This is a genomic window from Saccharomonospora sp. CUA-673, assembly GCF_001942305.1.
GTDB lineage: Bacteria > Actinomycetota > Actinomycetes > Mycobacteriales > Pseudonocardiaceae > Prauserella.
Window position 1 is genome coordinate 228,552 of record NZ_MKKE01000022.1, and the last position, 53,704, is coordinate 282,255.

At 69.8% G+C, this 53,704-nt stretch carries 44 protein-coding genes and 9 pseudogenes (1 of these 53 running past the window's edge); 25 read left to right on the forward strand and 28 right to left on the reverse strand.

Annotated elements, in window-relative coordinates:
* Both BJF85_RS12320 and BJF85_RS12325 read right to left on the reverse strand, forming a co-directional pair.
* Positions 1–251: pseudogene (locus BJF85_RS12320) on the reverse strand (SLC13 family permease); it reaches 1,494 nt to the left of the window's first position.
* Between the two features lie 76 nt (positions 252–327).
* Complete coding sequence (locus tag BJF85_RS12325; RefSeq protein ID WP_075847455.1) at positions 328–1,494, reverse strand: mandelate racemase/muconate lactonizing enzyme family protein; 1,167 nt, start codon at positions 1,492–1,494, stop codon at positions 328–330.
* A gap of 161 nt (positions 1,495–1,655) precedes the next feature.
* Here BJF85_RS12325 and BJF85_RS28935 point away from each other — a divergent pair, with 161 nt between their 5' ends.
* Both BJF85_RS28935 and BJF85_RS28940 read left to right on the forward strand, forming a co-directional pair.
* Positions 1,656–2,060, forward strand: a complete 405-nt coding sequence (locus BJF85_RS28935) for a GntR family transcriptional regulator (protein ID WP_222844541.1) — start codon at positions 1,656–1,658, stop codon at positions 2,058–2,060.
* Positions 2,057–2,329 carry an FCD domain-containing protein gene (locus tag BJF85_RS28940; RefSeq protein WP_222844542.1) on the forward strand — a complete coding sequence of 91 codons (273 nt, stop codon included), beginning with the start codon at positions 2,057–2,059 and terminating at the stop codon, positions 2,327–2,329. The genes BJF85_RS28935 and BJF85_RS28940 overlap by 4 nt, the downstream gene beginning before the upstream one ends.
* A 31-nt stretch (positions 2,330–2,360) precedes the next feature.
* Here BJF85_RS28940 and BJF85_RS12335 read toward each other — a convergent pair whose 3' ends face one another.
* Positions 2,361–2,771: a CoA-binding protein gene (locus BJF85_RS12335; protein ID WP_075847457.1), complete on the reverse strand. Its 411-nt coding sequence runs from the start codon at positions 2,769–2,771 to the stop codon at positions 2,361–2,363.
* A gap of 636 nt (positions 2,772–3,407) precedes the next feature.
* Between BJF85_RS12335 and BJF85_RS12340 the strand changes: the two genes are divergently transcribed.
* Entirely contained in the window at positions 3,408–4,583 is a 1,176-nt protein-coding gene (locus BJF85_RS12340) for an HNH endonuclease signature motif containing protein (protein WP_255375589.1), read from the forward strand.
* Between the two features lie 13 nt (positions 4,584–4,596).
* On the opposite strand, the gene BJF85_RS12345 is transcribed toward BJF85_RS12340, so the two are convergent.
* Positions 4,597–6,237, reverse strand: coding sequence for a thiamine pyrophosphate-binding protein (locus tag BJF85_RS12345; RefSeq protein ID WP_075847459.1), 1,641 nt, complete (start codon positions 6,235–6,237; stop codon positions 4,597–4,599).
* Between the two features lie 22 nt (positions 6,238–6,259).
* Positions 6,260–7,261, reverse strand: a complete 1,002-nt coding sequence (locus tag BJF85_RS12350) for a glutathione S-transferase family protein (RefSeq protein WP_075847461.1) — start codon at positions 7,259–7,261, stop codon at positions 6,260–6,262.
* 106 nt (positions 7,262–7,367) lie between these two features.
* Here BJF85_RS12350 and BJF85_RS12355 point away from each other — a divergent pair, with 106 nt between their 5' ends.
* Complete coding sequence (locus BJF85_RS12355) at positions 7,368–8,753, forward strand: wax ester/triacylglycerol synthase family O-acyltransferase (protein ID WP_075847463.1); 1,386 nt, start codon at positions 7,368–7,370, stop codon at positions 8,751–8,753.
* A gap of 67 nt (positions 8,754–8,820) precedes the next feature.
* Here the strand turns inward: BJF85_RS12355 and BJF85_RS28945 are convergent, their stop codons facing one another.
* Positions 8,821–10,227 (reverse strand): amidase, encoded by a 1,407-nt coding sequence (locus BJF85_RS28945; RefSeq protein ID WP_075847582.1) that lies wholly within the window; start codon positions 10,225–10,227, stop codon positions 8,821–8,823.
* Between the two features lie 36 nt (positions 10,228–10,263).
* Positions 10,264–11,166, reverse strand: a pseudogene (locus tag BJF85_RS28950) (D-2-hydroxyacid dehydrogenase); the annotation flags it as partial.
* A 193-nt stretch (positions 11,167–11,359) separates the two neighbouring features.
* Between BJF85_RS28950 and BJF85_RS12370 the strand changes: the two are divergent.
* The 3 genes and pseudogenes from BJF85_RS12370 to BJF85_RS12380 all read left to right on the forward strand — a co-directional run bounded on the left by BJF85_RS12370 (position 11,360) and on the right by BJF85_RS12380 (position 13,642).
* Positions 11,360–12,136 (forward strand): Asp/Glu/hydantoin racemase, encoded by a 777-nt coding sequence (locus BJF85_RS12370; RefSeq protein ID WP_075847465.1) that lies wholly within the window; start codon positions 11,360–11,362, stop codon positions 12,134–12,136.
* A gap of 62 nt (positions 12,137–12,198) precedes the next feature.
* Positions 12,199–12,932: pseudogene (locus BJF85_RS12375) on the forward strand (maleate cis-trans isomerase).
* Complete coding sequence (locus BJF85_RS12380; protein ID WP_075847467.1) at positions 12,929–13,642, forward strand: GntR family transcriptional regulator; 714 nt, start codon at positions 12,929–12,931, stop codon at positions 13,640–13,642. Before BJF85_RS12375 ends, BJF85_RS12380 begins: the two are co-directional and overlap by 4 nt.
* A 36-nt stretch (positions 13,643–13,678) precedes the next feature.
* On the opposite strand, the gene BJF85_RS12385 is transcribed toward BJF85_RS12380, so the two are convergent.
* From BJF85_RS12385 to BJF85_RS12395, 3 genes are all read right to left on the reverse strand, one after another.
* A complete protein-coding gene (locus tag BJF85_RS12385; RefSeq protein ID WP_075847584.1) occupies positions 13,679–14,287 on the reverse strand; it encodes a class I SAM-dependent methyltransferase in 609 nt (202 codons plus the stop codon).
* A 192-nt stretch (positions 14,288–14,479) separates the two neighbouring features.
* Positions 14,480–15,568 carry a tartrate dehydrogenase gene (locus tag BJF85_RS12390; RefSeq protein WP_075847469.1) on the reverse strand — a complete coding sequence of 363 codons (1,089 nt, stop codon included), beginning with the start codon at positions 15,566–15,568 and terminating at the stop codon, positions 14,480–14,482.
* A gap of 52 nt (positions 15,569–15,620) precedes the next feature.
* Positions 15,621–17,090, reverse strand: coding sequence for an NAD-dependent succinate-semialdehyde dehydrogenase (locus BJF85_RS12395; RefSeq protein ID WP_075847471.1), 1,470 nt, complete (start codon positions 17,088–17,090; stop codon positions 15,621–15,623).
* 190 nt (positions 17,091–17,280) lie between these two features.
* Here BJF85_RS12395 and BJF85_RS12400 point away from each other — a divergent pair, with 190 nt between their 5' ends.
* From BJF85_RS12400 to BJF85_RS12455, 11 genes and pseudogenes are all read left to right on the forward strand, one after another.
* Positions 17,281–18,534 (forward strand): aspartate aminotransferase family protein, encoded by a 1,254-nt coding sequence (locus tag BJF85_RS12400; protein WP_075847586.1) that lies wholly within the window; start codon positions 17,281–17,283, stop codon positions 18,532–18,534.
* Positions 18,535–18,563: 29 nt separating this feature from the next.
* Positions 18,564–19,060: pseudogene (locus BJF85_RS12405) on the forward strand (DUF3830 family protein).
* A gap of 774 nt (positions 19,061–19,834) precedes the next feature.
* On the forward strand, positions 19,835–21,481 hold the full coding sequence (locus BJF85_RS12410) for an FAD-binding dehydrogenase (protein WP_083666284.1): 1,647 nt from the start codon (positions 19,835–19,837) through the stop codon (positions 21,479–21,481).
* Positions 21,482–21,494: 13 nt separating this feature from the next.
* Positions 21,495–23,071, forward strand: a pseudogene (locus BJF85_RS12415) (acetolactate synthase large subunit).
* A 373-nt stretch (positions 23,072–23,444) separates the two neighbouring features.
* Positions 23,445–24,298, forward strand: a pseudogene (locus BJF85_RS30060) (TRAP transporter substrate-binding protein).
* A complete protein-coding gene (locus BJF85_RS12430) occupies positions 24,295–25,095 on the forward strand; it encodes an Asp/Glu racemase (protein WP_075847479.1) in 801 nt (266 codons plus the stop codon). Before BJF85_RS30060 ends, BJF85_RS12430 begins: the two are co-directional and overlap by 4 nt.
* Positions 25,092–25,625, forward strand: a complete 534-nt coding sequence (locus BJF85_RS12435) for a TRAP transporter small permease (RefSeq protein WP_158056923.1) — start codon at positions 25,092–25,094, stop codon at positions 25,623–25,625. The genes BJF85_RS12430 and BJF85_RS12435 overlap by 4 nt, the downstream gene beginning before the upstream one ends.
* Positions 25,622–26,896, forward strand: a complete 1,275-nt coding sequence (locus tag BJF85_RS12440) for a TRAP transporter large permease (RefSeq protein ID WP_075847481.1) — start codon at positions 25,622–25,624, stop codon at positions 26,894–26,896. Before BJF85_RS12435 ends, BJF85_RS12440 begins: the two co-directional genes overlap by 4 nt.
* 29 nt (positions 26,897–26,925) lie before the next feature.
* Positions 26,926–27,960: an ABC transporter substrate-binding protein gene (locus BJF85_RS12445; protein ID WP_075847483.1), complete on the forward strand. Its 1,035-nt coding sequence runs from the start codon at positions 26,926–26,928 to the stop codon at positions 27,958–27,960.
* Complete coding sequence (locus tag BJF85_RS12450) at positions 27,960–28,799, forward strand: ABC transporter permease (RefSeq protein WP_083666289.1); 840 nt, start codon at positions 27,960–27,962, stop codon at positions 28,797–28,799. The genes BJF85_RS12445 and BJF85_RS12450 overlap by 1 nt, the downstream gene beginning before the upstream one ends.
* The gene (locus BJF85_RS12455) at positions 28,789–29,583 is read left to right on the forward strand and encodes an ABC transporter ATP-binding protein (RefSeq protein ID WP_222844543.1); all 795 of its coding nucleotides are present in this window, start codon (positions 28,789–28,791) and stop codon (positions 29,581–29,583) included. The genes BJF85_RS12450 and BJF85_RS12455 overlap by 11 nt, the downstream gene beginning before the upstream one ends.
* A 54-nt stretch (positions 29,584–29,637) precedes the next feature.
* Here BJF85_RS12455 and BJF85_RS12460 read toward each other — a convergent pair whose 3' ends face one another.
* The 5 genes and pseudogenes from BJF85_RS12460 to BJF85_RS27320 form a co-directional block, all read right to left on the reverse strand.
* Positions 29,638–30,216: a flavin reductase family protein gene (locus tag BJF85_RS12460; RefSeq protein ID WP_083666291.1), complete on the reverse strand. Its 579-nt coding sequence runs from the start codon at positions 30,214–30,216 to the stop codon at positions 29,638–29,640.
* Positions 30,217–30,272: 56 nt separating this feature from the next.
* Complete coding sequence (locus tag BJF85_RS31400; RefSeq protein ID WP_369822153.1) at positions 30,273–30,479, reverse strand: zinc-binding dehydrogenase; 207 nt, start codon at positions 30,477–30,479, stop codon at positions 30,273–30,275.
* 20 nt (positions 30,480–30,499) lie between these two features.
* Positions 30,500–31,252, reverse strand: a pseudogene (locus tag BJF85_RS30065) (zinc-binding dehydrogenase); the annotation flags it as partial.
* Positions 31,252–32,055: an alpha/beta fold hydrolase gene (locus BJF85_RS12470; RefSeq protein ID WP_158056927.1), complete on the reverse strand. Its 804-nt coding sequence runs from the start codon at positions 32,053–32,055 to the stop codon at positions 31,252–31,254. The pseudogene BJF85_RS30065 and the gene BJF85_RS12470, both read right to left, overlap by 1 nt.
* Before the next feature lie 97 nt (positions 32,056–32,152).
* Positions 32,153–32,650: a hypothetical protein gene (locus BJF85_RS27320; protein WP_139320598.1), complete on the reverse strand. Its 498-nt coding sequence runs from the start codon at positions 32,648–32,650 to the stop codon at positions 32,153–32,155.
* On the opposite strand from BJF85_RS27320, the gene BJF85_RS27325 reads away from it, so the two are divergent.
* Positions 32,638–33,249, forward strand: a complete 612-nt coding sequence (locus BJF85_RS27325) for a 2-hydroxyacid dehydrogenase (protein WP_158056929.1) — start codon at positions 32,638–32,640, stop codon at positions 33,247–33,249. The two genes, BJF85_RS27320 and BJF85_RS27325, sit on opposite strands and share 13 nt — an antisense overlap.
* 144 nt (positions 33,250–33,393) lie before the next feature.
* On the opposite strand, the pseudogene BJF85_RS12480 reads toward BJF85_RS27325, so the two are convergent.
* A pseudogene (locus BJF85_RS12480) lies at positions 33,394–35,564 on the reverse strand (3-hydroxyacyl-CoA dehydrogenase NAD-binding domain-containing protein).
* Between the two features lie 15 nt (positions 35,565–35,579).
* Positions 35,580–36,791 carry an acetyl-CoA C-acetyltransferase gene (locus BJF85_RS12485; RefSeq protein ID WP_075847485.1) on the reverse strand — a complete coding sequence of 404 codons (1,212 nt, stop codon included), beginning with the start codon at positions 36,789–36,791 and terminating at the stop codon, positions 35,580–35,582.
* A 157-nt stretch (positions 36,792–36,948) separates the two neighbouring features.
* On the opposite strand from BJF85_RS12485, the gene BJF85_RS12490 reads away from it, so the two are divergent.
* The 4 genes from BJF85_RS12490 (at position 36,949) to BJF85_RS12505 (ending at position 41,699) form a co-directional block, all read left to right on the forward strand.
* On the forward strand, positions 36,949–38,139 hold the full coding sequence (locus BJF85_RS12490; protein WP_075847487.1) for a TetR/AcrR family transcriptional regulator: 1,191 nt from the start codon (positions 36,949–36,951) through the stop codon (positions 38,137–38,139).
* Between the two features lie 130 nt (positions 38,140–38,269).
* Positions 38,270–39,565: an acyl-CoA dehydrogenase family protein gene (locus BJF85_RS12495; RefSeq protein ID WP_187346909.1), complete on the forward strand. Its 1,296-nt coding sequence runs from the start codon at positions 38,270–38,272 to the stop codon at positions 39,563–39,565.
* Between the two features lie 26 nt (positions 39,566–39,591).
* Entirely contained in the window at positions 39,592–40,800 is a 1,209-nt protein-coding gene (locus BJF85_RS12500) for an acyl-CoA dehydrogenase family protein (protein WP_075847491.1), read from the forward strand.
* A gap of 248 nt (positions 40,801–41,048) precedes the next feature.
* Positions 41,049–41,699, forward strand: coding sequence for an NAD(P)-dependent oxidoreductase (locus tag BJF85_RS12505; protein WP_075847493.1), 651 nt, complete (start codon positions 41,049–41,051; stop codon positions 41,697–41,699).
* 18 nt (positions 41,700–41,717) lie between these two features.
* On the opposite strand, the pseudogene BJF85_RS12510 reads toward BJF85_RS12505, so the two are convergent.
* Positions 41,718–42,643 (reverse strand): annotated as a pseudogene (locus tag BJF85_RS12510) (NADP-dependent oxidoreductase).
* A gap of 127 nt (positions 42,644–42,770) precedes the next feature.
* Here BJF85_RS12510 and BJF85_RS12515 point away from each other — a divergent pair.
* Positions 42,771–43,853 carry an LLM class flavin-dependent oxidoreductase gene (locus tag BJF85_RS12515; protein ID WP_075847495.1) on the forward strand — a complete coding sequence of 361 codons (1,083 nt, stop codon included), beginning with the start codon at positions 42,771–42,773 and terminating at the stop codon, positions 43,851–43,853.
* Between the two features lie 7 nt (positions 43,854–43,860).
* Here the strand turns inward: BJF85_RS12515 and BJF85_RS12520 are convergent, their stop codons facing one another.
* From BJF85_RS12520 to BJF85_RS12565, 10 genes are read right to left on the reverse strand one after another with little or no spacing between them, the layout of a single operon-like run.
* The gene (locus BJF85_RS12520; RefSeq protein WP_075847497.1) at positions 43,861–45,045 is read right to left on the reverse strand and encodes an MmgE/PrpD family protein; all 1,185 of its coding nucleotides are present in this window, start codon (positions 45,043–45,045) and stop codon (positions 43,861–43,863) included.
* Complete coding sequence (locus tag BJF85_RS12525) at positions 45,042–46,349, reverse strand: TRAP transporter large permease (RefSeq protein WP_222844545.1); 1,308 nt, start codon at positions 46,347–46,349, stop codon at positions 45,042–45,044. The genes BJF85_RS12520 and BJF85_RS12525 overlap by 4 nt, the downstream gene beginning before the upstream one ends.
* A 6-nt stretch (positions 46,350–46,355) precedes the next feature.
* Positions 46,356–46,913 carry a TRAP transporter small permease gene (locus BJF85_RS12530; protein WP_139320600.1) on the reverse strand — a complete coding sequence of 186 codons (558 nt, stop codon included), beginning with the start codon at positions 46,911–46,913 and terminating at the stop codon, positions 46,356–46,358.
* 5 nt (positions 46,914–46,918) lie between these two features.
* On the reverse strand, positions 46,919–47,938 hold the full coding sequence (locus BJF85_RS12535; RefSeq protein WP_075847598.1) for a TRAP transporter substrate-binding protein: 1,020 nt from the start codon (positions 47,936–47,938) through the stop codon (positions 46,919–46,921).
* A gap of 5 nt (positions 47,939–47,943) precedes the next feature.
* Positions 47,944–48,297, reverse strand: coding sequence for a hypothetical protein (locus BJF85_RS28000; protein WP_158056931.1), 354 nt, complete (start codon positions 48,295–48,297; stop codon positions 47,944–47,946).
* Entirely contained in the window at positions 48,294–48,980 is a 687-nt protein-coding gene (locus BJF85_RS12545) for an LLM class flavin-dependent oxidoreductase (protein ID WP_158056933.1), read from the reverse strand. The genes BJF85_RS28000 and BJF85_RS12545 overlap by 4 nt, the downstream gene beginning before the upstream one ends.
* Positions 48,981–49,010: 30 nt before the next feature.
* Positions 49,011–50,168, reverse strand: coding sequence for an acyl-CoA dehydrogenase family protein (locus BJF85_RS12550; protein WP_075847505.1), 1,158 nt, complete (start codon positions 50,166–50,168; stop codon positions 49,011–49,013).
* Complete coding sequence (locus tag BJF85_RS12555; protein ID WP_075847507.1) at positions 50,165–50,668, reverse strand: MaoC family dehydratase; 504 nt, start codon at positions 50,666–50,668, stop codon at positions 50,165–50,167. The genes BJF85_RS12550 and BJF85_RS12555 overlap by 4 nt, the downstream gene beginning before the upstream one ends.
* Positions 50,668–51,846 carry a CaiB/BaiF CoA-transferase family protein gene (locus BJF85_RS12560; RefSeq protein WP_075847509.1) on the reverse strand — a complete coding sequence of 393 codons (1,179 nt, stop codon included), beginning with the start codon at positions 51,844–51,846 and terminating at the stop codon, positions 50,668–50,670. The genes BJF85_RS12555 and BJF85_RS12560 overlap by 1 nt, the downstream gene beginning before the upstream one ends.
* Positions 51,843–52,700 carry a CoA ester lyase gene (locus BJF85_RS12565; protein ID WP_075847511.1) on the reverse strand — a complete coding sequence of 286 codons (858 nt, stop codon included), beginning with the start codon at positions 52,698–52,700 and terminating at the stop codon, positions 51,843–51,845. The genes BJF85_RS12560 and BJF85_RS12565 overlap by 4 nt, the downstream gene beginning before the upstream one ends.
* 51 nt (positions 52,701–52,751) lie before the next feature.
* Here BJF85_RS12565 and BJF85_RS12570 point away from each other — a divergent pair, with 51 nt between their 5' ends.
* Positions 52,752–53,531, forward strand: a complete 780-nt coding sequence (locus tag BJF85_RS12570) for an IclR family transcriptional regulator (protein ID WP_075847513.1) — start codon at positions 52,752–52,754, stop codon at positions 53,529–53,531.
* Positions 53,532–53,704 lie beyond the last annotated feature (173 nt).

Here is a 53,704-nt window from a genome sequence, read left to right on the forward strand (position 1 = left end):
TCCCGGGACAGCCCGTCGGGCTCGAAGAAAAGCAGGGTCAACAGGAACAGGGCCGGGCCGAGGACGAGGCCGGTCAGCCGGGCGGGCCCGAAGCTCCTCGGCCGGCCGCCCGAGGAGGAACCGCCCCGGCCCGTGCCCTGCCGCGAGGCCGATTCCGGGACGTCACGGAACCTGCACCGATGCGTTCCCGCTCCGGCTGCTTGCTCGTCGAGAACATCAGCAGACGTTTGATCTGCTGATGGGATTCCCATAGTTGGTCCCAGATTCCGGGGAGAGAGTATGCCGCCATTGCCATGTCTCGCCTTCTTCGAGGGTGGGGAGCCGGGGTCAGCTATGCAGGGCCCGGAGGATCTCGTAGAACTCGGCCTTGCCTTCGAGACCGACGCCGGGCCGGTCGCCGGGAGCGATACGACTGCCGGAGATCACGGCGTCATCGGTGAATCCGCCCGTGGGCTGGAACTCCCCGGGGTAGGACTCGTTCCCGCCCAGCTTCAGTGCCGCGGCGATGTGCAGGGAGAACTGGTGACCACCGTGCGGAATGCAGCGCCGGGACGACCAACCGTGCAGCGCCAACATGTCCAGCACCCTGCGGTACTCGGTCAGGCCGTAGCTCAGCGCGGGGTCGACCTGGATGTAGTCGCGGTCGGGACGCATCCCGCCGTAGCGGATCAGGTTGCGCGCGTCCTGCAGGGAGAAAAGGTTCTCGCCGGTGGCGACGGGGTTGCGGTAGTGCTCCGACAGTGTCGCGTTGAGACGGTAGTCGAGCGGGTCGCCGACCTCCTCGTACCAGAACAGGCCGTACGGTTCGATCGCGCGCCCGTACTTCAGGGCCGTGTCCAGGTCGAACTTCCCGTTGACGTCGACCATCAGGCGGGATCCGTCGCCGTCCAGCACCTCGAGAACCGCTTCGATCCGCCGGAGGTCCTCGACCAGGTCCGCACCACCGATCTTCATCTTCACGACGTCGTAGCCGGCGTCGAGGAAGCCGCGCATCTCGTTCTGCAGGTCCCGGTGCGTCTTGCCGGGCGCGTAGTAACCGCCCGCCGCGTAGACGAAGACGTCGGCGTCGGGCTCGCCGTCACCGTAGTGGTCGGAGATCCAGCGGTACAGCGGAACGCCGGCGGCCTTGGCGGCCAGGTCGTGGAGAGCCATGTCGAGCACGCCGACCGCGACCGACCGTTCGCCGTGACCGCCGGGTTTCTCGTTGCGCATCATGACGTCCCAGGCCCTGCCGGGTGAGAGTTCGCCGTTCTCGTCCAGCAACTCGCCCTCCGCGGCTTCCTGCAGCCGCGGCAGCATCCGCTCGTTCATGATGGCCGTCGCGTTGTAGCGACCGTTGGAGTTGAAGCCGTAGCCGACCAGCGGCGTGCCGTCGACGATCACGTCGCTCACGAGCGCGACGATCGTGCAGTCCATTTTGGAGAAGTCGATGTAGGCGTTGCGCATCGGGGAACTGATCGGGATGGTGCCGACGTGGGCGGAGACGATTCGCATGGTGTTCTTTCTGTCGTACAGGGTTCCGTCGGGCGGCTGATGCGACTGGAAGGTACTCTTATAAGAGCCTTATAAGAAGACGGCAGTCGTCCAGGTGCTGTGATGTGCAACACACATCAGCATGAGGAAGGGGCCCCACCATCGTCCGCCAGAATGACCGCATGGACGGGTCCTCGAGCAAAGGCGCGTTGGCCTATCGCGAACTACGCAGGCGCATCATCTCCGGTGAACTGGAACCGGGTTCGCGCCTGTCGCAGTACGAGCTGGCCGAGGAACTCGGCATGAGCATCACGCCGCTCCGTGAAGGAATCCGACAGCTGGCCAGCGAGGAGTGGCTGCACATGGACACCTACCGCGACGTCCGGGTCGCCCCGGTGAACGCGGAGGAGGCGCGTGAACTGCTGGAGGTGCGACTACTCCTGGAGCCCACCGCCACCGAACTCGCGGCGCAGCGACGGACCGACGCGGAGATCTCGGCCATGAAGCTGCCGCCGAAGCGCTGCTACCGGTCACCAGGACCTGGGGCGAGGACGCCATCCGAGCACACAGGGAGTTCCACCGGTTGATCTACCGCGCCTCGCACAACCACGTACTGATCCGCATGCTCGACAGCCTGTGGGACAAGGCCGACCGCTACCGACACGTCGGCCTACAACTTCCGGTGGGCAACGAGCCGCGAGGGCTCGACCTCGAACAGCATCACCAGATCCTCGATCTGGTGATCAACGGCGCGGGGCGACGCGCGGCCGAGCTGGTCCGCATCCACATCCACAACAGCCTCGGCGCCTCGGTGACCGAGACGCTCGAACAACCCCGCGCTGCCGCACGCGACTGAGGATCCCCGCGGCCGCCCATCGACGCCACGCTCAGCGCGTGGCTCCCGTCAGCGCCCGCACCACCGCGATGCACTGGTCCTCGACGTAATCCATCCCCGCCTCGGCCGCAATCTCCCGCGCCTGCGCCGACGTGATCCCCTGCTGCAACCACAGCGCCTTCGCACCGATCGCCGCGGCCTCCCGCGCGATTCCCGGAGCCTCCGCCGACGGGCGGAACACATCGACGATGTCCACCTTCTCCGGCACCTCCGCCAACGAGCGGTACACCCGCTCGCCCAGCAGGACGTCCGCGCTGGGATGCACCGGAATCACCCGGAACCCCGCCGACTGCATCGCCGCAGGAACCGAATGCGCCGCCTTCGCCGGATCCGCACTCAACCCCACCACAGCGATCGTCGACGCCTCCGCCAACACCCGCTCCGCCGTACCCGTCTCCGTCATACTCGCCAGCCTACGACCCCACATCCCGTGTCAGCATCCTGCGACACCGTCTTGGCAGCTCACCTCGCCGTGTTGGGGTTCTGGGGCGCCGTGTTGGCGTCTCGTGTCGCCGTGTTGGCAGTTCGCGTCGCTGTGTTGGCGTTCTGCGGCGGGGTGTTGGCAGTTCGCGGCGGGGTGTTGGGGTTCTGCGTCGAGATTTCCGTTCCGATACGTGGGGTCTGGGTGGAGGCCGTGAGGGTAAGGGTGCCTCGCCGGCGGGCAGGTCTCCGGGATGGTGGGGCGGCTTTGCCGCTGGTGAAGTGTCATCCCTCGACCTCTCGTTTGGGTATCACACTGCAGTCAGGGCGCAAGGTTTCGTTGTTGGGCGCCTGTTTGGTTTCGGGTTGCGCCCTGACTGCAGTGTGATGGTTCGGCCTTAGGTCGACGGGATGACACTTCACGGGGCAGTTCTGTGGGTTGGGTGGTTGGCGGGGGTGGCCTTGCTTCACTTCGACGGTTGGCGATTCTTCGGGGATTTTTTTGGTTACCTTGAGTGGTTGTTCTTCGTCATGCTTGTGGGTGGTGTTCGTCGATCAGTTGTTCGGTATTGTTGATTGCGTGAAAGCTGTTGGAGAGGTTATCGACGAGGCTCGGTCGGTGCTTGCTTTGCGGGCTCGGGCTGATGCTGCTGAGGTGTCGTTTCTTGCTTCGCTGGACTCTGGGTCGTCGTCGGATTCGGTGGAGCGGCGGTCGTTGGCTGAGGCGTTGGCGCCTGAGCTTCGGCTGTCGCCGCAGGGGGTTTTGGATCGGATTCATACCGCTTTGGCGTTGACTTATCGGATGCCTCGGCTGTTGCAGGCTATGCGGGAGGGGCAGGTGGATCGGTATTGCGCGGAGCGGGTTTTGAGTACTGTCGCGCCGGTTTCTGATTCCGATGCTCTTGAGGTTGATCGGCTGTTGGAGGAGAAGCTTTCTCGGTTGTCGTTGACGGCTTGGCAGCCTCGGAATATGGCTTGGCATGTCTCGCAGATCGTCAAGCAGGTCGACCCGGGCGCCGAGACCGCCGCCGCTCGCATGGCCCGCGAAGGGCGCAAGGTGACCCTCGACCACGGCGTCTACGCCCAGTCACGCCTGTTGGCCGATCTTCCTTCCGACGTTGCCTCGGCCGCCTACGCCCGGGTGGACGCCATGGCTCGAAAGCTTCGACTCTCCGACTCCTCCCGCAACCTGGACCAGTTGCGGGCCGATGTGTTCGCCGACCTGTTACCGGGCAACGACCCCGGCGTTCAGGTTCCGCAATCGGCGGCGATGGTCTATCTGCACATGCCGATCGACACGGCCCTGTCGATGTCCGAGACCGGGGCATCCATCGATGGCGTCGGGCCTGTCCCCGCTGCTTACGCACGGGAGATCATGACCAACCCGAAGTCCGTCTGGCGCAAGGTCCTCTGCGACCCCGCCACCGGGAACCCGGTTGATCTGGGCCGTTCCAGCTATCGTCCGAATTCGACGATCCGCAAGGTCGTCGAGGTGCGGGACCGGATGTGCATCGTGCCATGGTGTCGGCGACCCGCCCGGCATTGCGACTTCGACCATCTGCAGCAATGGGCCAAAGACAACGGCTCAACATCGACGGCCAACGCCGCGCCCCGCTGCCGCAAACACCACCAGCTCAAGAACGCGCCCGGCTGGATCCACTCCTACGACCCCGTCCACGGAACGTCCTCGACGACAACACCACTCGGGGTCACCTACACCGACAAACGCGAAACCGTCCTGCCACCGCGGTCGTCCGAAACCGACAGCGCGACGGACGAACCACCGCCGTTCTGAGGTGGCCGCCCAACTAGTCGCGGTACCACCGCGGCGACGTGTTCAACGGGGGTGACATCTCCGCGCCGACGACCAACAGGTTCGGCTCGTCGGAACGCGTGAACTCGCGCAGGCGCCTGCGGAAAGCCCTGCCGAAACCGTCGACGCGGTCGGCGTGCACTCCGAACGACTTGGCCAAGCCCACGAAATCGGGGGTAACCAAATCGACGCCCTCGTGTGGGAGGCCGGCTTGCGTCTGGTCGTAGCGCAACATGCCGTAGCCGCCGTCGTCGACCACGACGACCGTGACGGGCAGCTTCTCCTGCATCGCCGTCGCCAACTCGCCGACGCCGTACAGGAAACCACCGTCGCCCGTCACACACACCGCGCGGCCCACGCCCGCCGCCGCACCCAAGGACGCGGGGAAACCGAAACCGAGCGTGCCCCAACCCATCGGATACGCCAGTTTGCGCGGGGCGGAAACCCGATAGAAACCGCCGATCCAGTATCCCGCCACGCACATGTCCGACACCAGGACCGCATCACCCGGCAACGTCTCCGCCAAGGCCGACAAGAACTCCGCGGCCTGCGGCTCCTCACGTCGAATCCGCCTGCGCACCCGATACTCGATATCCGACAGCCTGCGCGACAACTCCCGCAAACCCTGCCGACGCGGCATCCCCAACGCCAACTGCTCGGTCATCTCCCGCGCATCGCCGGTCAAGCGCACATCAGGAACGTAGTTCTTCGCATCATCGACCGGATCGATATTGATGCTGATCAACGTCGGCGGCTTCGGCATACGCCAGTTCTGCGTCATCATGCCGTCGAAATCCGTGCCCACGGCCAACACGACATCCGCCTCGTCCCACAACGCACCCACCTCGGGCGCATGCACAGGATTCGGCGCACGACACGGATGATCAGGCGGCACGATCCCCCGCGCCGCATACGTCGTCACGATCGGCGCGGCCAAACACTCCGCCAACGCACCGATCGCCTCGCCTGCACCCGCGCGCAACGCGCCGCCACCCGCCCAGATCAACGGCCGCCGAGCCGTCGACAACAACTCCCTGGCCTGCAACAGATCCGCGACATCGACCCGATGAATCACCTCGGTCGCATCGGCAGGCAACGGATCCGACGCGGCAGCGGTCAGAAAGTCCGCCGGAATGCCCACATACACCGGACCGCTCTGCGCACGCCGCGCCAACCGCCCCGCCCGGCGCACCACCCGCGCGATGTCATCCGGATCCTCGACCGTGAACGCGGCCTTCGTCACCGGCGCGAACATCGCCTGCTGATCCGACGACTCGTGCAACACACCACGAACGACACCCGGACTGCGCAATGTGGACGGAACATCCGTGGCGATCACCACCACCGGTGTACCCGACGCGTACGCCTCGCCGACGGCGGCCAACGTGTTCGCCGCACCCGGGCCCGTCGTCACCAACGCGACCCCCAACCGGCCCGTCGCACGCGCGTACCCGTCCGCGGCGAAACCCGCGGCCTGCTCGTGGCGGACTCCGAACACGCGGATTCCCCGCCCGGACAACGAGCTCCACGCCGGAAGGTTGTGCACCCCGGGCAGCCCGAACACACAGTCGACCTCGAGCGCACGCAGTGCGTCGGCGAGTCGTCCTCCCCCCGTGTGTCCTTCCGTCGCTGCCACGCCGAGAGGATACGACCCGAGCTCACCCGTCCGAGGGGATGGCCTCCTGCTCAGGTGGCGGAGGCGGGGGCGTACCGTTACCGAACGGCCGTCCGCCCAGCTCCTCGCGCCCGTGCGGACTCGTCCAGCCGGCCAGATCCGGCCCCCGCGGCACGATCCGCGTCGGATTCACCTGCTCGTGCACCTGGTAGTAGTGCCGCTTGATGTGGTCGAAATCGACCGTGTCGCCGAATCCCGGAGTCTGGAACAGATCCCGGGCATACGCCCACAGCACCGGCAGCTCCGTCAACTTGTGCCGGTTGCACTTGAAGTGCCCGTGGTACACCGCGTCGAACCGCACCAACGTGGTGAACAGGCGGATGTCGGCCTCCGTGATCGTGTCCCCCACCAGGTACCGCTGCCCCGACAGTCGCTCCGACAACACGTCCAACCGCGCGAACAACCGGCCGTAGGCGTCGTCGTAGGCCGTCTGCGACGACGCGAACCCCGCCTCGTACACCGCGGCGTTCACATCCCGGTGCACGTCGGCGTTGACCTCGTCGATCTCGTCCCGCAACGCCTCCGGATACAGCTCGGGCGCGCCGTCCCGCTGATACGCCGACCACTCGGTGCCGAGGTCGAGGGTGATCTGCGGATAGTCGTTCGTCACCAACCTCCCGCTCGGCACGTCGACGATCGCCGGCACGCTGATACCACCGTCGTAGGTCGGATCGGCCCGCTCGTACGCCTCGTACAGGAACCCGATGCCCAACACCGGGTCGACATCGCCCGGGTCGAGGGTGAACCGCCAACTGCGCTCGTCCTGGATCGGGTCGGCCACCGCGACCGACAACGCCTCCTCCAGGCCCAACAACCTGCGCACGACCAGCGCCCTGCTCGCCCACGGACACGCCCGGCTCACCACCAGCCGATACCGGCCCGCCTCGACGGGCCAGCCGTCGCGGCCGTCGGCCGTGATGCGCGCGGTGAAGGCGTTGGGCGCGCGATGGAACTCGCCGGTCTCCGGATCCGTGGGAATCGTCATGCGAACGACGCTAGGACACCGGCGCCTGTGCGTACACTCGGCGCACCGCAGGCGACCGCCCGCAACGGGGCGAGCGGTCGCGAGAAACCGGTGAGAGGTGACGCCGATGTCGCTGATGCCCGTGACCGACTCGATGTTTCTCGCCGTGGAAACCCGCGAGCACCCGATGCACGTGGGCGGACTGCAGCTGTTCACCCCGCCCGACGACGCCGGGCCCGAGTACCTGCGCGACCTCCGCGAGAACCTGCTGGAACGCACGAGCGTGCGCGAGGCGCTCCAGAGGCGCCTGCGCACACCCGTCAACACCGCCGGCTACCTCGCCTGGCAACGCGATCCGCAGCTCGACCTCGACTACCACTTCCGACATTCGGCGCTGCCCCGGCCGGGCCGCATCCGCGAACTGCTCGAACTGACCTCCCGCTGGCACAGCACGCTGCTCGACCGGCACCGCCCGCTGTGGGAGGCGCACCTCGTCGAAGGTCTCGCCGACGGGCGCTTCGCGGTCTACAGCAAGATCCACCACGCCGCGATGGACGGCGTGTCCGCCCTGCGCCAACTCACCGACGTGCTCTCCGACGACCCCGCCGACCGCGACTGCCCGCCGCCGTGGGGCAAGCCCCGGTCGAGCCCACCCGCGGCGCGCCCCGCGCTCGGCGCCCTCGACCCCCGCGAGGCCGTGCGGGCGGCGACGGGCGCCGCACGGCAACTGGCCGAGGTGCCCGGCGGCGCGGTGCGCATCGCGAAGGAGATGCTCCGTGCACAGGCCCTGACTCTGCCGCTGCAGGCCCCGCGCACGATGTTCAACGTGCCGATCGGCGGTGCACGGCGCTTCGCCGCGCAGTCGTGGCCGCTGGACCGCGTGCGGGCCGTGGCGTCGGGCGCCGGGGTGAGCCGCAACGACGTCGTCCTGGCCATGTGCGCGGGCGCGCTGCGCGAGTACCTCGTCGAGGCCCACGCCCTGCCCGCGCAGCCGCTGACGGCGCTGGTGCCGGTCTCCATGCGGTCGGCGAAGGACGCCGACGCGGGTGAGGCGTCCGGCAACCGCATCGGGGCTCTGCTGGCCAACCTCGGCACCGACCTCGCCGACCCGGCCGACCGGCTCGCGACGATCGCGCGGTCGACGACCGAGGGCAAACGGCTGTTCCGCGAGCTGACGCCGGTGCAGGCGCTGTTGCTGTCCGCCCTGAACGTCGCGCCCCTCGCCGCGAGCCCGCTGCCCGGGTTCACGACCGCCACCCGCCCGCCGTTCAACCTCGTCATCTCCAACGTGCCGGGACCGCGCAGGCAGATGTACTGGAACGGGGCCCGGCTCGACGGCATCTACCCGGCGTCGGTACTGCTCGACGGGCAGGCGCTCAACATCACGCTCACCACCACCGGCGACAACGTCGACGTCGGCATCACCGGCTGCCGGCGCAGCGTGCCGCACCTGCAACGCCTGCTGACCCACCTCGAGACCGCGCTGACCGACCTCGAGAAGACGACGCGCTGAACCGGCGCTCAGGCAGGCGCTCAGGCAATCCCCTCGGACGCCGGGCACCCCGGGGGTGAGCGACCCGTCACGGGCGGTCGGCGGGGCGATCGGTCGGCCAGGGGTTGATCTCCTCGACCAGTTTCGCCACCGCGAGGACGAGGTCGTCGGAGTGGCGCGGGCCGACGATCTGCAGGCCCACCGGCAGGCCGGCGGACGTGAAGCCCGCGGGCACGGTGATCGCGGGCTGCTGGGTCATGTTGAACGGGTACGTGAACCGCGTCCACTGCGGCCACGTCTCGTACGGTCCGCCCGGCGGCACGTCGTGGCCCGCCTCGAACGGTTCGATCGGCATCGTCGGGGTGATCAGCACGTCGAACCGGCTGTGGAACTCGCCCATGTGGATGCCGAGCGCCGCGCGGGTGGCCGACGCCTCCAGGTAGTCGCTCGCCGAGTACGTCCGGCCCTCCTGCCACACGCGGCGCAGGCCCGGGTCGACGAGCTCCTCCGAACCGGCCGGGAACGTGTCCAGCCACTTCGCCGCGCCCGTCGACCACAGGATGCCGAACGCGTCGGCGGGGTCGGTGAAACCCGGATCGGCGTCCTCGACGTGGAGACCGGCGTCGGCGAGCTGCGTCACCGCCGCCGCGACGATCCGCGCGACCTCCGGGTCGACGTCGACGTATCCGAGGTCTGCCGAGAAGGCCGCGCGCAGTCCGCGCACGTCGCGGCGCACCGCCTCTCGGTAGGAGCTCAACGGCGGCGGCAGCGCGTTCGGGTCGCGGTGATCGGTGGTGGTCAACACGTCGAGCAGCAGCGCCGTGTCGTCCACCGACCGGGCCATGGGTCCCGCGTGCGAGAGCGGACCGAACGGGCTCGCCGGGTACAGCGGGATCCGGCCCGCGGTCGGCTTGAACCCGACGATGCCGCAGAACGACGCCGGAATCCGCACCGAACCGCCGCCGTCGGTGCCCACCGACAACTCACCCATGCCCGCGGCGACCGCCGCGCCGCTACCCCCGCTGGAGCCGCCGGGCGTCAACGCCGGGTTCCACGGATTGCGCGTGACTCCGTCGAGCGGACTGTCGGTGACCGCCTTCCACGCGAGCTCCGGCGTGGTCGTCTTGCCCAGCAGCACGAGCCCGTGTTCGCGCATCCGCGCGGTCACCGGGCTGTCGATCTCCCACGGCTGGTCCGGGTCGATGCACCGCGAACCGCGCAACGTCGGCCAGCCCTCGGTGAGGAACATGTCCTTCACCGACGCGGGCACCCCGTCGAGCCAGCCGATCGGATTGCCCGTACGCCACCGTTCCTCGGACGCGCGCGCCGCGTCGAGCGCCACCTCGGGCTCTACCCGCGTGTAGGCGCGCAGCTCGGGATCACGCTTCTCGATCGTCTCGAGTGCGGTCCGCGTGGCCTCGACCGGGGACAGTTCCCCCGCCGAGTAGGCGGCCAGCAGTTCGCTCGCGGTCGACAGGGCCGGAGTGCTCGTCATGCCTCTCCTCACGCGCCGATGCGTCAGCTCCCGGAGAACGTAACCCAGTTGCTTGTCCACGACGTTGCGCAGTTGCTCGCCGGCACGCCACCGGCGGAAGTTCTCGGCGAATACCCCGACCAGCTCGTTGCGCCACCCGACGACGTCCCCGGACATGTGCGGGGAGATCAACACGTCGTCCATCGTCCACAACGGATGGTCGACCGGCAGCGGTTCGGTGTCGAACACGTCCAGCGCCGCGCCCGCGAGCTCGCCCCCGCGCAGCGCGGCGACCAGGTCGTCGGTGACGACGAGCTCGCCCCGGCCGACGTTGATGAACCGCGCCGACGGCTTCATCGCGGCGAACGCGGCGGCGTCGAACATGCCCGAGGTCTGGTCGGTCAACGGTGCGATCGCCACGACGTAGTCGGCGTCCGGCAGGTGCTCGGTGAGCCGGTCGGTCGAATGCACGGTGCCGAAGTCGGGGTCGCCGTCGCGGGCCCGGCGGCCCGCCCCCGACACGCGCAGTCCGGCCGCGCGCAGCAGCCGCGCGATCGCGCGTCCGATCGGACCGGTGCCCACCACGAGCGCCGAGGTTCCCGCGATGCGCTCGGTCTCGCGGTGCCGCCACGTGCGCTCGTCCTGCAGCCGCAGGGAACGCGGCATGTCCTTGGCGAACATGAGGACCTGCCCCAGCACGTACTCGGCGATCGAGTCGTCGAAGACGCCGCGCGCGTTGGTCAGCGTCACGTCGCTGGCGCGCAGCTCGGGGAACATCACCGGGTCGACGCCGGCGGCCGCGATGTGCAACCACTCGAGCCGGTCGGCCGACTGCCATGCCGAGGGCAGCGCCGTCGACAGGAACTCGTACATGAACAGCGCGTCGGCCCCGCGCAGCGCCTCGGCCAGGCCGGCGGCGTCGGTGTACCGCACCTCCGCGACCTCTTCGATGGGACCCATGTCCGGCGGGTGTTCCTCACCACGGAGCACGGTCAACACGGGCGTGCGGGCATCGGTCACCGTCGCATTCACCGTTGACACGCTATGAGCGCCTCGTATGATTGTCAACAATCCGAGGAACACCCCCGGAGGCCCACGTCTGCCTGTCTCCCGCAGTTGTTCTGCGCCTGTGCCGCCGCCCGGAGGTCAAGCCTTGGACGTACCCGCCGTGGACTTCCAATCCTTCGAAGGGCCACTCGCCCAACGAGGGATCGGCGTCATCGCGCCGTTCGACCTCGCGCTCGAACGCGAGCTGTGGCGCTGGGTGCCCCTGGAGGTCTCGCTCCACCTCGCCAGGACGCCGTACGAACCCGTGCCCGTCAGCATGGAGATGGCGCACCTGGTCAGCAACGCGCAGCACCTGGCCGCCGCGACCCGGGACGTGCTGCACGTCGAACCCGAGGTCGTCGCGTACCTGTGCACCTCCGGCAGCTTCGTCGCCGGCGTCGACGCCGAGCACACACTGCGCAAGGTCATCTGCGACGCCGGGGCGCCCGACGCCGTCACCACGTCCGGCGCGCTCGCCGAGGTCCTCGAGCTGCTCGACGTCGGCCGCGTCTCGGTGCTCACCCCGTACGACGCGGACCTGACCGGCAAACTGCACGACTTCCTCGCCGAGCTCGGCGTCCGCACCGTCTCGAGCGACCACCTCGGCCTCGGCGGCGGCATCTGGAAGGTCAGCTACGCCACGATCGCCGAACGCATCCTCGCGGCCGACCACGGCGACGCCGAGGCGATCTTCGTCAGCTGCACCAACCTGCCCACCTACGACCTCATCGACCCGCTGGAGCAAACCCTCGGCAAACCGGTGCTGACGGCGAACCAGCTGACGATGTGGGCCTGTCTGCAGCGGATGGGCCTGCCGATCGTGGGCCCCGGCTCCTGGCTGCGCGCCCCCGGGCAGGCCGAGGACCTCGGGGAGGCCGGCTGACCCCACCCCCGTGATCGACCAGTGAGCAACAATCCCTGCCTGTCCCTCGAGGAGGTTCACCCGTGCCCACGATCGGATTCATCTATCCGGATCACGCCGCCGAGGACGACTACCCGCTCGCCGAACGACTGCTCGGCGAGCAGTCCGGTGACGCGGTCGCCCTGCCGGTCGAGCACATCTACGGCACCGACCTGCACGCCGTGCCCGAACTGCTCGACCTCGGCTCCCCCGAGCGACTGGCCGAGGGTGCGTCGTTGCTCGCGAAGCACCGGCCCGACGCCGTGGTGTGGGCCTGCACGAGCGGCAGTTTCGTCTACGGCTGGGACGGCGCGGCCGGGCAGATCGCGGGCCTGTCCGAGGCCGCGGGAGGCACGCCCGCCTCGAGCACGTCGCGGGCGTCGTGCACGCGGCGCAGGAGCTCGGGGTGCGGAAGGTCGCCGTCGCGGCGAGTTACCCCGACGACGTCGCCGCGTTGTTCGTGGAGTTCCTGGGCCGCGGGGGCATCGACGTGGTGTCGATGTCCGCGGCCGACATCGACACCGCCGCCGAGGTGGGCCAGCTGCCGCCCGAGCAGGTCGTCGCGCTCGTCGTCGACCGCGACCACCCGGACGCCGATGCCCTGCTCGTGCCCGACACGGCGATGCGCACCCTCGCGCTGATCGACGACATCGAGGCCCGGATCGGCAAGCCGGTGCTCACCGCCAACCAGGTCACGGTGTGGGAGGGCCTGCGCCTCGCCGGCGTCTCGCCCGTCGCCGGCCGGCTCGGCACACTGTTCCGCGGGGGCCGGCGATGATCGGGGACATCGAACCGGTCAGCCGCGAATCCACCGCCGCGATCATCGCCCGCCAGCTGCGCGAGGCGATCATGACCGGCGCGCTGCCACCGGGGGCGCAGCTGGGCGAGGCGGAGCTGGCCGCCCAGTTCCAGGTCTCCCGGGGTCCGCTGCGCGAGGCGATGCAGCGCCTCGTGTCCGAGGGACTGCTGCGCAGCGAGCGGCACCGCGGGCTGTTCGTGATCGACCTCGAACCCGGCGACGTGCAGGACATCTACGCGGCCCGCACCGCGGTGGAGCGCGCGGCGGCGACCCTCGTGGTCCGCTCCGCCGACCGCGACGAGGTGGCCGCCACCCTCGACGACGCGGTCAAGGCCATGGCCGAGGCCGACGAGCAGGGCGATCCGACCGCGCTGTCCGAGGCGGATCTGCGGTTCCACGAGGCGCTGATCGAGGCGTCCGGCAGTCCCCGACTGCGCCGCATCGCGCGGACGTTGATGATCGAGACGCGCATGTGCCTGTCGGCCCTGCAACGGACGTACCCCGGCGACGGCTACGAGACCGACGAACGCATCGCCGAGCACAAGGCCATCACCGACGCCGTCCGCTCGGGCGCCGAACGGCATCTGCTCCGGCTCCTCGAGGAGCACATGGCCGACGCCGTCGACCGGCTCGCCCCCGGCACCGGACTGCACGCCGACGGCGACGGACCCGCGCCCGACCGCCGCTGAGCCGGCCGGGCTCGTTCAGCGCCCGGGCGTCCGGGTTCAGGCCTCGCTGCGGGCCCCGCGGCAGGCGTACGTCATCGCGGGCGGCAGGTTCCGCCACACCGGCGATTGGATCTCGACGTCGTCGAACGTGGCCTCCACGGCGGCGCGGAATCGCTTGGCGCCGGGGATGCGCGCCGCGTGGACGTAGGCGAACGTGCTGAACACGCCGTGCGGGGCCAGCGCCGCCGCGATCTCACCGAGCAGCTGCTCCTGCAGCTCCGCGCTGAACAGCGACCACGGAAGCCCGCACAGCATCGCGTCGACCGACGTGACACCGCGGTCGGCGAGCAGCTTGCCCAGGTCGGCGGCGTCGCCGTGCACGACCTCGACGTTCGGGAAGTTGCGCGACAGGTGCTCGGCCATCCGCTCGTCCAGCTCGACCGCCAGGTAGCGACCGTCGGCCGGGACTCTCTCCTGAAGCAGTCTCGTGAAGGCGCCGGTTCCCGCGCCGATCTCCACGATGGTCGGCGCCTGGACCGCGGGAACCGCGGAGGCCATCCGCGCCGCGAGGGCGCGCGAACTGGGCGCTGCCGCGCCGACCGTCTTCGGGTTGCGGACCGCGGCCGAAAGGAACGGCAGCAGCGACCGCTTCAGGGCATCGAGCATGACCTCCACCATGCGTGATTACCGCGCACATTGCTCCGTGTCAGAAATCACACCGGGTCTGGACCACGGGGAACGCGCGAGATCCCGACGACGTACGTCTCGAAACGGCGCGCCCCTCCCGCCCACCTCTCGCCCATATCGGACTGTTCGACCGAGTTGAGCGCTATGTCCCACCTGTCGCCTTCAACCGCTTCATCCGACCAGTTCGGACTGTCCGTGCGGGGCGGTCACGCCCTCGGCGATCGCCGCCCCGAGCTCTTCGGTCGTGGCCGTGCCGCCGAGATCCGGCGTCAGCACCGCACCGGCGCCGAGCACCCGTTCGACCGCGGCCCGCACCGCGTCGCCGGCCGCGCGCTCCCCGAGCTGGTCGAGCATCATCGCCGCCGCGAGGATCTGCGCGACCGGGTTGGCGATGCCCTGGCCCGCGATGTCCGGGGCGCTGCCGTGCACCGCCTCGAACATCGACGGGAACGCGCCGTCCGGGTTGACGTTGCCGGACGGTGCCATGCCCAGGCCGCCGGTGATCGCCGCGGCGAGGTCGCTGAGGATGTCGCCGAACAGGTTCGAGCCCACCACCACGTCGAGCAGATCCGGCCGCTGCACCATGCGCGCGGCCAACGCGTCGATGTGCATCTGCTCGGACTCGACGTCCGGGTACTCCGCCGCGATCTCGGCGAAGATCTCGTCCCAGAACGGCATCGTGTGGATGATCCCGTTCGACTTGGTCGCCGAGCAGACGCGGCCCTGCCGCGTGCGCGCGAGTTCGAAGGCGTACCGGATGATCCGTTCGACACCGACGCGGGTGAACACCGACTCCTGCAGCGCGAACTCGCCCGGCTGCCCGTCGTTGTGCCGGCCGCCGAGGGTCGAGTACTCGCCCTCGGAGTTCTCCCGGACGATCACCATCTCGAGCTCGTCGGCCGAACGGCCCGCCAGCACCGACGTGGTCCCCGGCAGCAGGCGCACGGGCCGGAGGTTGACGTACTGCGCGAACGCCCGCCGGACCGGGATCAGCAGTCCCCACAGCGACACGTGGTCGGCGACGCCGGGGAAGCCGACCGCGCCGAGCAGCACCGAGTCGAACGGGCGCAGCGTGTCGATCCCGTCGGCGGGCATCATCGAGCCGGTCTCGGCGTACCGCCGGCAGCTCCAGTCGAACTCCGTCCATTCCAGACCGAAGCCGTGGCGTTCGGCGGCCGCGTCCAGAACCTTGCGCGCCTCCGCCTGGACATCGACCCCGATGCCGTCGCCGGGAATCGACGCGATGCGATATGTGTTCACAGATCTCCGTTCAACCGAGCGTCGTGCGAGGGGTGCCGATCCGAGCGGGCCGTCAGGACAATCCGCCGATGGCGATGTACTTGGTCTCGAGGAATTCCTCGATGCCGACGGTGCCGCCCTCTCGGCCGAGGCCCGACTGCTTGACCCCGCCGAACGGGACGGCCGCGTTCGACACGACTCCCTGGTTCAGCCCGACCATGCCCGTCTCCAGGCGCTCGCTGACGCGGATGGCGCGTGCGATGTTCTGCGTGTAGACGTAGGCGACCAGGCCGAACTCGGTGTCGTTGGCCGCGGCCAACGCCTCCTGCTCGGTCTCGAACGTCGAGATGGGCGCGACCGGGCCGAAGATCTCCTCGGAGCTCATGCGCGCCTTCGCCGGCACACCGGTGAGCACGGTCGGCTGGTAGAAATTGCCCGGACCGTCCACAGTGGCCCCACCGGTGAGCACCTTCGCGCCGTTCTGCGCCGCGTCCGCGACCAGTTCGGACACCTTCGCGATGGCGGCCGAGTCGATCAACGGGCCCACCACGACGCCGTCCTCGGTGCCGCGCCCGATGGCCAGCCCCTCCATGCGCTCGGTCAGCTTGCGGGAGAACGCGTCGGCGACCGAGCTGTGCACGTAGAAGCGGTTCGCCGCGGTGCACGCCTCGCCGATGTTGCGCATCTTCGCCTGCATCGCACCGTCCACGGCCGCGTCCAGGTCGGCGTCCTCGAACACGAGGAACGGCGCGTTGCCGCCCAGTTCCATCGACGTCCGCAACACCGTGCCGGCGCACTGCTCGAGCAGCTTCTTGCCGACCGCGGTCGACCCGGTGAACGACAGCTTCCGCGCGCGCCCGTCGCGGATCATCGGCTCCATCACGCCGCCGGCGTCGGAGGTCGTCACGACGTTGAGCACGCCATCGGGCAGTCCGCTCTCGGCCAGGATTCCGGCCAGCGCGAGCATCGACAGCGGCGTCTGCTCGGCGGGCTTGATCACCATGGTGCACCCCGCCGCGACCGCGGGGCCGATCTTGCGCGTGCCCATCGCCATCGGGAAGTTCCACGGAGTGATCAGCAGACACGGGCCGACCGGCTGCTTGGTGACGAGGAACCGGCCCGCGCCGTTGGGCGCCACCGCGTACCCGCCGTCGATGCGCACGGCCTCCTCGGCGAACCAGCGGAAGAACTCGGCCGCGTAGGCGATCTCGCCCTTCGCCTCGGCCAGCGGCTTGCCCATCTCGAGGGTCATCAGCAGGGCGAGCTCGTCCTGGCGCTCCATGAGCTTCTCGTAGGCGCGGCGCAGGATCTCCCCGCGCTCGCGCGGCGCGACCTCGGCCCAGTCGGCCTGTGCGGCCACGGCGGCGTCGAGCGCGGCGGTGCCGTCGCTCGGTGAGGCGTCGGCGACCGCGCACAGGACCTCACCCGTGGCCGGGTCGGTCACGTCGAGCGTCGCGTCCCCCGACGCCGCCGTCCACTTGCCGCCGATGAACAGCTCCTTGTTCACCGCCGAGACCACACCGGCTTCACTGACCGTGCTCATTGCCACCGCTCCAAAGTCGTCGTCAAAGTCGTCATCGCGTCCGTCTTCGTCGAGCCCCAGCCCGCCAGGGATGCTACGAATATTGTTGACAATCTACAACCCCGCGGACTACAACGAGAGTACGCGGTTCGGCTGCCCAGAACAGCCTGCAACCACGCAGCCGGCGACCAACACGGAGGAGTACGAAGTCATGGCCAAGCTCTCCCCCCTGCTCAAGCAGGCGACGCCGGTCGTCGTCGACCACGGCGAGGGTGCCTACCTGTACGACACCGACGGCCGCAGGCACCTCGACTTCACCGCGGGTATCGGCGTGACGAGCACCGGCCACTGCCACCCGAGGGTCGTCGCCGCGGCGCAGGAGCAGATCGGGAAGCTCGTCCACGGCCAGTACACGACCGTCATGCACCAGCCGCTGCTCGAGCTGTGCGAGCGGCTGGGCGACGTCCTCCCGCGCGGTCTCGACACGCTGTTCTTCGCCAACTCCGGCAGCGAGGCCGTCGAGGCGGCGCTGCGCCTCGCGCGGCAGGCCACCGGCCGGCCCAACGTGGTGGTGTTCCAGGGTGGCTTCCACGGCCGCACCGTCGCGACCGCGACGATGACGACGTCGGGCACCCGGTTCAGCGCGGGCATCTCCCCGCTCATGGGCGGCGTGCACGTGGCGCCGTTCCCGTTCGCATACCACTACGGCTGGGACGAGCAGACCGCGACGGAGTTCGCGCTGCGCGAGCTCGACTACCTGTTCGCCACCGTGACCGCTCCCAACGAGACGGCCGCGTTCATCATCGAGCCGATGCTCGGCGAGGGCGGGTACGTGCCGGCGAACTCGGAGTTCATGGCGGGTCTGCGGCAGCGCGCCGACGAGCACGGCATCCTGCTGATCGTCGACGAGATCCAGACCGGTTTCGGCCGCACGGGCCGGTTCTGGGGCCACGACCACTTCGGCATCAAGCCCGACGTCATCACCATCGCCAAGGGGCTGGCGAGCGGCTTCCCGCTGTCGGGCATCGCCGCGTCCGAGGAGCTGATGGCCAAGGCGTTCCCCGGTTCGCAGGGCGGAACCTACGGCGGCAACGCGGTGTCGTGCGCGGCCGCGGTGGCCACGCTCGACGTCATCAACGACGAGAACCTCGTGGAGAACGCGGCGGCCCGTGGCAAGCAGCTGATCGACGGGGTCCGCGCCGTCGCGGACAAGACGCCGGCGATCGGCGACGTCCGCGGTCTGGGTCTGCTCGTGGGCTCGGAGTTCACGACGGCCGACGGCAAGCCCGACAACGCCACGGCGTCGGCGGCGCAGAAGCTCGCCGCCGAGCGCGGTCTGCTCATGCTCACGTGCGGCGCCTACATGAACGTCGTGCGCATGATCCCGCCGCTCGTGGTCACCGCGGAGCAGATCGACGAGGCCCTCGAGATCTGGTCCGGCGTGGTCGCCGACGTCACGGCGTAGACACCGAGAGCCCGAGAAGGGAAGCCAGAGTGGCCCGGTACATCACCATCACGCTCGACAAACGCGGCGTGTCCTGCCGCGCGCGGTTGCTGGACGACGAGGCGCCGCGCACGTGTCAGGCCGTGTGGGACGCGTTGCCGCAGAGCGGCGCCGCGTATCACGCCAAATACGCGCGCAACGAGATCTACACGCTCGTTCCGCCGTTCGCCGAGCCGAAACCGGGCCGGGAGAACCCGACGGTGACCCCGATCCCGGGCGACGTCTGCTACTTCGGCTTCGAGCCGTGGGAGATCGGCAACCCCGCCTACGGCTACGACTCCGACAGCGAGGCGCACAGCGATCGGGGCGCCACGGATCTGGCGATCTTCTACGGGCGCAACAACCTGCTCATCAACGGCGACGCCGGCTGGGTGCCGGGCAACGTGTTCGCCACGATCGAGGAGGGTCTCGCCGAGATGGCCGACGCGCGCAGGACATGTGGCTGCGCGGCGTCGAGGGCGAGACGATGACGTACGCGCGCGTCTGAGTCCGCCTTCGCCGGCGCGCGCGACGTCCGACAGATCCCCCGAACGAGTGGTGGATGTGAAACTACTTCGCGTAGCGGCACATCACTCGACGAGGGCGGCCGATCCCGCCGCGATCGCCAAGATCAACGTCACGCAAGGTGACGGCAACGACGGCACTCACGGCGCGTGATCGCCACCCGGGCGGTCATCACCCGATGCCGGACACGAAAGACTTACATGTTTAAGCTGAGGGGATTTCACGTTCCCTCGCGGTTTCGCGGGAGGAGCTCCGGAGCGTTTTGACACCGGCCGGTCGGCGCTGAAAACGTTGCCGTGCTTTCGAAAGCACCGTGTGCGCACACGATCGGACAGTACATCTCAACTCCAGAAGGAGCCCCTCAAATGCCGCTTATCGACATCGCGGACCACGACGTCCTGACCGGAATCCTGGCCGGCCTCGCCCACTACCTCGGCTGGCTGGTCTGATCCGGAGGAACAACCGAGAGTGACCGGTGGGGTCGGTACGTTGGCGCGGACCGACCCCACCCGCTCTCCCCGGTGCCGGCTCACTCCACACACCTCCCGTGAGCCGGCACGTCCGCCGACACGGCCGAGCAGTACCGGCAACCGCCGCCCCCACTCGGCACCCCGCCCCCGCCCTCCGCGCCGGCCGCTCGACCCCTGCGCGGACAGTGATCGACATGGCCCGCGACCCCGGCATTCGCCCGACCCACAGGGGTGCCGACGAGACGTCGCGCCGGTAGCCTGCAGACGACTCAATGCGGAGGTGCGCGATGGACGCGGATGTGATCGTCGTCGGTGCGGGTCTGGCCGGCCTGGTCGCGACGGCGACCCTGGCCGAAGCGGGAAAACGCGTCATCGTCCTCGACCAGGAACCCGAGAACTCCCTGGGCGGCCAGGCCTTCTGGTCGTTCGGCGGTCTCTTCCTCGTGGACAGCCCCGAACAGCGCAGACTCCGCGTCCGCGACTCCCATGAACTCGCCTGGCAGGACTGGCTCGGCACCGCCGGGTTCGACCGCGACGAGGACCGCTGGCCGCGCCGCTGGGCCGAGGCCTACGTCGACTTCGCCGCCGGGGAGAAACGCGCCTGGCTCTCCTCGCTCGGCATCTCGTTCTTCCCCGTCGTCGGCTGGGCCGAACGCGGCGGGTACGGCGCCATCGGCCACGGCAACTCCGTCCCGCGTTTCCACATCACCTGGGGCACCGGCCCCGGCGTGCTCGCCCCGTTCGTCCGCCGCGTGCAGGAGGCCGCCGACCGCGGCCAGGTCGAGCTGCGCTTCCGGCACCGCGTCGACGCGTTGGCGACGACGGGCGGCACGGTCGACGGGGTGTCCGGTTCGGTGCTCGCGCCCTCAGCGGTCGCCCGCGGCGAGAGCAGTTCGCGCGACGTCACAGGGGATTTCGAACTGCACGCGCCCGCGGTGCTCGTCTCCAGCGGCGGCATCGGCGGAAACCCCGAGCTGATCCGGAAGAACTGGCCCGCCCGGCTCGGCGACCCACCGCAGTCGATGCTGTCGGGCGTTCCCGAGCACGTGGACGGCCGTATGCTCGGCATCAGCGAGGACGCGGGCGCGAACCTGATCAACCGCGACCGCATGTGGCACTACGTCGAGGGCATCGCCAACCACTCGCCCGTCTGGCCGCGGCACGGAATCCGCATCCTGCCGGGCCCGTCGTCGCTGTGGCTGGACGCCAGGGGCAAGCGCCTTCCCGTCCCGCTGTACCCCGGGTTCGACACGCTCGGCACGCTCGCCCATCTGCGGACCACCGGATACGACCACTCGTGGTTCGTGCTCACGCAGAAGATCGTCGAGCGCGAGTTCGCACTGTCCGGTTCGGAGCAGAATCCCGACCTGACGGGCAAGGACGTGCGGATGACGCTCCAGCGCGTCAAGCCCGGCCCGCCCGGACCCGTGCAGGCGTTCCTCGACCGCGGCGCCGATTTCGTCGTCGCCGACGACCTCGACACGCTCGTGCGCGAGATGAACGGGCTCACCGGCGAGGACCTGCTGTCGGTCGAGGACGTCCGGAGCGAGGTCGTCGCGCGTGACCGCGGGATCGGCAACGAGTTCACCAAGGACATGCAGATCACGGCGCTGCGCGGGGCGCGCAAGTACCTGGGCGACAAGCTGGTCCGGGTCGCCACGCCGCACCGGCTGCTCGACCCGAAGGCCGGTCCGCTGATCGCGGTGAAGCTGCACCTGCTGAGCCGCAAGACCCTCGGCGGGCTCGAGACCGACCTCGACGGACGCGTGCTCGACGGCTCCGGCGAGCCCGTGCCGGGCCTGTACGCGGCGGGTGAGGCATCCGGTTTCGGGGGCGGCGGCATGCACGGATACCGCTCGCTCGAGGGCACGTTCCTCGGCGGGTGCCTGTTCACGGGACGACGCGCGGGCCAGGCGCTCGCCGACGCGGGCTGAGCGAGAGGAACCCATGACCGACCCGGCGACAGCTGACACGGGGATCGAGACGGGCGCGCAAGCGCTGTTGGCGACGTTGTCCGGTGCGGGGGTGGACGTCGTGTTCGCCAACCCCGGCACGTCGGAGATGCACTTCGTCGCGGAGCTGGAACGGCATCCGCGGGTGCGCGGCGTGCTGGGCCTGGCCGAGGGCGTCGTCACCGGCGCCGCCGACGGATACGCCCGCATGGCGGGAAAACCCGGTGTGACGTTGCTGCACCTCGGCCCGGGACTCGGCAACGGGCTGGCGAATCTGCACAACGCGCGCCGTGCCCGTTCGGCCGTGGTGAACGTCGTCGCGACCACGCGACGTATCACAAGGCGTTCGACGCCCCGCTCGAATCGGACATCGACTCGGTCGCCGCGACGCTCGGCTGGGTCCGCCGCTCCCACAGCCCCGCCGACGTGGGTACCGACACGGCGGCGGCGTTGGCCGCCGCGCAGGACGCGCCCGGTGGTGTGGCGACGCTGATCCTGCCCGCCGACGCGTCGTGGAGCGAGGGTGGGGTGCCGTCGTCGCCGCTGCCGTCCCGCGGCCCGGCCGCCTCGTCCACTGTGGACACGGTCGCGGACGTCCTTCGGTGCGGCGAACCGGTCGCGTTGCTGATCGGCGGCGCGGCCTGCCGGGGCACCGGACTTCGCGCCGCCAACCGGATCGCCACCGCGACGGGCGCCCGGCTGTTGGCCGAGACGTTCCCCGCGCGGATCGAACGCGGTGCCGGCCTGCCCGCCGTCGACCGCCTCGGTTACCTCGCCGAACAGGTGCAGCACCAGCTCTCCGGCGTCGCGCACGTGGTGGTCGCCGGCGCGACGGCACCCGTGTCGTTCTTCGCCTACCCGGGCAAGCGCGGGGACCTCGTGCCCGCGGACGCCCGGCTGCACACGCTGGCCGCGCCGCACGAGGACAGCGTCGGCGCGCTGGAGGCGTTGGCCGAGGCGCTCGCGCCCGGCACCGAGCCCGTCGTCGCCGACCCGCACCGTCCTGACCTGCCGACGGGGCCGTTGACCGCGCAGAACTGGGTGGACGTCGTCGGAGCGCTGCTACCCGAACGGGCCGTCATCGCCGACGAGGCCAACACGTCCGGTCTGCTGCTGCCCGCCGCCACCGCGGGCGCGCCCGCCCACGACGTCCTCACCCTCACCGGCGGGGCGATCGGCCAGGGCATGCCCGTGGCCACCGGCGCCGCGATCGCCGCGCCCGACCGCCCGGTGATCAACCTGCAGGCCGACGGCAGCGCGATGTACTCCGTCTCGGCCCTGTGGACGCAGGCGCGGGAGAACCTCGACGTCACGACCGTGATCCTCAACAACCGCGCCTACGCGATCCTGCGGATGGAACTGCAGCGCACCGGCGCCGCCGAGCTCGACCCGGCATCGGCGAACCTGTTCGACCTGTCGGCCCCGGACCTCGATTTCGCGGGGATCGCCGAGGGCATGGGCGTCCCCGGCAGCACGGCGACCACCGCCGAGGAGCTCGCCGACCAGTTCCGCCATGCCCTCGCCGAACCCGGTCCGCACCTCATCGACGCCCGCATCCCGCCGCTGCTGTGACCTCGAATCGCCAACACGGCGACGTGGGGTGCTGACACGGGCGCTTCCATGACGGCGTTGTTACGCACGGAATACGTTTTTCGACAACCGTATTTCGGTATCTGCCGAAGTGATGTTCTCGCTCGGCTTTCCCTGTTTGACCTTCTTGTCGTCCTCTCGGGAAGGTGGGGGAACGCTCCCCCACCCCCGTACACGCCTCGGGTGACCGGGCGTATTCCCCGAGAGGAACGGCATGAGAACCTCGACCGTGAGAGCGACGATCTGCGGAGTCGCGGCCCTGCTCGCCATCACCGGATGTTCATCCACTTCGGACTCCGACGGCCCCGCACTGACACTGGCCGTCGAGACCAGCGAGGGCGACCCGCTCGCCGACATGCTGCTGGCCTTCGCCGACGAGGTCGAGGCGACCCTCGGCGACCGCGTCGACGTCACGGTGCAGTCCGGCGGCGCCACCGGCGACGAGGAAGCCGTGCTGCAACAACTGCGAGCCGGTTCGGTCGACATCGCCGCCGTGAGCGGTTCGGTCGCCAACCTCGACCCCATGTTCAACATCATGGAGATGCCGTTCCTGTTCGAGGATCGCGATGCCGCATCGGAGTTCCTCGACGGTGAATTCGGCGACGAGATGAGCGAGTCGCTGGTCGACTCGATCGGTGCACGGGTGCTCTCGTTCGGCGAGAACGGGTTCCGGCACATCACCAACAACACGCGTCCGATCACGACGGCCGACGACCTCGACGGCCTGCGGATCCGCGTGCCCGGTTCGCCGCGCGCGTGTCGCTGTTCGACAGCCTCGGCGCCGCGCCGACGCAGATCGACCTGGGCGAGGCGTACCTCGCGCTCGACCAGGGCGTGCTCGACGGCCAGGAGAACCCGCTCAAGGTCGCCGACGCGAACTCCTTCTTCGAGAAGCAGGAGTACCTGTCGCTGACCTCCCACATCTACAGCCCCGTGTACCTGGCGATGAACGACCAGGCCTGGCAGGACCTGCCGCAGGACCTCCAGGAGGGGCTGCAGGAGGCCGCCGACGCGGCGAGCGCCACCAGCCGCGAGCTCGCCGCCGAGGCCGACCGCACGCTCATCGAGAAGTTCGAGGCGGAGGGCATGACGGTCAACGAGGCCGATGTGGACGCACTCCGCGAGGCCGTCGCCGACGTGCGCGACGAGATCGCCGACGACATCCCCGGCGACTTCGCCGACCGTGTCCTGACGAGCGTCGAGCCGTGAGCGCCCCGGACACCGCCACCCGGCCGCATCTCCCCCTCGGGGCGCTGAACCGGGCGTCGCGGATCGGCCTGGTCTACATGGCCTCCAGCACGCTGATGGAGGCCGAGATGTACGCGATGGCCACACCCGACGTGACCGTCCACACGAGCCGCGTCACCCTGCCCAAGGTGACCGTCGACGGGATCGACGCGATGATGCGCTCGCCCGAGCTGCGGCAGGCCGTCGAACTCGTCGCCCAGGCGCCCCTCGACGTCCTCGTCTTCGGCGGCACCAGTGCCTCGTTCCTGCACGGAACCGCGTGGGACCGCAAGCTCACCGCGGAACTCACCGCGTGGACGGGCCTGACGCCGCCGGCCGGGCACTGCACGACGACGTCGACCGCGAGCGTCGCCGCCCTCGATGCCGTCGACGCAGGACCGATCACGCTCGTCACGCCGTACCGGCAGGAGGTCGTCGACCGGGCCGTGCGGTTCTTCGGCGACAACGGCCACCCGGTGCTCACCTCGACCGCGCTCGGCATCACGAGTGATCACGAGCTCGCCGAGGTGCCGCTGGAGCGCGTGTACGACCTGGCCGTCGAGGCGGACACGCCGGAGGCCACCGCCGTGTTCATCAGCTGCACCAACTTCGCCAGCGTCGGCGCGATCGCGGCACTGGAGGATGCGCTCGGCAAACCGGTGGTCAGCGCGGTGCAGGCGTCGTTCTGGCACTGCCTGCGCCTCGCCGGTGTCGCGGGCGCGCGCCCGGGCTTCGGCACCCTCTTCGAGCGCACCGGAACGGTCGGGACCGGCACGTGACGGCAACCGATTCGACCACGACTCCTGCCGGCACCGCGCACCGCGGTGCCGGCAGGGTCGTCGACCACGTCCTCGGCGCGCTGGCCGCGTCGTGCCTGGTCGCGATCGTGCTCCTGTTGTTCACCAACGCATCCCTGCGTTCCCTCGCCGACCGGCCGCTGCCGTGGATCGAGGAGATCGTCACCGGGCTGATGCTGTGGGTGACGATGTTCGGCTTCGTCCTCGGCGTGCGGAAGCGGGAGTCGATCGCGGTCCGGACGTTCGTCGCCCGCCTTCCGGCGCGCGTGCACGTCGCGGTGCGCATCGGCACGGAACTCGTCGCGGCCGCCGCGCTGCTGCATCTCGCGTGGTTCTCGCTGCAGTACCTGATCGACTTCGGCGGCGACGTCACCCCGTACCTGGGACTTCCGGTCGGCTTCTTCACCGCGGCGATCCCGGTCGGTGCCGTCGCGGGCGTGCTCACCATCCTCTTCGGACTCCGGACGGTACGCCCGGCGGTACTGGACGAACGTGCGGAGGTCTCGTCGTGACGCTCGCCCTCACCCTGGCCGTCATCATCGGCCTGCTCGTGCTCGGTACGCCGCTCATCGTGTCGATGGCGGCGGGCGTCGCCGTGTTCACGATGCTCGACGGTTCGTGGGTGCTGCAGTACCCGCAACAGGTCGTCGACGGCATGAGCAGTTTCGTCCTGCTCGCGATGCCGCTGTTCATCGTCGCGGGCATGGTCATGAACGCCGGTGGGATCGCCGACCGGGTCTTCGCCTTCGCCCGGTCTGTAACCGCACCGCTGCCGGGCGGTCTCGCCCAGGTCAACGTGTCGACAAGTCTGTTCTTCGGTGGCATGGTGGGCACCTCGGTCGCCGACCTGCCGGCCACCGGGTCGACGTTGATCCCGCAGATGCGCAAGCACGGCTACCCGCCCGCCTACGGGGCGGCGCTGACGGCATCCTCGTCGGGCATCGGGCCGTTGCTGCCGCCGTCGTCGCCCATGATCCTGTACGCCGCGGCGACGGGAACCTCGCTCAGCGCACTGTTCCTCGCCGGGATCGTGCCGGGGCTGATCCTCGCGGCCGTGTTGATGGTCGTCGTCGCCGTGCAGGCCACGCGCAACGGCTGGGGCGAACGCAGTGCCCTCCGGCTCTCCGACGTGCTGCGCACGTTCGGTTCGGCCGTGCTGGCGTTCGGCGTGCCCCTGCTCGTGGTGCTGGGACTCGTATTCGGCCTGTTCACCCCGACCGAGTCCGGCGCGTTCGCGGCGGTCTACGCGGTCGCGATCTCCGTGGTGGCCTACCGCACGCTCGACTGGCGGCGGCTGTACCGCTGCTTCATCGACGCCGCCGTGCTCACCGGCGAGCTGATGCTCATCGTCGGCGTGTCCGTGGCGCTCGGTGCGATCCTCGCCGCCGCCGGCCTGCCCGCGGCACTGACCGAGCTGGCCACCGCGGTCGTGCCGGGCGACGCGCAGCTCGGCTATCTGGTCGTGCTCGTCCTCGTGGCGATCCTCGCCGGCATGCTGTTCGACCCGTTGATCCCCGTGATCATGCCGGTGCTGCTGCCGACGATCATCGCCGTCGGGATCGACCCGGTCCACTTCGGTGTGATCATCGTGCTCACCGTCGTGATCGGACAGATCACCCCGCCGGTCGCGATGTCCCTCGTCGTGGCGGCCAAGCTCGCGCACGTCGACGCCTGGAAGGTGTTCCGCGCGAACCTGCCGTTCCTGCTGACCACCGTCGGCGTGCTCATTGTCGTGATGCTCTTCCCGCAGTTGACAACGTGGCTTCCGTCCCTTCTGGACTGATGCCCTGCTCTCGAACCCTTGGAGGTCCGGTGCGATCGACACGCCCCACGTCCCCACGCCACCTGCGACGGGCGGCGACCGCCGTCGCGTCGGCGGCAACGCTCACCGTCGCCCTCGGCGGCTGCACCCTCGCCGGCAGCGAGGAGGAGACCGCGGCCGGCGACGCCAGGACCGTCACCGTCGGCTTCATGTACGACGTCCACGCGGCCAACGTCTGGACGATGGACCGGTGCGAGTCCGACACGGTGGACGTCGAGCTCAGCCCGTTCAAACAGTTCGCCGAGCTCCAACGTGGACTCGAACAGGGCCAGCTCGACGCCGCGATGATGGGCTACCAGAACCTCGGCCAGATGCTCGACGCCGGCCACGAGGACTTCCGTGCCGTGTCGGGGATCTACCGCGGCGCCGAGCACATCACGGTCGCCGCCGACTCCGGCATCGACTCGTGGGTGGACCTGCGTGGCAAACAAATCGGCGTTCCTCCCAACAGCTTCGTCGAGATGCTCCTGCGGGCCTCGCTCCGGGAGAACGGGGTCGACGTCGAGGATGTCGAGCTCGTCCCGTTCGCCGGTGCGGGCCCGCCGCTGCAGACGGCACTGCGCAACGGCGAGGTCGACGCGATGGTGGCGTGGCAGCCGAATGCCGCCACCGCCGAGACCGAGGGCTTCGGCGTGCAGCCGCCGTTCGACATCCAGGAGGGCGAGCTGGGTGATGCGACCGCGTTGATGTACGTGACCGAGACGTTGGCCACCGAGGACCAGGAGGTCGTCGACGCGCTCGTGGAGTGCCTGAGCGAACGCACCGAGGCGCTGGCCGGCGACGTCGACGCGTGGGTCGAGGCGCTGGTCGAGCAGACCGGTGTCGACGAGGACGTCGCGCGGGCGGCCATCGAGACCGGCGAGATGGACCTGACGCTCCCGCAGGAGTCCGCCGAGCGGATCATCGCCGAGTTCGCCGACAACGGACTCCTCGAGGACACCAGCGACCGCGTCGCCGAGTTCTTCGACTACGGACCGCTCGAACGGGTCACCGGGCAGTCGGCGTCCGAGCTCGGGGCGTCCTGATGGCGGTCGACACGGCGCCGGCCCCGGCCCCGGAACGCGCCACGCGCGGGCGCTTCCGCATCCCCCGGTTCCAACCGCAGTACCTCGTCGTCCCGCTTCTGCTGCTCGTGGTGTGGGAACTGTCCGTCGTGAGTGGACTGCTCGACGCGCAGTCGGTGCCCGCACCACACACGGTCGCTCAGACCTGGTGGACGTGGGTGGCGGGCACCGCGGGCGCCGATCCGTACAGCGGGACGTGGCTGTCGTCGGTGTACGCGAGGTCGCAGCGGGTGCTGCTCGGCTTCCTGCTGTCCGCGATCCTCGGCACTGTCGTCGGCCTGTTGATCGGCTGGTCGCACTGGGCTCGCGTGGCGCTGCAGCCGGTCATCGACATCCTGCGGCCGATCCCGACGACGGCGTGGGTGCCGTTCGCCGTCGTGTTCTTCGGCATCCAGCCGACGGCGTCGATCTTCCTCATAGCACTGGGCTGTTTCCCGCCGATCGTGCTCAACGCGACGGCCGGTGCGCTCGGCACGCCGAAGTCGCTCGTGTCGGCGGCGCGCATGCTGGGCACCGGTCCCCGCATGACGATGTGGCGCGTCGCCCTGCCGTCGGCGCTCCCGTCGATCCTCACCGGACTCCGCGTGGGCCTCGCGCTCGCCTGGGTGCTGGTGATCGTCTCGGAGATGGTGGCCGTGAAATCCGGGCTGGGCTTCAGCCTGTGGGACGCCTACTACTTCGGCCGGATGGACGTGATCGTCGTGGCGATGTTCACCGTCGGCTTCCTGGGTTACCTGTCCGACAAACTGCTGAGCCTCGCCGCTCGCCCCGTACTGAGGTGGTCCCCCGATGTCCGTTGACACCGATCGCTCCGCCGCCCGCACCGAGACCGAACCGGCGCCGATGATCAGCGCCCACGACGTGGGCAAGGAGTTCCGTACGTCGCAGGGACCGTTCGTCGCACTCGACGGTCTCGACCTCGACATCGCGGCCGACGAGTTCATTACCGTGCTCGGCCCGTCGGGATGCGGAAAGTCGACATTGCTCAACATGGTCGCCGGATTCGACCACCCCACCCGTGGAACGCTCACCGTGGACGGTGCCCCGGTGACCGGCCCTTCGCCCGACAAGGGCGTCGTGTTCCAGGACTTCGCGCTGTTCCCGTGGCTGTCGGTGTACAAGAACATCGCCTACGGCCTGCGGGAGGCACGGGTCGGCGCGGCCGAGACCCGGCGCATCGTGGACGAGATGCTCGAGCTCGTCGGCCTCACCACCGTGGCGGGGCACTATCCACATCAGCTGTCCGGCGGCATGAAACAGCGCGTCTCGATCGCGCGGGTGCTGGCCATCGACCCGAAGATCCTGCTGATGGACGAGCCGTTCGGCGCCCTGGACGAACTGCGGAGGATGCAGCTGCAGGACGAACTGCTCCGCATCTGGCAGCTGCGCCGCAAGACCGCCGTGTTCATCACGCACTCGATCGACGAAGCCATCGTGCTCGGTGACCGCGTCGTGGTCATGAGCGCCGGGCCCGGACGGGTGGCGTCGGTCGTCGACGTCGACCTGGAACGGCCGCGGGACCGGACCTCGGACGAGTTCAACGCCGTGCGCCGGACGGTTTCGGACGTGCTGTGGGGCTCGTGACCGTGCCTGCCCGGAGGCCTGACCCGTCTGCCTGACCCGCCCTCGCCGCCGTGCTTACGCCTCGGCGGCGAGGGTGCGGTAGGTACCGCGCAGGTGGATCAACGGCTCGTGGTCGGCGTGCTCGACCCGGTCGACCCGGCCCAGGTACAGATGGTGGGTACCGACGTCGTACGACCCGACGAGCGTGCATTCGAACGCCACGGCGGCCCCGGCGAGTACGGGCATCCCGTTTCCGCCCACGCCCCATTCGTCGTCGGTGAACGTGAATCGCGGCCTGGTGGGTGTTTCCCGGCCCGCGAACGTGTCGGCCACGGCGGACTGGTCGGCCGTCAGGACCGACACGTTGAACCCGCCGCGGCGGGCAAGGACCGCGTTGATGGGACTGCGCCGCTGAATGCACACGCCGAGCACCGGAGGCTCGTCGGACACCCTGCTGAAGGCGGAGACGGTCTGCCCGAACCGCTGGTCGCCGTCGGCGACCGTCACGATCGTCACCGGCGTCGCGGCCCTGCCGCAGGCCCGCACGAACGCGCGGGACAGCGAATTCCCGTCACCGCTGCGTGGGTCGACCATTCCGTTTCGCCCCATGATCATCGAGTCGGAACCATTGTGCGTGACCGTCGAGTTCGTCATGAATCCATGATTTCGGAATCACCGTGCATCGGGCAAACAGTCTTTTCGCGTGCAGTTCATCGATTTTCCCGATCGGTTCCGGCGGACAACGTCACGACGACCTTTCCCATTTTGCCGGGCTCGCCGAATCGTGTGTGCGCGGCGGCGACGTCCTCGAACGGGAACACCGCGTCGACGAACGGCCGCACCGCGCCCCGTGCCACCAGCGGCACGGCTTCCGCGGCCACCTCGGCGCACAGCTCGGCCCGCCGCGCGTCCGGCAGCGCACCGAGCTCGACGAGGACACCTCGGCGCCGAGCCGCATCAACGCGCCGACGTCCACGGTGCCCGGTCCGCCCGCCTGGGTGCCGACGACGACCAGGCGGCCCAGCGGGGCCAGCATCGCCACGTTGGTCTCCAGCGCGGGGCCGCCCTGGTTGTCGAGCAGCACGTCGATGCCGTCGGGGCACAGCGCCCGCACCCGGGCCGCGAGATCGTCGGCCGTGTGGTCGACCACCCCGGCCAGCCCCAGGCCTGAGGCACACCGGTCGGCCGCGGCGCCGCGCGCCGTGCCGACCACGGTCGCGCCCCGGTGCCGGGCCACCTGCGCGGCGACCACGCCGATACCTCCGGCAACGCCGCGCACCAGCACGTGCTCGCCGGCCCGGAGGCGTCCTCTGTGGACGAGGTTCCACCACGACGTCGCCAGCGATTCGGGCAGGCTGGCCGCCTCCGCGTCGCCGAGCCCGTCCGGTAGCGGCATGCAGGCGCCGACGGGCACGGTCACGTACTCGGCGTACCCGCCGGAGCGCAGCAGCGCACCGACCCGCGTGCCCACCGGGAGGCCGTCGACGGCGCCGCCCACGACGTCGCCGACGCATTCGAGGCCGGGAACACCGGACGCGGGCGCCGGGACGATGCCGCGCCGTTGGAGCGCATCGATGTTGTTCACGCCGAAGGCACGTACACGCAGCAGAACCTCGCCGGGCCCCGGCTCGGGCCGCGGCAGCTCGGTGACGCGCAGGGTGTCCGAACCGTCGACGACGACCGCGCGCATCACGCCTCGACCTCCGCCGGGAGCTCGGCGTGGAAGTCGCGCAGCAACGCGGCGAATCGGCCGGGCACGGTTTCGGGCGAGGAGATGTCGCCGTCGTCGAGCACCAGCTCGTGCGCCTGCGGGAAGGCGCCGACGATGCCGTGCCGCCGTGGGTACGCGCGCGGGTCTCCCGCCGACGCGACGCACAGCACCGGACCGGGATACCGGCCCCGGTGGTCCTCCGAGCGGTACGCGGCCACGGCGGCGTGACCGCGGTCGGCGTCGGCATGGCCGAGCACATCGCGCACGTACCGGCCGATGACCTGCTCGTCCCCGTCGTTCATGAACCCGGACCGTCGCTGCCACAGCTGCGCGAGATGCGAACCGTCGGGCTCGGTGGGCACGACGTTGAACGGCGCCGCCGACCTGCGGCGTTCGCGCTCGGCCTCGTCGATGTACGGCGTCGACGACAGCACCAGCGACCGCACGCGATCCGGGGCAGTTGCCGCGAGGTGATAGGCGACGAGGCCACCGAAATGGTGTCCGGCCAGGTGGAACCGGTCGACGCCGAGGGCGTCCAGCAGTCCCGTGACCGACGCGGCCGCCTCCTCGATCGTGTTCTCCGGGCCGGACGCGCCGTAGCCCAGCAGATCCGGCGCGATGGTGCGGTATCCGTCGAGGCGGGTCATGGTGGCGGCGAACTCGTCCCACGAGCGCGGCGTCTGGTGCAGCAACACCAACGCGGGCCCCTCACCGCGCGTCACATGGTGCACCCGTCCCACCGGAGTCGTCACGTATCCCGGGGTGAATTCTTCGCCGATCACAGAGCCTCCGCAGTGTGTTTCAGCCAGTGTCGAATCAAACACCGGGTCAACCATGCAAAGCAGAACGGCCTCATCTGCCGAGGAGATGCCGGACCGTTCACCCCGGCAGATGCATTCGTTCCCTTTTCCTGATTAACATCGGCATGACCCATCCGAAAAAACGTCGTGCTCGGATGGAGGCATGTTCCCGCCGAGAGTTCTGAGCACGACGCCCCGCGAGGTCCTCGACGCCGTGTACCGCGCCGGCGAGCTGCCCGAGCACGAGCTGCGATTCCTCGACGCCCACTCGGTGGACGAGCTCCGCGCCCGGATCGGCGAGGCGGACCTGCTGCTCGCCGACTGGACGGGACGGCTCGAACTCGACCGCGCGACGCTGGAACGCGCGACCCGCTGCCGGCTCGTCGTGCAGCCCACGGCCGGGTACGACTCGATCGACGTCACCGCCGCACGCGAACTCGGGATTCCCGTCGTCAACACGCCCGGCGCAAACACCCGCGGCGTCGCCGAGTGGACGCTCATGGCGATGCTGATGCTCGCCAAGAACGCACTGATCAACCACGAACGCACGCGCCGCGGCGAATGGTGGATGATCCACGCGCCGACGAAGGCATCCACGACCTCGCGAGCCGCACGGTCGGCATCGTCGGCATGGGACGGACCGGGCTCGCCGTCGCGCGCAGGCTGGCGGCCTTCGGCGTCGAACGGATCCTCTACCGGCATCGGCGGCCCGTCGCCGACGCCGACGCCGCGGGGCTGCCCGTGGAGCAGGTGTCCGATATGGACGAACTGTGCGCACGCAGCGACGTGCTCAGCCTGCACGTACCGCTCACCCCCGAAACGCGGCACCTCGTCGACCGGCGCCGGCTCGGCCTCCTCGGGCCGGACGGGGTTCTCGTCAACGGCGCGCGCGGTGCAGTCGTCGACGAGGACGCCCTGCACACGGCGTTGCGGCGCAAGGAGATCAGGGCCGCGGCGTTGGACGTGTTCGGCGACGAACCGCTCAGCGGGCCGCACCGGTGGTCCGAACTGGACAACGTTTTCCTGTCGCCGCACCTCGCGGGGTCGTCCCTCGAATCCCGGGAGGCCATGCTGACCGGGGCGCTCGGCTCCCTTGCGACCGCACTGCGCGGCGAACTGCCCGCCGACGTCGTCAACGACGTACCCACCCTGCGGGCCCCGGTCCCGTCCCCCTGACCACGAATCGCCAACACAGCGACGCGAGATGCTGACACGGCGACGCAGAACGCTGACACGGCGACGTGGGGTGCTGACACGGCGAGGCCGCCCCGGTGCTCGGCACCGGGGCGGCCTCGTTGCGATCACGGGTGGTTCAGGCGATCACTCGTAGATCTCGCCCTTCTCGGCCTTCTCCACCAACGAGGCCGGCGGTTCGAAGTGGTCGCCGTAGCGCGCGGCGAGTTCCCTCGACCGCGCCACGAAGCCCTTCAGCCCGCCCGGGTAACCGTTGATGTACTGGATCACGCCACCGGTCCACGGCGGGAAGCCGATGCCCATGATCGAGCCGATGTTGGCGTCCTCCACGGTGTTGAGCACGCCCTCGTCGAAGCACTTCACGGTTTCGAGGGCCTCGGCGAAGAGCATGCGCTCCTTGAGGTCGGTGAACGGCACCTCGCCGCTGCCCGCGTTGAACGCCTCGCGCAGGCCCGGCCACAGCTGGGTGCGCTTGCCCTCGTCGTCGTACTCGTAGAACCCGGCGCCCGACGAACGGCCCTTGCGGTCGTACTCGTCGATCATCCGGTCGATGACGGCCTCCGACGGGTGCGGCTGCCACGTGCGCCCGCGGCCTCGACGGCCTCCCTGGTCTCCAGGCGGATCTTGCGCGGCAGCGTGAGCGTGAGCTCGTCCATCAGCTGCAGCGGCGGGGCCGGGTATCCGGCCTGCGATCCGGCCTGCTCGATGCTGGCGGGCTCGACACCCTCGCCGAGCGCGGCGACGGCCTCGTTGATGAACGTGCCGATGACGCGCGAGGTGAAGAAGCCGCGGCTGTCGTTCACGACGATCGGCGTCTTCTTGATCTGCAGCGTGTAGTCGAAGACCTTCGCCAGCGTCGCGTCGGAGGTCTTCTCGCCGCGGATGATCTCCACGAGCGGCATCTTGTCCACCGGCGAGAAGAAGTGGATGCCGATGAAGTCCTCCTGCCGCTGCACGCCCTCGGCCAGGCCGGTGATGGGCAGCGTGGAGGTGTTGGAGCCGAGCACCGCGTCCGGGTTGACGACGTCCTCGATCTCCTGGAACACCTTGTGCTTGAGCTCGGTGCTCTCGAAGACGGCCTCGATGACGAAGTCGACGCCCTTGAGGTCGGCCGGATCGGCGGTCGGCGTGATCCGACCGAGCAGCTCGTCGGAGCGCTCCTGCGTGGTCTTGCCCCGCTTGAGCGCCTTCTCCTCGAGCTTGGCGGCGTAGCCCTTGCCCTTCTCGGCGTTCTCCTGGGACACGTCCTTGAGCACGACGTCGATGCCGGCCTTGGCCGACACGTACGCGATGGCCGCGCCCATCATGCCGGCGCCGAGCACGCCGACCTTCTTCGCCTGGAACTGCTCGTGGCCGTCCGGCCGCGAACCACCTGCGTTGATGGCCTGGAGGTCGAAGAAGAACGCCTTCGTCATGTTCTTCGCGACCTGGCCGGTGACGAGGCTGACGAAGTAGCGGGTCTCGATCAGGGCCGCGGTGTCGACGTCGACCTGGGCCCCCTCGACGGCGGCGGCCAGGATCGCCCGCGGTGCCGGCATGGGCGCGCCCTTGAGCTGCTTGCGCAGGTTCGCGGGGAACGCGGGCAGGTTCGCAGCGAACGACGGGTTCGACGGCGAGCCGCCGGGGATCTTGAAGCCCTTCTGGTCCCACGGCTGCACGCCGCCCTCGGGGTTGTCCTTGATCCACGCCTTCGCCGCGGGCACCAGTTCGTCCACAGAGGACACGAGCTCGTGCACGAGGCCGAGTTCGAGCGCCTTGGCCGGCTTGTGCCGCTGGCCCTGAACGAGCACGTCCATGATCGCGCTCTGGATGCCGAGCAACCGGACGGTGCGGACGATGCCGCCGCCACCGGGCAGCAGGCCGAGCGTCACCTCGGGCAGGCCGATCACGGTGCCCTTGACGTCGGCGACGATGCGGCGGTGGCAGGCCAGTGCGATCTCGAGGCCGCCGCCCAGCGCCGCGCCGTTGACGGCCGCGACGACGGGCTTGCCGAACGTCTCGAGCCGGCGCAGCTGCCGCTTGAGCTCGTTGCCCGAGGCGGTGACCTGCTCGGCGTCCTCGGGGGTCGCCTTGATCAGGTCGTTCAGGTCTCCGCCCGCGAAGAACGTCTTCTTCGCCGACGTGAGCACGACACCGGTGATGGAGTCCTTCTCCGCCTCCAGCCGGTCGACGATGATGCCCATCGACTCGCGGTAGTCGGCGTTCATCGTGTTGGCGGACTGCTTCGGGTCGTCCATCGTCAGCGTGACGATGCCGTCGGAGTCCTGCTCCCAGCGAATGGTCTTGGCTTCAGTCATTGTTGTCGCTCGCCCTCACACACGCTCGATGATCGTGCCGATACCCATGCCGCCGCCGATGCACAGCGACGTCAGTGCGCGCCGCGCCTGGCGCCGCTCCAACTCGTCGACCATCGTGCCGAGGATCATCGCGCCGGTGGCACCGAGCGGGTGACCCATGGCGATGGCGCCGCCGTTGACGTTGACCTTCTCCTCGGGGAGCTTCAGGTCCTTCATCCACTTCATGACCACGGAGGCGAACGCCTCGTTCAGCTCGAACAGGTCGATGTCGTCGGTGGTCATGCCGGCCTGCGCCAGCACCTTCTCGGTGGCCGGGGTCGGACCGGTGAGCATGATCGTCGGGTCGGAGCCGGTGATCGCGGCCGAGACGATGCGGGCGCGCGGGGTCAGGCCCAGGTCCTTGCCGACCTGCTCGTTGCCGATCAGCACCAGCGCGGCGCCGTCGACGATGCCGGAGGAGTTGCCACCGGTGTGCACGTGGTCGATCTTCTCGACGTGGTGGTACTTCTGCAGCGCCACCGCGTCGAAGCCGCCCATCTCGCCGATGCCCTCGAAGGCCGGACGGAGCTTGCCCAGGTCCTCGACGGTGGTGCCGGGACGGCGGTGCTCGTCGTGGTCGAGGATCGTCACGCCGTTGATGTCCTTGACCGGTACGACCGACTTGGCGAAGTACCCGCCCGACCACGCGGCCTCGGCCTTGTCCTGCGAGCGGACCGCGAAGCGGTCGACGTCCTCACGGGAGAAACCCTCGAGCGTCGCGATCAGGTCGGCGCCGATGCCCTGCGGGACGAAGTAGGTGTCGTAGTTGGTCGCCGGGTCGGTGAACATCGCACCGCCGTCGCTGCCCATCGGTACTCGCGACATCGACTCGACGCCACCGGCCAGCAGCAGTCCCTCCCAGCCGGAGCGGATGCGCGCGGCGGCCTGGTTGACGGCCTCGAGCCCGGACGAGCAGAAGCGGTTGAGCTGCACACCCGCCACCGTGTCGGGAAGGCCGCCCGCCATCGCGGCGCCGCGGGCGATGTCGGCGCCCTGGTCGCCGACCGGCGACACGACGCCCAGGATGATGTCCTCGATCTTGGCCGGGTCGAGACCCGGGTGCCGGCTCTTGAGCTCGTCGAGCAGGCCCGTCACCAGGTCCACCGGCTTCGTTCCGTGCAGGGCTCCGCCCTTGTTCTTGCCACGAGGCGTGCGGATCGCCTCGTAGATGAACGCCTCTGTACTCACACCAACGGTCCTTCCTCGCGGCTGGCGGCAGAACCCCGCAGCCGACATGGTCGACAGTGTCCATGAAGGGTGCTAATCGCTACTAACATAATCCGCCGAAACCGCACGTTGTCAACCAGTTGCCAACCGAAGAGTCGGCGCTAAAGTTGTCTCACCTATGGCACCGACACCACGGGGCAGTAAACGCCCACGCGACCGCAAGACGCAGCTGGCCGCCGTCGCGGCCGAGCTGCTGCGTGCACGCGGCTATCACGGTGTCGGCATCAACGACATCGCCGCGGCCGCCGGCATCACCGGGCCGGCGCTGTACCGGCATTTCAAGGACAAGCAGGCGATCCTCGCGCACGTGCTGAGCGCGGGCGTCGCCGAGCTCGAGGCCGCCACCGACGCGGCACTGACCTCCGCACAGGACCCGACCCCGGAGCAGGTGCGCCTGCTGCTGGGCGAACTCGCCGCCAAGTCCGTCGAACGCCGCGACGTCGCCGCGCTGTGGCGCTGGGAGGGTCGGCATCTCGACGCCGACACCCAGCGCGACCTGCGGGAACGGTCCACAGCGATCCTGTCGGCCTGGACGAAGGTCCTGCTGCGGGTGCGCCCGGAGCTCTCGCCCGAGGACGCCGAACTGCTGTGCTGGGCGTGCCTGTCGGTGTTCGGCAGCGTGTCCGTGCACCGCACGAGCGTGCCGAAACGCCGCTTCGAGCAACTGCTGGTCGACATCGCCCTGCGCGTGCTGCACGCCGAACTGCCGACCGGGCCGGCGACCGACGCCGAACCGGAGGGCAACGGCGTTCCACTGGCCCCGCCGGCGCGCCGCGAGCAGATCCTCACCGCCGCCACCGAACTGTTCCGGGCCCACGGGTTCACCGCGGTGAGCATGGACGACATCGGGCGGGCCGCCGGGATCGCCGGGCCCAGCGTGTACCGGCACTTCCCCAGCAAGGCGAATCTGCTGGCCGCGATCGGACGCCGGGCGGGCGAGCGCCTGACCCGCGGCGCCGAGGACGCCCTGCGCGCCGACGGCGAGTGGCCCGCGCTGCACCGGCTCGCCGAGTCGTACGCGGCGACCCTCACCGGGCCGGGCGAGCTGCTCGTGTCGTTCTCGGCCGACCGCGTGCACATCGACGAACGCGACCGGCCGGAGCTGCTGCGAATCCAACGCGACTACGTCGCCCGCTGGGTGCAGCTGCTCGACGCCGCCCGTCCGGAGCTGGACACCAAGGAGGCCCGCATCACCGTGCACGCGGCGCTGACCGTGGCCAACGACCTCACCCGCACCCGCCGCGTCAACCGCAGGCCGAACCTGACCGCCGAGCTGACCAGCCTGATGGCCGCCGTCCTCGGCCGGTGAGCCGCCGGGCACGGTCGAATCACCGGGACCCTACTGGCGAGTCGGCAGTGTTCGGGTTAACCTACTCGCGAGTAGGTAACCGAAGGGGACAACTGTGGCTCGACAGAATCCGCAGCAGGGGCGCGACGCCATGGGGCTCGGCCTCGCCGCGTTGAACCGGCTGGCAGGCAGCAAGCTGCTCGACCGCGCAGGACTGCGCAACCCGGTGGAGAGCATCGTCAAGCAGACGACGCGAACCGGGTTCCAGGCCGCGGGTGCGGCGAATCGGACGTTCAAGGCGGCGACGCGACTGCGTCAACCCGCCCGGTTGGAGAAGGCGCCCGAGGCGACCCTGTTCGACCTCGAGCCGACCGAAGAGCAGCAGATGATCGTCGAGACGGTCGGCGACTTCGCGGCCGAGCAGCTGCGGCCGGCCGCGGCCGAGGCCGACGACAAGCTCGCCCCGCCGGACGGCCTGCTGACGCGCGCCGCGGAGCTCGGCGTGACGCAGATCGGCATCCCCGAGGAGCTCGACGGCGTCGGCTCCGAGCGTTCGGTGGTCACAGGCGCGCTGGTCGCCGAGGCGCTGGCGCACGGCGACCTCGGCCTCGCCGTCGCCGTCCTCGCCCCGTCGGCCGTCAGCACGGCCCTGGTGCAGTGGGGCGATGCCGACCAGCAGGCGACGTACGTACCTGCGTTCGCGGGCGAGCACGTGCCCGCGGCGGCCCTCGTCCTGCAGGAGCACACGCCGCTGTTCGACCCGTTCGCCCCGCGGACGCGGGCCAAGCGCACCCCGAACGGCTACCGGCTGGACGGCGTCAAGGCGCTCGTCCCGCGCGGCGCTGACGCCGAGCTGTTCGTCGTCTCGGCCGACCTCGAGGGCCGTGGACCGGCGCTGTTCATCGTCGAATCGGGTACGTCGGGCGTGTCGGTCGAGGCCGAGCCTGCGATGGGCCTGCGCGGCGCGGCGACCACGAAGCTGGTCCTCGACAAGGTGAACCTGCCGGCCGGCGCGCTGCTGGGCGGCGGTGACCGCGAGACGTTCGCCGAGATCGTGCGCCTGTCGCGGATCGGCTGGGCCGCGCTCGCCTGCGGCACGGGCAAGGCCGTGCTGGACTACGTGATCCCGTACGTCAACGAGCGGGAGGCCTTCGGCGAGCCGATCAGCCACCGCCAGGGTGTGGCGTTCCAGGTCGCCGACATCGCGATCGAGCTGGAGAGCATGCGGCTGACGATGCTGCGGGCCGCCTCCCGCGCCGAGCAGGGCCGCTCCTACGCCCGCGAGGTGGCGTTGGCGCGGAAGTTGGCCACGGACAAGGGAATGCAGATCGGCAGCGCGGGCGTGCAGCTGCTCGGCGGGCACGGCTTCGTCAAGGAGCACCCGGTCGAGCGGTGGTACCGCGACCTGCGCGCCATCGGCGTCCTCGACGGCATCGTTCTGCTGTAGACCGGCATTCTGCGAAAGGGCTCATTGTGATCAACCTCGAGATCCCCAAGAAGGCCAGGACGCTGGTCAACCAGGCGCACCAGGCCGCGGCCGAGGTGTTCCGGCCGATCTCCCGCAAGTACGACCGCGCCGAGCACGCGTATCCGTCCGAACTGGACATGCTCGCCTCGCTGCTGGACGGCCTGAACTCCTCCGGCGAGGGCGGCGCGGGCGCGGCCGGCGTGCGCAAGTCCGAGGACGACAAGGACAAGGGCAACCGCAACGGCGGCAACCTGTCCACGGTCCTGGGCACGATCGAGATGTGCTGGGGCGACGTGGCGTTGCTGCTGTCCATGCCGCGGCAGGGCCTCGGCAACGCGGCCATCGCGTCGGTCGCCAACGACGAGCAGCTCGAGCGGTTCAAGGGCAAGTGGGCCGCCATGGCGATCACCGAACCGGGCTTCGGCTCGGACTCGGCCGCCGTGAGCGCGACCGCCGAGCTCGACGGCGACGAGTACGTGCTCAACGGCGAGAAGATCTTCGTCACCGCCGGCGAGCGCGCCGACTGCGTCGTCGTGTGGGCCACACTGGACAAGTCGAAGGGCCGCGCCGCGATCAAGTCGTTCGTGGTGGAGAAGGGCACGCCCGGCTTCGAGGTGGTGCGCCTCGAGCACAAGCTCGGCATCCGCGCCTCCGACACGGCCGTGCTTCGGTTCGACAACTGCCGCGTGCCGAAGGAGAACCTCCTCGGCAGCCCGGAGATCGACACCCAGAAGGGGTTCGCGGGGGTCATGCAGACCTTCGACAACACCCGTCCCCTGGTGGCCGCCATGGCCATCGGTGTCGCCCGCGCCGCCCTCGAGGAGACCAGGGAGGTGCTCGAGAAGGCGGGCGTCGAGATCGACTACGACAAGCCGGCCAACGCGCAGAGCGCCGCGGCCGCCACGTTCCTCGAGCTCGAGGCCGACTTCGAGGCCTCGTACCTGCTGACGCTCGAATCCGCGTGGATGGCCGACAACCGCAAGCCGAACTCGCTCGAGGCGTCCATGGCCAAGGCCAAGGCCGGACGGTCCGTTGTGGACATCACGCTCCGCTGCGTCGAGCTCGTCGGATCCTTCGGCTACACCGAGGAATCCATGCTGGAGAAGTGGAGCCGCGACTCGAAGATCCTCGACATCTTCGAGGGCACCCAGCAGATCCAGCAGCTCATCGTGGCCCGCCGCCTGCTCGGCAAGAGCTCGGCCGAACTGAAGTAACGAGACGTGCCGGCGGCCCGAGGGCCGCCGGCACGCCGTGTCCGCACCCCACGACGCCGTGTCAGCACCCCACGCGGGCGTGTCAGCACTTCACGTCGCCGTGTTGGCAATCCGCGTCGCCGTGTTGGCATTTCGCGGCGCCGTCGCGTGCCCGTCGATCGACTAGTACACCTTGACCACACCTGGTCGACAGCCTTACCGTCACGAGTAGGCAAGCTGTACCAGCTGCCGTCGAACGGGGGTCGGTTATGCACATCGTCGTGGCAGGGGCGTCGGGAGCGACCGGGCGACACGTGGTGGAACAGGCGGCACGTGCGGGACATCGGGTGACGGCGCTCGTGCGCGATCCCGGCCGCTACGACCCGCCCGACGCCGTGACGACGCTCCGGGCCGACGTCGCACGCGACCCCGCGATCCCCCTGCCTCCGGATACCGACGCGGTCATCTCGGCGCTCGGGAAACGGTCGCCGCGCGACCCGGAATCGACCTGCATGCTGGGGATCATCCACCTGGCCGCCGCCATGCGCGCGGTGGACACCCGGCGCATCGTGGTGACGTCTGCCCAGCCCGTACTGCGTTCCGGCGCCGGACTGAACGCGCTCGACCGGCACGTCCTGACGCCGCTGATCCGGTTGTGGGGCCGGCGGATCTACCCCGACCTGGAACGCATGGAGGCCTACCTGCACAGCCAGGGCGAGTATCTCGACTGGACCGTGCTCCGGCCCGGGTACCTGCGCGACGAGGACAAGCCCGGCACGTTCCGGCTCGAACTCGACCGGAACGTGCCGGGCAGCACCTTCCGCCCGGACCTCGCCGCCGCCCTGCTCGAGGTCACCGGCGACGAGTCGACGTACGGACGGACCTACGGCATCAGCAGCCGCACCCGGTCCGGCGTCTGATCCAGGGTCGGCCCACAGTCAGTCCACGGTCAGGACGAGCTTGCCGCGCACGCGGGCCGACTGGCTCTCCTGCCACGCCTGCGCGGCGTCCTCGAGCGGATAGGTCCGGTCGACGTGCACGCGAAGCTTGCCCTCGTCGGCGAGCCTGCCCAGGTCGGCCAGGTCGTCCGCGCTCGGCCGCACCCACACGAGCCGGCCGCCGGCCGACAGCGGTCCGTCGTCGACGATCGACGCCACCCGGGAGACGTCCGGCACGAGGGCCTTCGACACCGCGAGGGGCTCGTCACCGCCGACGAAGTCGACCGACGCGTCGACGCCGTCCGGTGCGAGTTCGCGCACCCGATCGGCCAGGCCGTCGCCGTAGCGACCGGCTCGGCGCCCAGTTCCCGCAGGAACTCGTGGTTGCGCTCGCTGGCCGTGCCGATGACGCGGGCGCCCCAGGCCTTGGCGATCTGCACGCCGAACGCGCCGACGCCGCCGGCCGCCGCGTGCACGAGGACCGTCTCACCCGAGGTGACGCCCACCCTGCGCAACGCCTGGTAGGCGGTCAGGCCGGCCAGCGGCACGCCCGCCGCCTGCGCCCGGTCCAGCGCCGCCGGCTTCGGCGCGATCAGCCGGACGTTCGCCGCCACGTACTCGGCGTAGGCGCCGAGCTGCACCGTGTCCTTGCGGATGTAGCCGAACACCTCGTCGCCGGGTGCGTACTCCTCGACGTCGAGGCCGACCGCCTCCACCACGCCCGAGACGTCCCAGCCGGGAATCAACGGCAGGTGCGTCTCCATGAGCGCGTCGAGGCCGCCCGTCGCGAGTTTCCAGTCGACCGGGTTGACGCCGGCCGCCTTCACCCGGATGAGGACCTCACCGGGTGCGACCTTGGGTTCGGGGTGTTCGGTGACGGACAGCTGCTCGGGTCCGCCGTACTGGTTGAGAACGATCGCCTTCATATCCCGCCCCAACGCATCACCCGCGGCGCCGCATTCCGACCCGGTCGCGGGGGTGCGGGAACAACCACACCGTCACTGCCGTTACAGTGATAGTTGAACGCGCAACTAACTCAGGCAGGTGGCAGCGATGCAGTTCGGGATCTTCACCGTCGGGGACGTCACCCCCGACCCGACCAACGGCACGACTCCGACCGAGAACGAGCGGATCAAGGCGATGGTGCGCATCGCCCTCAAGGCCGAGGAGGTCGGGCTCGACGTCGTCGCCACCGGCGAACACCACAACCCGCCCTTCGCGGCTCCCCCGAACCCGCCGGTGCTGCTGGCCAACATCGCGGCACAGACCGAGCGGATCATCCTCTCGACCGCGACGACCCTCATCACCACCAACGACCCGGTGCGCCTCGCCGAGGACTACGCCTACCTGCAGCACCTCGCCGACGGCCGCGTCGACCTGATGATGGGCCGCGGCAACACCGGCCCCGTGTACCCGTGGTTCGGCAAGGACATCCGCCAGGGCATCCCGCTGGCCCTCGAGAACTACGCACTGCTGCACAAGCTGTGGCGTGAGGACGTCGTCGACTGGGAGGGCAAGTTCCGCACCCCGCTGCAGAGCTTCACCGCCACGCCCCGCCCGCTCGACGGCGTGCCCCCGTTCGTCTGGCACGGCTCGATCCGCAGCCCCGAGCTCGCCGAACAGGCCGCCTACTACGGCGACGGCTTCTTCCACAACCACATCTTCTGGCCGTTCGAGCACACCCAGCGCATGGTCGAGTTCTACCGTCAGCGCTACGAGCACTACGGCCACGGCAGCGCCGACAAGGCGATCGTCGGCCTCGGCGGCCAGGTGTTCATGCGCAAGAACTCGCAGGACGCCGTCTCCGAGTTCCGGCCCTACTTCGACAACGCGCCGGTCTACGGCGGCGGCCCGTCGCTCGAGGAGTTCACCTCGCAGACCCCGCTGACCGTGGGCAGCCCGCAGCAGGTCATCGACCGCACACTGACCTTCCGCGACAACGTGGGCGACTACCAGCGCCAGCTGTTCCTCGTCGACCACGCGGGTCTGCCGCTCAAGACCGTCCTCGAGCAGCTCGACATGCTCGGCGAGGAGGTCGTGCCGGTGCTGCGCGAGGAGTTCGCCAAGAACCGCCCCGCCCACGTCCCCGACGCCCCCACCCACGAATCCCTCAGGGCCGCCAAGAACAACGGGTGAGGCTCGCTCAGCCGAAGCGGGACCGGAGCAGGTCGGCGGCGCCCGGCCAGTCGAGGTGCATGACGTCGTCGGCCCGCTCCGGCCCGGCGCACGCCGTGACCTTCGCGGCCAGTTCGGCCTCCGACGGCGGCGCGTCGGGATGACCGGGCGGGATCCGCAGCCGCGCGGTCTCCCGACCACCGCCGACGAGGGACGCGGTGATGGCGACATCCCCGGCGAGCAGGTCCGTCCCGCCGTCGTGGAGCTCCAGTTCCGTCCGCTCCACGAGCCGGCGTGCCTCCGGCCTGCGCACCGCCTCGTCGGTGAACGTGCGCAGCTCGGGGAACGCATCGAGCAGCGTCGCGGCGACGGCGTACTCCATGCTGAACTTGCCCTCCAGCCCGGTCTGCGGGTCGTGGTGGAGCAGCGGCGCCATCGCACCGGCCGGGGTCGTGACGGTCAGCCGATCGACGTCGGCGGCCCGCACCCCGCGGGCATGCAGCTCGCGAGCCGCGCCGATCGGGCGTTGCAACGCGTAGCAACACGGGTGCAGTTTCACCGCCAGCCCGGCCGGCACCGCGCCTCCGGCGACGTCGACCGTGCCCGAGCCGCGCACCAGCGAGAACCACTGCTCGACGGCCCCGGGGTCGGCACTCGCGCCCGCGGCAGCCAGGCGCGCGGCCCGCACGCCGGCCTCCACGGCGAAGCCGACCTGCAACGACTTGCCCGACGTCCCGAACGAACGGCGCACCCCGCCCGCCCCCGGCACGGCGAGCGCCATCGCGCGGGTCAGCCCCTCGGCGTCGAGGCCCATCGCGCTGCCGGCGGCCACGGCCGCGGCGGGCGCACCCGCCGTGCACGTCGCGTGCCATCCGGCCGCGTAGTGCTCCCAGCCCAGCGCGGCGCCGAGGCGGGCCATCACCCCGGCGCCCACGAGGTAGTCGCGTTCGCCACCGCCCGCGGCGAGCGCGGCCGTCACACACACGACGCTGACGTGGGAGGTCGAGGGCAGATGCACGTCGTCGAAGTCGAGCACGTGGCCGATCGCGCCCCAGCGCGCGGGTCCGGGCAGTTCCGCCGTGATTCCGACGATCGGGTCGTCCTCGGCCGCGAGGGCCACGGCGACGGTGTCCACCAGCGCGGTCCGGGCCACGCGGGCATCGGCCTCGGTCGGCCGATACCCGGCCGCCCACTCGGCGAGTTCGGTGATCATCCGAGCACCTCCGGCAGGAACGTCGCGATCTCGGGGAAGGCCACGACCGCGACGAGCACGAGCATCACGATCAGCAGGTACGGCAGGACTCCGCGGAAGATCTCCTTGAGGTCGAGTTGCGGCACGACCGATTTCATCGTGTACAGGTTCAGCCCGACCGGCGGCGTCATCACGGCCATCTCGAGGTTCACGACCAGCAGCACGCCGAACCACAGCGGATCGAACCCGAGCTCGACGATCGCCGGCACCAGGATCGGCGTGACGACGAGCAGCAGCGACGCCGCGTCCACGAGACACCCGAGCAGCACCAGCACGACCATGATCCCGGCGATCACGACGTACGGCGAGACGTCCAGTCCCACGACGAACGACGACACCGTCGCCGGAACGTCCGCGAGCACCAGCATCTGCGTGAACACGAACGCGGCACCGACGATCGCGAGGATCGTCGCCGACACCTGGACCGTCGACACGAAGATCCGCCGGCAGTTCGCCCAGGTCAGATTGCGGTACCACAGACCCGCGATCGCGAACGACAACAGCGCGCCCACGGCGGCCGCCTCCGTCGGCGTCGCGAACCCGCTGTAGATCGAGCCCAGCACGAGCGCGATCAACAGCAACGCCGGCAGGATCCGGCGGAGCGCGCGCATCCGCTCGCCCCAGGAGAACCGGTCCTCTCCGCGCGGGGCGTTGTGTGGCGCGAACTTCGCCCGCACCACCACGTACATCCCCATCAGCACCGCGAGCAGCAGGCCCGGGCCGATGCCGCCGGCGAACAGGGCCGCGACGTTCTCTCCGGTGATCGACGAGTACAGCAGGAACATCAGGCTCGGCGGGATCAGCATCGCCAGCGCACCCGACGCCACGACCGATCCCGAGGCGAACGAGGGTTTGTACCCGCGGTGGAGCATCTCCGGCACGGCCATCCGACCGATGACGGCGACCGACGAGATGCTCACGCCCGACATCGCGCCGAACACGGTGGACGACCCCACCGCGGACACGCCGAGACCGCCGGGCACCCGGTTGAACCAGCGGTACGCGGTGCGGAACAGATCACGGCCCGCGCCGCTCACGGCGAGGACCTCGCCGAGCAGGATGTACAGCGGCGCGGCGACCAACGTGTAGTTCTGCAACTGCGTGACGAGCGCGAGCGGCACGAGTTCCAGTTCGGCGAACCCGCCGATCAGCAGCAGTCCGACCACACCGGACAGACCGAGGGCCACGAAGATCGGCGCGCGGATCGCGATGAGCGCGACCAACAGCGCGACGGCCAGGACGACGGCAACGGCTTCAGGCAGCACGGCGGGTCACCTTCCTTCCGGACCGGCGTCGTCGGCCGCGGTCCTGGCCTCGCCGGGAACGGCGCTCGTCGGCCCGTCGTCGTCCGGCGCCGTAGGCGGGAACACCACGGCGGCGATCGCGAGCGTCGCCCCGGTCACCAGCAGTGCGGCATGAGCGACCCAGTTGGGGATGTTGAACGTGCCGGCGCCGGTCATCCCGCCCTCGACCGACACGATCAGCCCGCGTAGCGCCATCACCGCGAGCACGACTCCGAACACGACAGTCGCGGCCGCCGTCACCAGGTCGGAGGCCCTGCGCATACCGGGTCGCATCGAGCGATGGAGCAGGTCCATCGCGATGTGTTGGCGCCGCACGTAGAGGTACGGCAGGGCGAGCATGGTGCTGCCGAGCACGCCCATCGCGTTCAGCGGATACGCCCAGTCGGTCGGCGCGGCGAACGCGAACCGCATGAGGACGTCGTAGGTGATCGTCAGCATCATGCCGGCGATCGCCACCACCGACACCGACGCGAGGGCCAGTGAGAAGCGCCGCAACGCCAGGCGCAGACTGTCGAGCACGGCCATCGGGTTCACGCCCTTCCGATCAGTTCGGCGGCCCGTGCCGCGAGTCCCGCGTCACCGAGCATCGAGCGCCAGTGCCCGTACACGGGCTCGACGGCGCGGCGGAAGTCGGCGAGCTCGCGTTCGGACAGTTCGACGAGCTCGACGCCGGCATCGGTGATCGCCGGCAGGTAGTCCCGTTCGTGCACCTCGACCATCGCCGCGGTGCCGTCCGTGTAGATGCGGCGGCCTGCGCTGTCGAGCGCCTGCCGGGCCACGGCGGGAAGTCCGTCGTACCAGTCCTTGCGGCAGTAAGCGTCCACTGTGTACTGGCCGAACTTGGCCGCGGTGCCGTAGCGGACGATCTGCTGCAGATCGCGCGAGACGATCGTCCCGGGGTAGCTGATCATCCCGTCGATCGTGCCCCGTTCGAGCGCCTCGTAGACCTCGGACGAGCCCATGAAAACCGGAGCACCGCCGAGGGCCTTCACGGTAGCGCCCTCGATCTCGCCGGCGACCCGGATCCGCATGCCCGCCAGGTCCTCCGGCCTGCGGACCGGCGCACCGAGTGTCCACACGTACTCGAAGTCCGTCGGCATCCCGCCGAGGATGCGCACGTTCTGCCCGGCCAGCCACTCGTTGGTCAGGGCGAACAGCGGACCGTCCACGTCCACCGCGCGCCGGGACTTCTCGAAGTCGTTGGTGTGGAAGGGCAGTTGCATCGCGCCGAAGATCGGGTAGGTGGAGGTCACGTACGAGCTCGTCTGGAACGTCACGTCGGTGACGTCCATCTGCAGGCCCGGCAACAACTGCTCGGCCGAGAGCAACGTGCCCGAGTCGAACATCTCGAACGACAGCTCTCCCGCCGAGCGGTTCGTGGCCGTCTCCATGAACATCTCTATGCCCGGGTACAGATCGTCGTAGGACGGCGGGATGTAGGTGGTCGCGCGGTACGTCGGTCCGGCACCCTCGCTGCTGCGCGCGCAGCCCGCGAGTCCGGCGGCGGCCGCGCCCGCGAGCGCCGCCGACAGCACCTGCCTTCTCGTCATGGCGTTCACGACGCACCCCCGGTTCCGCCGAGCTCGGCGATGATCCCGCTGAGCCGGCGCAGGCTCGCCAGCACTCGCTCCTGCGGCATGCCCGGCCATTGCGGACGCAGCAGGATGTTCGCGGGGCCGACGTCGGCGATCAGTTCGCGCAGCTGCGACCGGCAACCGTCGGCGTCGCCCAGGATGAAACGCCCCTGGCGCAACTGCTCGAACTCCCGGTCGAAGCTCTGCGACTCCGGCAGGATCGCGTCCTGCCCCCATTCGCGGTAGGCCGCGTACTTCAGCGTGAGCGCGTCCTTGACGTCGGCGATCGCCGAGGACTCCGTGTCGCCGACGTACACCTCCTGCAGCACGTTCACCTCGGCGTCGGTGCGCCCGTGCTCGGCGCACGCCTCACGGAAGAACCGCACCTGGCCGGCCAGATAGTCCTTGTCGACGTGGGCGGCGGCCGCGACCCACGGCATCCCCATGCGGGCGGTGCGGCGCAGCGCGCGTCGGTGTGTCCCGCCAACCAGATCGGCGGGTGCGGCTCCTGCACGGGCCGCAGCGCCGGCCGCACGCGGTCGAGCTTCACGGCTGCGTTCTCGAACGACACCTCCTCGTCGGTCCACAGTCGACGGACGACGGACAGGTTGTCGAGGAACCGCCGCAGCCGTTCGTCGCGGGGGACGCCGAACGCGTCGAACTCGACGTCGCGGTAACCTAGTCCGGCACCGACGACGAGCCGGCCGCCGCTCATGATGTCGATCGTGGCAAGCTCCTCGGCCAGGTCGACCGGATTGCCGAGTGCCATGAGCGTGATCGCCGTGCCGATCCGCATGTCACCGGATTCGGGAATCACCCGGGACAGCACCGCCAACGGATGCAGGTACTGGAACGGCGCGGCCAGATAGTGCTGGGTCACCCAGGTCGAGTCGAATCCGTTGTCGCGCGCGAAACGCACCTGCTCTATCTGCTCGGCGAAGCGCGCGTTCGGATCGTCACCCCGGGGAAACTGACTGCACAGCACGAGACCGAAGCGGGGACCGCATGTCGTGGACACCGTGGACACCATTGTCCTTTCAGGGGAGAGTCAGAAGGATCGAGGCATTCCCAATACGTGCTCGGCGAGGTAGGACAGGATCAGGTTCGTGGAGATCGGCGCCACCTGGTACAGGCGCGTCTCGCGGAACTTGCGTTCGACGTCGTACTCGGCGGTGAACCCGTAACCGCCGTGGGTCTGCAGCGCCGCATTGGCCGCCTCCCACGAGGCCTCGGACGCGAGCATCTTGGCCATGTTCGCCTCGGCACCGCAGAACGTGCCGGCGTCGAACAGGTCGCACGCCTTCCAGCGCATGAGGTCGGCGGCCTCGACGTTGGCGTAGGCGCGGGCGATCGGGAACTGCACGCCCTGGTTCTGCCCGATGGGACGGTCGAACACCACCCGCTCGGTGGCGTACTTCGCGGCCCTGCGCACGAACCAGCGGCCGTCCCCGATGCATTCCGAGGCGACGAGGATGCGTTCGGCGTTCATCCCGTCGAGCACGTACCGGAACCCGCGCCCCTCCTCACCGACGAGGCTGTCGGCAGGGATGTGCACGTCGTTGAAGAACACCTCGTTGGTCTCGTGGTTGACCATCGTCCGCAGTGGACGGGCGTCGATCCCCTCGGCCTCGCGCAGGTCGACGAGGAACAGGGAGATGCCGTCGGACCGCTTCGCCACCTGGTCGCGCGGGGTGGTTCGCGCCAGCAGCAGCATCAGGTCCGAGTGCTGCAACCGCGAGGTGAACACCTTCTGGCCGTTCACGACGTAGCCTCCGGCGACGGGTTTGGCCGTCGTGCGGATGCTGGTGGTGTCGGTGCCGGCCGTCGGCTCGGTGATGCCGAAGGCCTGCAGGCGCAGCTCCCCCGACGCGATCGCAGGCAGGTATCGGCGCTTCTGCTCGTCGCTACCGTGCCGCAGCACCGAACCCATCGTGTACAGCTGGGCGTGCACCGCGGCCGCGTTGCCGCCGTTCGCGTGGATCTGCTCCAACAGCACCGAGGCGTCGCCGATGCCGACGCCGAGTCCGCCGTAGTCCTCCGGTACGAGCGCGCCGAGACAGCCGGTCGTGGTCAGGGCGTCGACGAACTCCTCCGGATACCTGCGCCGGTCGTCGACGTCGCGCCAGTACTCGTCCGGGTAGTCGGCGCAGATCCGGTCGATGAGCCCTCGAAGGTCGCGCCGCAGATCGCTTTCCGTTGTGGTCACTGTTGATCCCCTCGGGTCCGGTCGGCGCGCGGGCCGTGGCCGTGTTTGTAGACCATCGCGCTGCGCACGTACTCGATGACCGTCTCGCCGGTCTGCTTGGATCCGGTCGTGCGGACCGTGACGATGCCGAGCCCCGGTCGCGAGGCCGACTCCCGGGTGGACAACACCTCGGAGCGCGAATGGATCGTGTCGCCCTCGAACACCGGGTTGGGCAACGTGATGTCGGTCCAGCCGAGGTTGGCGTACACGTTCTGGGAGATGTCGGTGACGCTCTGGCCCGCCACGAGGGCCAGCGTGAACGTCGAGTTGACCAACGGCTGACCGAACTCGGTGCGCTTGGCGTACTCGTGGTCGAAGTGCAGCGGCGCCGTGTTCTGCGTGAGCAGGGTGAACCAGATGTTGTCGGTCGTGGTCACCGTGCGGCCGAGCGGATGCTCGAAGACGTCGCCGACGACGAAGTCCTCGAAGAATCGCCCCTGCCATCCCGTGTGGACGGTCATCACTGTCCTTCCCGTAGTGCGGACGTCTGCGGTACCGCCAACTCGGCGAGCACCGCATCCGTGTGCTGCCCGAGTGCGGGCACGCCGGCACGGTCCGGCGCACGCCCGCCCGGTGTTCCCGTGGGGCGGAGCGTGCGGACCGTCGAGTCCGGGATCGGCGTCTCGACCCACCGGTCCGGCGCGGCGACCTCGGCGTGGTTCGGCAGGTCACCGACGGGGGTCAAGCGGCTCCACGCGATGGCCGCCGCGTCGAGGCGTTCGACCAGCTCGTCCGAGGAGTACCGGACGAACCCGGCCGCCACCGCGGCGTCGAGCTCCGTCCGATGGGCGGCACGAGCGGCGTTCGAGGCGAAACGCGGATCCGTCGTGAGATCCGGATCGCCGAGGACGTCGGAACACAGCCGTGCCCATTCGCGTTCGTTCTGCACGGCGAGCATCACCGACACCCCGTCGCCCGCCCGGAACGCCCCGTACGGCGCGATGTTCGGATGCGCCGTACCCATCGGCTCGGGCCACTGCCCGCCGTGCATGGCGAAGTACAGCGGATAGGCCATCCACTCCAGCAACGAGTCGAACAGCGACACCTCCACCGGCAGCACCTCACCGAAGCGGTCACGGTGCCGCAGCGCGGCGAGAACGCCGCTGGTCGCCTGCATGCCGGCCGCGATGTCGGCGATCGACGACCCGGTCTTCGCGGGCGCGCCCGGTGATCCGGTGATCGACATGTGCCCGGCCTCCGCCTGGATCAGCGCGTCGTAGGCCTTGCGCGTCTCGTTCGGACCGCCCGTGCGGTACCCGGACACGAAACACGCGATCAGGTCCGGATGGTCGGCGCGGAGTTCGTCGACGGTCAGGCCCATCCGCCTACGGGCGGACGGCGCGAGGTTGGACACCACGACGTCACTGCGGTCCAACAGTGCGTGCAGGGTCGTCAGGCCCGCCGCGGACTTCAGGTCGAGCTGCACGGACTCCTTACCGCGGTTCAGCCAGACGAAGATGCTGGACATGCCCTCGACGACGTGGTCGTAGCCGCGGGCGAAGTCACCGCCGTCGGGCCGTTCGATCTTGATCACCCGCGCGCCGAGGTCGGCGAGGTTGCGCGTGGCGAGCGGTGCGGCCACCGCCTGTTCGAGGGCGGTGACGACGAGTCCGTCCAGGGGCAGCGGCGATCCGGTCATGACAACACCTCCGCGGCGTCGAGTCCGAGCAACCCGGCCGCCCGCACGACCACGGGCCGGTCGACGAACGTGCCGTCCGGCAGCCGGAGCGCACCGGTGCCGTCGCCGGCCCGGTACGCGGCGAGGACCTCGCGCGCCCGGTCGAGTTCCGCCTGCGTCGGCGCGAACGCCGCGCGCACGGTGTCGATCTGCTTGGGGTGCAGAACGACCTTGCCCGTGAAACCGAGTTCGCGGGCGGCGGCCGCACCTCGCGCGAGACCGTCCAGGTCGTCGATGGACGGATGCGGGCCGTCGATCGGCCCGGGGATTCCGGCCGCGGCGCACGCCAGGACGGTCTGCGACCGTGCGTGCAACAACTCGCGGCCGTCCGCGCTCGGCGTCACCCCGAGTTCGGCGGCCAGGTCGAACGATCCGAACAGGATTGCGTTCACCCGGGGATGTGCCGCGATCTCCCGGGCTGCGAACACGCCGCTTGCGCCTTCGACGATCGCGGCGACGGGCAGCTCGTCGGGCACCGCCGCCACGTCCTCGGGTTCCTCGACCTTGGGGACGAGCACACCGTCGAGCACGCCGGCCAGCTGCCGAACGGCGGCGAGGTCCCCGTCCGCCCACTCGGTGCCGGATGCGTTGATACGGACGACGGTGGACGGGCGCTCCGCCGACGTCACCGCCGCGAGCGTCTCGACGACCAGCTCCCTGGCCCGCTGCTTGCGGGCAGGGTCGACGGCGTCCTCGAGGTCCACGACAACGGTGTCGGCCCCGCTGGCCAGTGCCTTCCCGATGCGATCTGCGCGATCACCCGGGACGAACAACACTGTTCCGGTTATTGGCACACGTTCCTGTCTTTGGAACATGGCTGATAGGCTGCGTGACCTGAGCCACACCTGTCAAGGGGGAGTCCGAACATGACCACCGAACCGGAAACGGGAACCCGGGCCGCACTGACCGCATTACGCGTACTGGAAACCGTCTCGACCCTGCAGCCCGCCGGCGTCACCGCCGTCGCCCGCGCCGCCGACATCCCGAAAAGCTCGGCCCAGCGCTACCTCCACACCCTCAAGGAAGCAGGCTGGATCGCACCACTACACGGCGACAAGGCGCGCTGGGCCCTCACCGGCAAGGCACTGACCGTCGGCCTCCGCGCCTCCGACGACGTCGGCCTCCGCGAAGTCGCCCGCGACACCATGGAACGACTCCGCGACGACACCGCCGAGACCATCCACCTCTCCAGCTTCACCGACACCGCAACGAACCCCGACGAAGCACTGGTCATCGTCGACCGACTCGACAGCATGCAACCCGTGCGCACCTGGGTCCGCCTCGGCACCGCAGCCCCCCTGCACGCCAGCTGCAGCGGCCGCGCCGTCCTCGCCGCCCTCGACGACGACGAAGCCCGCGCCTGGCTCGCCGAACCCCTGCAGCAATACTCCGACCACACCCTCGCGACCGTCGACGACGTCCTCGCCGACCTCGCGACCATCCGACGAACCGGGTACTCCACCGTCGCCAGCGGATGGCGCCACGGCGTCGGCGCCGTCGGCGCCGCCATCGTCGACCGACACGGCCGGCCCGTCGGCGCACTCGCCGTCTCCATGCCCGAGCAGCGGTACTCCCCCGACCGTGCTGCCGAGTTCGGACCCCTCGTCGCCCACGCCGCACGGGAGGTCAGCGACGCCTTGGCGTAGGGGTGGCGTGTTGGCATCCAGGGGCGCCGTGTTGGCGTTTCTCGTCGCGGTTTTGTTGATTTGGGGTTGGGGTGCTCGCCGGCGGGCAGGTCTCCGGGATGGTGGGGCGGCTTTGCCGCTGGCGAAGTGGCATCCCTCGACCTCTCGTTTTCGTTTATCACACTGCAGTCAGC

What these genes read in the sequence shown, in the direction of transcription:
- BJF85_RS12325 (WP_075847455.1), bottom strand. Translation starts at nt 1,494, where the DNA reads ATGCGAATCGTCTCCGCCCACGTCGGCACCATCCCGATCAGTTCCCCG.
- BJF85_RS12530 (WP_139320600.1), bottom strand. Translation starts at nt 46,913, where the DNA reads ATGGCCGTGCTCGACAGTCTGCGCCTGGCGTTGCGGCGCTTCTCACTG.
- BJF85_RS12400 (WP_075847586.1), top strand. Translation starts at nt 17,281, where the DNA reads ATGGCCAAGCTCTCCCCCCTGCTCAAGCAGGCGACGCCGGTCGTCGTC.
- BJF85_RS12335 (WP_075847457.1), bottom strand. Translation starts at nt 2,771, where the DNA reads ATGACGGAGACGGGTACGGCGGAGCGGGTGTTGGCGGAGGCGTCGACG.
- BJF85_RS12490 (WP_075847487.1), top strand. Translation starts at nt 36,949, where the DNA reads ATGGCACCGACACCACGGGGCAGTAAACGCCCACGCGACCGCAAGACG.
- BJF85_RS12565 (WP_075847511.1), bottom strand. Translation starts at nt 52,700, where the DNA reads ATGTTCCAAAGACAGGAACGTGTGCCAATAACCGGAACAGTGTTGTTC.
- BJF85_RS28945 (WP_075847582.1), bottom strand. Translation starts at nt 10,227, where the DNA reads ATGACGAGCACTCCGGCCCTGTCGACCGCGAGCGAACTGCTGGCCGCC.
- BJF85_RS12515 (WP_075847495.1), top strand. Translation starts at nt 42,771, where the DNA reads ATGCAGTTCGGGATCTTCACCGTCGGGGACGTCACCCCCGACCCGACC.
- BJF85_RS12555 (WP_075847507.1), bottom strand. Translation starts at nt 50,668, where the DNA reads ATGACCGTCCACACGGGATGGCAGGGGCGATTCTTCGAGGACTTCGTC.
- BJF85_RS12535 (WP_075847598.1), bottom strand. Translation starts at nt 47,938, where the DNA reads ATGACGAGAAGGCAGGTGCTGTCGGCGGCGCTCGCGGGCGCGGCCGCC.
- BJF85_RS12380 (WP_075847467.1), top strand. Translation starts at nt 12,929, where the DNA reads ATGATCGGGGACATCGAACCGGTCAGCCGCGAATCCACCGCCGCGATC.
- BJF85_RS12455 (WP_222844543.1), top strand. Translation starts at nt 28,789, where the DNA reads ATGTCCGTTGACACCGATCGCTCCGCCGCCCGCACCGAGACCGAACCG.
- BJF85_RS12495 (WP_187346909.1), top strand. Translation starts at nt 38,270, where the DNA reads ATGGGGCTCGGCCTCGCCGCGTTGAACCGGCTGGCAGGCAGCAAGCTG.
- BJF85_RS12560 (WP_075847509.1), bottom strand. Translation starts at nt 51,846, where the DNA reads ATGACCGGATCGCCGCTGCCCCTGGACGGACTCGTCGTCACCGCCCTC.
- BJF85_RS12520 (WP_075847497.1), bottom strand. Translation starts at nt 45,045, where the DNA reads ATGATCACCGAACTCGCCGAGTGGGCGGCCGGGTATCGGCCGACCGAG.
- BJF85_RS12385 (WP_075847584.1), bottom strand. Translation starts at nt 14,287, where the DNA reads ATGCTCGATGCCCTGAAGCGGTCGCTGCTGCCGTTCCTTTCGGCCGCG.
- BJF85_RS28935 (WP_222844541.1), top strand. Translation starts at nt 1,656, where the DNA reads ATGGACGGGTCCTCGAGCAAAGGCGCGTTGGCCTATCGCGAACTACGC.
- BJF85_RS12355 (WP_075847463.1), top strand. Translation starts at nt 7,368, where the DNA reads ATGTCGCTGATGCCCGTGACCGACTCGATGTTTCTCGCCGTGGAAACC.
- BJF85_RS12460 (WP_083666291.1), bottom strand. Translation starts at nt 30,216, where the DNA reads ATGACGAACTCGACGGTCACGCACAATGGTTCCGACTCGATGATCATG.
- BJF85_RS12395 (WP_075847471.1), bottom strand. Translation starts at nt 17,090, where the DNA reads ATGAGCACGGTCAGTGAAGCCGGTGTGGTCTCGGCGGTGAACAAGGAG.
- BJF85_RS12410 (WP_083666284.1), top strand. Translation starts at nt 19,835, where the DNA reads ATGGACGCGGATGTGATCGTCGTCGGTGCGGGTCTGGCCGGCCTGGTC.
- BJF85_RS12570 (WP_075847513.1), top strand. Translation starts at nt 52,752, where the DNA reads ATGACCACCGAACCGGAAACGGGAACCCGGGCCGCACTGACCGCATTA.
- BJF85_RS12450 (WP_083666289.1), top strand. Translation starts at nt 27,960, where the DNA reads ATGGCGGTCGACACGGCGCCGGCCCCGGCCCCGGAACGCGCCACGCGC.
- BJF85_RS12505 (WP_075847493.1), top strand. Translation starts at nt 41,049, where the DNA reads ATGCACATCGTCGTGGCAGGGGCGTCGGGAGCGACCGGGCGACACGTG.
- BJF85_RS12350 (WP_075847461.1), bottom strand. Translation starts at nt 7,261, where the DNA reads ATGACGATTCCCACGGATCCGGAGACCGGCGAGTTCCATCGCGCGCCC.